Consider the following 55,444-nt stretch of genomic DNA (forward strand, 5'->3'; position numbering starts at 1 on the left):
GCCTCCTGTCCGTCCGCGACCGCTGTGCCCACGACGGCCCAGCCGATCAGCGAGGCGGCGATGAACCAGGGCGACAGGACGATCGGGTCTTGACCCCGGATGTTGGACACACGAGACACTGGATCCTGAAGATCTGCGAACGGACATCTCGTGGTCACGAAGAATTACCCGCCGGAGTTCAAGGTGGACGCGGTCTCCTGTGCCCAGGGCGTTGTATCCGCTCAGCCAGACTTCGGAGTCGGGGTGCAGGATGCGGATGCGCAGGAACATGGCGACGTCTCCGGGGTGATGGGGGAGGGAGAACCGCAGCAACGGGACGGGCTGCTGCCCGCGTGCTCGTCCCGCTCGCCGCCGTCCGCGCCGTCTGCGGAACCGAGTTCTGGTGTCTCCTCGTCCGTGTCCGGGGTGGTGTGCGCGGTGTCGGCCGGCGCTTTGCTGTCGGCCGCCGCGTCCGCCTCCTGGCCGTCGCCGTGGTCGGTGCGCGCGCGGCCAGGCCAGAGGTCGGCGATCCGGCGCATCGCGAGGCCGGCAGGTAGGCGACCTTGCAGCCTGCGTCCGGGGCGACGGCCAGGGGCAGGGCGCCGATGGAAGCGGGCTGGTCCACGATCACCAGGGCGGTGCCGAACTTCGCGGCCAGCTTCTCGAACACGGCCCGCAGTTTCGGCTCGCTGTCGGGCAGCTGCTTGTCGAAGACCTTCTCCCGGCCGGGGTCAGCCCGTGCCCGTGATGGGCACTCTTGCCGACGTCCAGGCCCAGGAAGACGTCCACCTCAGTGGTGTCGAACATCCGCTACTCCCTCTCCCTGAAGGGTGTTCACGGTGCCGGCCTGGGCGTTGGTGTCGTGCTCGCGCATCCACGTCGTGCAGACCTGCCGCCCGCGAACTGTCCGGCATTGCGCCGGGCCGGACCTCTCATCAGCGTCTGTGACGACACCTCCAGACCCGGTGACACCACCCCCCCAGGTCATGCCTGCGACAGGGGGAAACGGCCATGCCGGGCCCAGAGGCCAGCGGCCCCGTTGCAGGACCGCGAACGAGATGACCGGGGCACGTCGGCGGCGAAGCCGGTTGGGGAGGAGCACGGTGACGACGATGCCTGCGAGGCTTGGCCAGCCGCCGATGAGTGCGAACAGCGCTTCGGCGATGAATGCGCCGAGCATGAGGGCGGCGAATCCTCAGCCTGGGAGTCCGCGGTTGTCGTTGTCCTGCGCTTGAGGCTTGGTCGCGGTGATCACGCTACCGAGTAGGGGCGGCAGTCCTTGCTCTGGGGTGCCGCCCCTACTCGGAGGCACGCCGCCGTCCCGGCTGGCTTGAGCGGCGGGCTGATCCCGGTCGGCCGTCCGAGGGGGCCGACGGGGGTGGTGTTCAGGCGAGGGCGAGGAAGAGTTTTTCGAGTTCCTCTTCCGTCATGGGGGCCTGGTTCTCGTCGGCTTCGTTCATGCACTGGCGCATGCCGCTGGCGACGATCTTGAAGCCTGCCCGGTCGAGGGCTTTGGAGACGGCGGCGAGTTGGGTGACGACGTCCTTGCAGTCGCGTCCGGCTTCGATCATGGCGATGACGCCGGACAGCTGCCCTTGGGCGCGGCGCAGGCGGTTGAGGACTGCGTTGACTGCGTCGTCGTCGACCTTCACGGGTGCCTCCCGGCCTTGTGTGCTCTCGCCTCATGGTACCCCAGGGGGTATCTAGGTTGCGGGGGTCAGTGGTCGCGCAGGGCGGCGAGGGTGACCTCGAGGTCACCCTGGTGGGTGCGGTTGTGGGGGAGTTTGGCCAGGAGGGCGGCCATGCCGCAGGTGTTGGTGAGGGCGGAGAAGACCAGTCCGCCCGCGACACCGGCGGAGGCGAGGCGGAAGGCGTGGCGCAGGCGGCCGAGGGCGAGGCCGGTGAGGACTATTGCGCCGGCGGTGAGGTGGACCTGTCGTTCCATGCTCCAGGTGGTGTTTCGGTTGGTGTCGGGGTGGTGGAGGGGGTGGCCGGCGGCGGCCCATGCTCCGGTGCCGCCGGTGAGGGTGGCAGTCGTGATGCCTTGGGCGGACAGGGTGTTGCAGGCGCTCTCGGAGCGGGCGCCGGAGGCGCAGACAACGAGGATGTTGCCGCGCTCGGCCGCGTGGCGGATGTCGGGCAGGGCCTGCTTCAGGTGGTCGAGGGGGATGTTGAGGGACCCGGGGAGGTGGCCTGTGGCGTATTCGCCCGGGGTGCGGACGTCCAGGACGATCAGTTCGTGGAGACGGGTGCGGGCCTGGTCTGTGTCGAGGGTGTGGGGGCTGGTCATGATGCGGTGCTCCGTAGGTGTCGATGGGCTATTGGGCTGTGTCCGGCCAGTTCCGTCTAACGCGAGGGGCACCGGTGAGTACCGGCGAGACATGGCCGCACACTTCTTGCGGGTCGGGTTCAGGTGAGGGCGTCGGTGAGCATGAGAGCGGCCACGGCCAGCAGCACAGTTGCGAAGACGCGCTGGAGGGCAGGGCCGGAGATTTTCGTCGCGAGGCGTTTGCCGTCCCAGGCGCCGAGGATCGCGGCTCCCGTGAAGGGGGCGATGACCGCCCAGTCCAGGGGCGTGCTGCTGTCGGCGCGGGCGGTAAGGGCAGCCAGGGAGTTGACGGTGATGACCAGCAGACTGGTGCCGACCGCGGCCCGCATGCGCAGGCCGAGTGCGGAGACGAGAGCGGGGACGGCGAGGAATCCGCCGCCAACCCCGAGGAATCCGGTCACTGCGCCGAGTCCGGCCCCCGCCCCGGCTGCCCGCGCGGGTCTGGGTTGCCGCGGTTCCTGCTCGGCGGCGGGCGTCCTGAGCATGGCCAGCGCGGCGAGGGCCGCTACCGCGGCGAACGCTGCCGTCAGAACCGCTTCGGGCACGTGTGCCGCGAGGGTGGCCGCTGCGATGGCGGGCAGGATCCCGGCGGCCGCGAACAGAGCACCGGTCTTCCAGCGCACGTTGCCGGACCTCGCATGCGAGGAGAGAGCCGTGGCCGAGGTTGCGGTGACGATGATCAACGATGCGGTGGTGGCGGCACCCGGGGTGAAGTCGAGGAGATAGATCAGGGCGGGGACGGCCAGGACGCTGCCACCACCGCCGAGAGCCCCGAGGGCCAGGCCGATGACTGCCCCGGCGACGACAGCGAGAAGAAGGACACTCACGCTATCCGGCCACTGCTTCCGCGGTCGTCGACCACCTGCAGTCCCGCTGACGCCCATGCGTTCATGCCGCCCTTGACGTCGACAGCCTCGACTCTGCGTTCGGTCAGCAGTTTCGCGGCCTGCTGGGAACGGTGCCCGGAACGACAGATCACCACCAGCGGCCGCCCCTCGGCTGCGGCAGGCAGGGCCTTACCGGTGACCAGCAGGGAGAGCGGGACGTGCACAGCGCCGGGGGCGTGCCCGGCCTTCCACTCGGCTTGCTCCCGCACGTCGAGGAGTACGGCATCACCATCGGTGGTGCGTTGGCGTGCCTGGGCGGGGGTGACGCGGGCGGTACTGCGTCGGAAGAGGAACATGCGTTTTCCCTCCGGTCTCGGAATGCGGTGGATGGACAGCCGTTCAGTGACCAGGACCTGTGGTCAGGGCCAGTCCTGCGTCGAGGGCGGCGTCGAAGGAGTCGTCGACGGCGACGACGTCACGGCCAGCGGCGTCCAGCAGGGAAGCGGCGATGGCCGCACGCATCCCGCCGGCGCAGTGCACCCACACGGTCCCGGCCGGAATCTCACCGGCCCGGTCATGAACCTCGTGGACAGGGATGTGAACGGAATCCCGCACGTATCCGCCGGCGCGCTCGGAGTCGCGGCGCACGTCCAGAACCACCAGGCTCTCGTCGGCTTCACGTGCCTTCTTCAGGGCGGCGAAATCCGCGCGGGGGAAGGAACGCAGCACCTCTCCCTCGCTCAGCCATCCGGCGGGGTCTCCGGTGGCGGCCGCCGAGGGCCGGTCGATACCGACCCGTACCAGATCCCGCTGGGCCTGGGCGAGCTGGGCCGGGCTGTCTGCGAGCAGCGTGACGGGCTTGCCCCACGGGATCAGCCACGCCAGGTAGGTGGCGAGTTTGCCCTCGGCCTCGAAGTTGACCGTTCCGGCCACGTGTCCCGCGGAGAACGCCGTACGGCTGCGCAGGTCCACCGCCCACTCTCCGGCGGCCAGCCGCTCGGCGACCTCCTTGCCGCCCGCCGTCCTCGGCGGGGTCAGGTCGACCGGCGCGGGGCCGGCCGCGTTGAGGGGACCCATGTGCGCGTAGTAGGCGGGCACATCCTCCAGCCCGGAGAGCATGTCCGCGATGAAGGTGTCCACGTCTTTCGTGAGCGCTGCATTGGTCTTGCGTTCCTGGCCGATGCTGCTGGAGTCGCCCTCCGCCTGCGATGAGGAGCAGAAACTGCCGAACCCGTGCGTGGGCAGGACCTGCACCGCATCGTCGAGTTCCGCGGCCAGGCGGTGTGCGGAGGCGTACTGCGCGCGGGCCAGCTTCTCCGTCAGCCGGGGCTCGACCAGGTCGGGGCGTCCCACGCTGCCGATCAGCAGAGATCCGCCCGTGAACGCGGCCACCTCCCGCCCGTCCTCCTGCAGGATGTAGGAGGTGTGATGCGGGGTGTGGCCGGGGGTGGCCAGCGCCCGCAGGGCCAGACCTCCTTCCACAGGCAGCGTGTCGCCGTCGGCGACCGGGGTGCGGTCGAAGGAGACCCGGGCCGCGGCAGGCACCAGGTACGTAGCCCCGGTCAGCCGGGCCAGTTCCAGGCCGCCGCTCACGTAGTCGTTGTGCACGTGCGTCTCGGCCACGTACGCGATGCGCACGCCCCGTCCGGCCGCTGCCGCAACCACCCGCTCCACGTCCCGCGGCGGGTCGATCACCACGGCCGCCTCCCGACCGCCGGCCAGGTAGCTGCGGTTTCCCAGACCCTCGATCTCCAGGATGTCCACGAAGAACACGGAGGCCTCCTTTCTTGCGTCGCTTTACCCCGGGGGGTATCTGCGTTCCACTGTAACAGTGATACCCCCCAGGGTATTTTTGTAGGTGTGGATACCTCGCCGGGCCCCCGCCGACGGCAGTGCCTGCACGCCGACGGGGGCCCGGCGAGGTATCCAGGAACGCAGCAGGTTCACGCACAAATGGAGACGAATCAATGTCCTACGACCGCACCATCCGCCTCGACAGTGGCTTCGACGACACCGTCACGGCCGTCCGGGCGGCCCTCGCCGATCAAGGCTTCGGCATCCTCACCGAGATCGACGTCACCGCCACCCTCCAGGCCAAACTCGGCCATGAGATGGAGGACTACCTGATCCTGGGCGCCTGCAACCCGCCCCTTGCCCGCCAGGCACTGGAAGCCGACCGCAGCATCGGCCTCCTCCTGCCGTGCAACGTCGTCGTGCGCCGCGACGGAGACAACACCCTCGTCCAGGCCCTCGACCCCTCCACCATGGTCACCCTCACCTGCCTCCCCGCTCTCGAGCCCGTCGCTGCCGAAGCCACTCAGCGTCTGGACGCGGCCCTGGATGCCCTCACACGCCGATAGGAGCTGATGGCTACGCCACTGGAGGGCGGCTCCACTCCGACTTCCCAGGCGGGTGCTGTCGAAAGAGAAATTCGCGCACATGCAGGGGAGCCTCCGGAGCCGTCGAGCCCTCACCGCCCTGAGGAGCCGGACAGGCCTGGCTACACTCCCGAGCAGGCCGAGCGCCTCGCCGGATACCGGGCCCGGATCCTGGAGCTGACCACCTTCGTGATCACACACCCGTACTGGGCCACGCTGCCCGGACCGGACCGGGTGGAAGACCGCGCTGTCCTCAAGTACATCCACGCCACAGCCGGCCCCGAGGCGTAGCTATGCCCGACAGCACGCCACGCCCTGGCGTCTCCGGGCACCGCGCGGGGTACGGGGAGCGGCGTGGCGGGAGTCGTGACGGAGCACGACGAAGCGGGGATCGGGCACCGCGGCCCCTTCCCTCAACGTCCCCGGGCTGTCGCTCGCTTCTCGGCGCCCCAGTCCCGAGGACCCGCACCGGTCCAACGGTCGGAACCCCAGCGATCGGTGGAGGCGGGATCGACCAGTGCACTCGCCGTCCTGAGATTTCCGGCACGGGAGGCGCCGGCCATCAGGCGCGCGGCGTCCTCGGGCTCCGTCTCGGGTGGCACGACGAGCAGCTCCCAGTGGCCCGGCGGGTAGGAGAAGAGCATCAGCACATGCGGATCCTGCTCAGCGTCGAACCACCCCAGGCGGACCGTATGGGCTCCGGCGCCCACATGGTGGGGAACACTCGGCCAAAGCCGCCGGTTGACCGTGACGTCGATGATGCGGCCCCACTCCAGGTCCAGACGGGCGATCAACTCCGGTAGCTCGGAATCGAGATCGCGTGAACGTGGCCACCATGCGCCGTCCAAGCGAGAGTGTTTCCCCTGTTCGGTGAGGCGGAGACGCAGGGGGCCGTGACGATGTGGTGCGGCGTCCTGGCCGGGCGAGTGTCCGTGACGAAGAGGTGTCGACATACTGCACCGCGTTCCGGACCCCACTGTTGACGACCGTGCTCTCTGCCGCCCGCAGGGGCCCTGCCTGCGTCGATGTGCTGACACCCCCACGGTACGCCCGTCGAGCGGACAGCGGACAGCGGACAGCGGACAAGGCGAGGAGGCAGTACAGCAGAAGGTCAGTTCCCGGACGTGGTGAACGAACCGCGCCAGACGGACTTGGCTCCGGAGTCACCGATCCGGTACACCTGCACCACCGCGCCGACAGCCACCACGACCGACAGGACGACGGCGATGGCCCACACCACCGTGGCCGGCCTCCCGGTCCTGGCCGTGCCGGGCACCGTCGCGGGAAACTCCGAAGACGAGGAGCGCCGGTAGGCGAACCAGACCAGGACGGCCACCACCAGCAGCCCGATCGCCCATGGCAGCAGTTCGTCACCCATCTCCGCGTGCTTCTCCACGAGCGAGGATTCCGGGACACGCTCCTGTAGCCACTCGCCTGCGCTCGTGGTCAGAGGTACGAAGACGAGCGACACCAGAGCCAGGACCGGCAGGGCCAGGCCGAACCTTCGCATGACGGGCGGCCATGCCGCGCATGCCACGAGGCACAGGGCGGACAGCGGCAGAAGTACCACCACCACATGGACCAGAAGTGGATGGGCTGGGATGCCGTTGATGAGCGTGGGGTCCATGCTGGTCTCCTTCTGGCTGCGGCATAACAGGCGGTTCGAAGTATGACCGCGCAGGGGTCGAGGCGGGACGCATGTACCGGGAGTGTCGCGTACCTCGCCGCACGAGCGGGGAAGGCCATCCGAATGGAGCCGATCCTCGGTCAGCACCGTAGGACCCATGAGGCACTGAGCTGGGCTTGTTCCGCTTTGACGGAGATCCGCCCGGGGCAGAACCCCAGATCTCGGATTTCCGTCAAAGCGGAACAAAACCAGTGCAGGGCGAACAGTTCGGGGAGCAATCCGTGGCTCTTCCTCAAGGGACGTGGAAGGGAATGCTCGTGACGACAATCTTGGGCAGTGGCCGCAGGGCGCGACGGAGGCGGGCGGCGTCCTTGCTGTGCAGGAGTCGGTGGCGCAGGTGCTGGGTCACGATCTCGGGGAGGATCACGGTGATGGTGAGGCCGGGACGTTGGTGGTGAAGTGCCTCGATGTAATGGATCAGTGGTGCGACGATCGCCCGGTAGGGGGAGAGCACGACGTGGAGCGGCACGTGGTCGCCCCAGATGGTCCAGTAGTCGCGGAATCGCTCTGCTTCCTCCTCGCTGGGGCTGATATGCAGGGCAAGTGTGGGTTGTTGAAGTGAGGCTGCGTACGCGAGGGCGCGTAGGCCGGCGAGATCGAGGGAGGCGAGGGCGACGACCGCCAGATGATGCACGGCCTGGGGTGTTTCCTCCTCCTCTTCTCCATCACCCCTGTCGTGGTCGGGCCGTCCCGCTTCGGGGTGTACGGGGTGTTGCGCGGGCACAGGCGTGGGGACATGAGCACGTGTGCCGGTATGGCCGGGTGTTTCGGTAGCGGCGGGGTGCAGTCGCAGCGCCGCGCCGACCGTTTGGTAGTGGTGCCGGATGCGTGTGGCCAGGAGTAGGAACAGGCCGATGGCCATGAGGGCGACCCAGGCGCCGGAGGTGAATTTGGTGATGGCGGCGGTGATCAGAACGAGTGTGGAGAGCACTGCCCCGGTGGCGTTGAAGGCGAGGCTCTTGCGCCAGTGCCGGGTACGCACGCGGCGCCAGTGCACCACCATCCCGGTCTGCGACGGGCTGAAGGCAAGGAAGACGCCGACGGCGCACAGCGGGATAAGCGAATCGGTGCTGCCGGCGAACACCACGAAGACGAGGGCCGCAGCCACCGACAGCAGGGCGATGCCGTTACTGAAGGCCAGCCGATCGCCCTGCCTGAGGAAGATGCGGGGGGCCGTGGCCGTCGCGGGCCAGGAGGAGCAGTACGCGAGGGAAGTCGTTGTAGGCGGTGTTCGCCGCGAAGAGGAGGATCGCCGCGGTTGCGGCCTGGACGAAGACGTACATCGGACCGGAATGGAACGTCAGATGGGCGAGTTGCGACAGGACGTTCTCGCCGCTACGGGGATGACACCGCGCAAGTGAACGGTGGCGATGATGCCCGCGAACATGGCGATGAGCAGGCCGGTCATCCCGGTGAGCGTGGTGCGTGCGTTGCGCCATCGGACGGGTCTGAAGGCCGGTACGGCGTTGGAGACGGCCTCGATGCCGGTCATGGCCGTGGAGCCAGAGGCGAAGGCGCGCATGATGAGTAGTACTCCGGTGCCCTCGGTCGTGTTCAGATGGGGTCCCGCTCATCCTCTTCATGGCCCTTGTTCACATCGCTCAGTGTGGACAGAAGCGGGGCCGGATCCGGTGACCTGAGTCCCGCGTGTACGAGCGTGGCGCCGGCCTTGTGTGACGGTGAGCGGCACGCCGCCGCTGGCGCGGTAGGCGGGATCCTCAGTTCGGAGACATCACTCTGTACGGGTCGGTGACGATCGCGCCGAAAGACGGAATCGCCTGCGGGCTGTCCCAGCGGATCACCAGCGGGGACGAGCGGCAGGAAACTTCAAGGCGTTGGAGCAGACGTGGCCGCCGCACCGCACTCACCCCGCTGTGGTCTACGCGGCCGCGGACGTGTGCGCGCCCGCCTCGCCATTCCACCCACTCCGGCTGGTCTCCGGCAGTGCGGCCCGTCGCAGGAACTTCACGACGTTGTGATCCTCGTAGGCGAGCCCGGCGATCTGCCCGCGGATGGTGACCCGCCGGCCGCCGGTGGGGGAGGGGCGGTGGATGACTATCGGCGCGCTCATCTCTCCAGGGTGCGGCTCCACGCCGGGCGTGCACGCCTGCAGCTCTGTCGCATTCGAGTGCACCCGCGCGATCACGGCGGCGTGCCGTTCGCAACCAATACTCGAACATACGTAGCATTGATGGGTGCCGAAGACTGCCCCGCTTTCGCCTTCCCCAGGACCTCCGCGACGCCCAAGGCGCTCTCCTTGAGGCCCGGGCCGCGTACGAGGAGTACGCACTGTTCCTGTCCTCGCTCTTCCCGGCCCTGGCGTCGCCCGTGTCGTCGGGTGCGGGGCCAGGCCTTGTCTTCTTCGTCATGCCAGTCGCTCGAAGATCCAGTTACGTGTGCCGCAGTCGGACTCTCGTGCTCTCTCAGCCGGTGTGGAGGATCCGAAAGCGATCGGGTTCCGCCGGCTCCCGATCAACTACTTGGACTGGTGTCCACGCCCATTGCCAAACGCTGATGCCCGGCGTGCGGGAGAACCGGATCGGCCCGCGGGTGCCCTCGACCGTCACGCGCGGGTCATGACTCGGCGATGGCCGCCCGGTCCGTGCCGAGGGGACGCAGCACCGCGGCGAGGACGGCGACGGTGTCCCAGCCCTCGAAGGCGACGAAGGAGGGCGCTTCGCCCAGCCGCTCGCGGAGCTCCTTCCCGACGCGTTCGCCGAGCGGACCGAGGCGCTCGGGCAGGTAGCGCAGGAACGGGATCCCGGCGCCGTCCCCGCCCAGCTCCGCGGCCCATTCGGCGAACTCCGGCTGTCCGGCCGGAGCACCGATCAGGATCCCCCGCGAGCTGCCGGTCGCCCCGGACGGCCCTGACCATCGGCACCGCCGGCTCCGGATGGCCGACCAGTAGGAGGAGCGCCGTCGCACCGTGGTCGACGAGGGCGTCGCACAGGGCCTCGGGAGTGAGCGCGTTCGTGTCGAGTTCGACGACGGCGCCGCCGCGGGGAGCGAGGTGGTCTCGCAGGACGCGGGTCCCGGACGCCCAGTAGACGCCCGGCTGGGTCGCCGCGGCGCTTCGACGCCGACCCGCGCCGAGGAAGAAGTCCGCGTAGATCCGCCAGCCGTGGGACTGGGCCGGGGCCGGGCGCGCGACCCACTCCGTGGGCTCCTCGGTGAGCGCGTCGAGCGCTGCGGACGAGCAGAGGAACGGCACGCCGAGGGCGTCGGCCCGGGCGGCGGCGGTGCGGGCGACGACGCTGTGGTAATCGCCGGCCACGGCGGCCACGCCCAGGCCGGCCAGTTCGTCCACGGCCGCCGCGGCCCGCTCCCGATCGGCCGCGGTGTCCCGGACCACCAGCTCCATTGGTCTGCCGCCGATCCCGCCGGCGTTGTTGACCTCGCGAACGGCCAGGGCGAGTCCTGCGAGCAGGTGTCGGCCCGCCTCTACCCAGCCGGGCCGCGTCAGCGGGACGAGAGCGCCCAGGCGGACGGACGAGACGTCTGTGTGCTCCGCTCCGGACGGCGATGGTGGCGTGTTCATCGGGTGGCGTCTCCCCTGGGAGGCGGAGGATGCGGTCGCGGTCCGCCCGGATCGCGCGCCAACTGGGGCCGGTGCGCGTTCATCACGTTTCGCTGCGGCGGTCGCACCCGGGTGATCATGCCGGTCGTTGGATCCACCATCATCGCCAACAGGCAAGCGACTCCTTGTTCGCTGAGCTGCCAAGCTTCATCGTTCCCGCATTCCGCATTCCGCATTCCGCATCAGCTCGAAAGCGACCAGCGGTAGTCGTCGGGCAGCAGGTGATACGGCCTGCTACTGGACCAGGGCATTACCCGTCCCGGTGGATACGTCGCGCAGGCCCAGGCGCAGGTGCTCGACGTGGAAGAGGGCCTGTTCCAGCAGCTCGGCAACGTGGTGGTCGTAGAGGGCGTAGACGATGGAGCGGCCCCGGCGCTCTCCGGCGACGAGCCCGAGATTGCGCAGCAGGCGGAGCTGGTGGGAGCAGGCGGAGGCTTCCATGCCCACGGCCTCGGCGAGGGCGCCGACCGCGCACGGGCCTTCCTGGAGGCGGGCCAGGATGTACAGCCGCGAAGGGGTCGCCAGGGCTTGGAGGGTGGCGGCGACGTCGGTGGCCCCCGCCGCGTCCAGGCGCTCGCGGGGGGTGGCGTGGTTCTTGTCGTCGGCTCCGTGACCCATGCCGCCCATCCTACCTGGCACACCTGAAGACCTGTTCAGATGTTCCTGTATGGTGGATGTGTCGCCTTGCTTTCGCCCTGAAGGGTTGTTTTGTCATGCCTTCTGACCTTCTCCAGCGGCCCGGACGGGCCGCTCCGGCCGCTTCGCGTACGGCGCCGAAGCGCCGTACGCGCGTTTTCGCGCTGGCGGAGGCGCGCTGGGCCGCGGCGGCGCTGGTGCTTTTCCTGATCGCGCTGCCGCTCCAACTGACCGGCGCACCTGCCTGGGCGTGGGGCCCGCTGTACGCCGCCGCATACGTCACCGGTGGGTGGGAGCCGGCCTGGGCGGGGCTGACGGCGCTGCGGGAGAAGACCCTGGATGTGGACCTGCTGATGATTGTGGCCGCGATCGGCGCGGCGGCGATCGGGCAGGTGATGGACGGCGCGCTGCTGATCGTCATCTTCGCGACCTCCGGCGCGCTGGAGGTCCTGGCCGCCGCCCGTACCCAGGACGCGGTGCGCGGTCTGCTCGACCTCGCACCCACCACCGCCACCCGGCTGTCCGTCGACGGGAGCGAGGCGACGGTCCCCACCGAGGGCCTGGTGGTCGGGGACACCATCCTGGTCCGCCCCGGTGAGCGGGTCGGCGCGGACGGCCGCGTCCTTGCCGGGGCCAGCGAGGTGGACCAGGCCACCATCACCGGCGAGCCGCTGCCGGTCGCGAAGGAGACCGGTGACGAGGTCTTCGCCGGCACCCTCAACGGCACGGGTGCGCTGCGGGTGAAGGTCGAACGGGACGCCTCGGACTCGGTGATCGCCCGGATTGTGGCCATGGTCGAGGAGGCTTCCGCGACCAAGGCGCCCACCCAGTTGTTCATCGAGAAGGTCGAGCAGCGCTACAGCCTCGGCATGGTCTTCGCGACTTTGGCCGTCTTCCTCATCCCCCTTACGTTGGGCGGAGACCTGACCGGCTCACTGCTGCGGGCGATGACCTTCATGATCGTGGCCTCGCCGTGCGCGGTGGTCCTGGCGACGATGCCTCCGCTGCTGTCGGCCATCGCGAACGCCGGACGTCACGGCGTCCTGGTGAAGTCCGCCGTCGTCATGGAGCGTCTCGGGCAGGTCGACGAGGTCGCCCTTGACAAGACCGGCACCCTCACCGAGGGCACCCCCCGCATCACCGACATCCGCCCCCTGAACGGCTCCGGCCTGGACGAGGACACCCTGCTGGCGCTCGCGGCTGCCGCCGAGCACCCCAGCGAACACCCGCTGGCCCGCGCCGTCGTCGACGCCGCGGGCACCCGCGGCCTGGCGATCGCCGACATGCGGGACTTCACCTCCACTCCCGGCGTCGGTGTCACCGCCACCGTCGACGGCCACACGGTCGCGGTCGGTGCACCCGCCCGCCTCCTCGACGCAAACGACGACACCGGCTCTGCCCGCGCCGCCGAGATCGCAGCCGGTCTGGAGGACGGCGGCCGCACGGCCGTCCTGGTTCTGCGCGACGGCGTCCCGGTCGGAGTGCTGGGTGTTGCCGACCGGCTGCGTCCCGATGCCACCGCGACTGTTGCCGCCCTGACCACGCTGACCGGCAGCACGCCGATGCTGGTGACGGGCGACAACCCCCGCGCCGCCGCCCGCCTGGCCGCCGAGGTCGGCATCAGCGGCGACGAGGTCCACGCCGGTCTTCTGCCCGAGGACAAGGTCGAAGCCGTACGGCGCCTGCAGGCTCGGGGGCGCAAGGTGCTGGTGATCGGCGACGGCGTCAACGACGCCCCCGCATTGGCCGCCGCCCACACTGGCATCGCCATGGGCCGCGCTGGCTCCGACTTGGCTCTGGAGACGGCCGATGCCGTCGTCGTCCGCGACGAACTCGCCACGATCCCCACCGTGATCGCCCTCTCCCGGGCGGCCCGGCGCCTGGTGGTGCAGAATCTGGTGATCGCCGGAGTGTTCATCTCCGGCCTGGTCATCTGGGACCTGGCCGGTCACCTGCCGCTGCCGCTCGGCGTGCTCGGCCACGAGGGCTCGACCGTCATCGTCGGCCTCAACGGGCTGCGTCTGCTGCGCGAGGCCGCTTGGACCCGCGCCGCGAAGGACATGCGGTGAGTCGCCGTACCAGGAAGGCCGCCCTCGCTTCGGGGGCCGCCCGGCCAACCGTCACCCTCTGCCGCGGGTGCTGCTGCGGCACCCCGGACAAGGTCCCGCGAGTGGACCACGAAGCCCAGCTCGCCGACCTGCGCACCCAGCTGGCAGGAGTCGCGATGGTCCGGCGCACCGACTGCCTGGACGCGTGCGAGCGCGCCAACGTCATCGTCGTCCAGCCCTCCGCCGAAGGCCGCAAGGCCGGCGGACGCCCGGTCTGGCTCGGGCAGGTTAACGACCCCGACGCCGCTGCCGACATCGCCACCTGGGTCAAGGACGGCGGCCCCGGACTCGCCGAGGCGCCCGACATCCTCGACCTCTACACGTTCAGCCCGTCCCGACGCGTCCGCCATGAACTCGACGACTGATCATTCCGCCTGGCTGACAAACGCTGACACTGCCCATGGGGAAACGGCTGACATTCCCATGGCAGACGACCGGGCTCATCACCGTACGGCCGGATCGGCGGCTGACCAAGAGGTCGCCCAGCCAGAGAACGGCCAGCTACGGCAACCCGCGGTTGTCGGCGGGCGATGCGGAGGCTCGTCGCAGATCCTCAGGGCTCAGCCCCTGTCCCATGTCAGTGAGCGGTGCCTGGTCCGAGGGCCCGCCGGCCTTTGGATCCGGCAGCGCCTGGTGCTCGTCGTGCGACGCTCGTGCAGCGAGCCCGCGGCTTGACGCCGGGAGGGTCCCCGTCCCGGGCCGGAGGGCAAGTCGTCCGTCGACCGTGAGCTCACCGGTGGCCGCACCACAGGGGACGGAGCCGTTCGTGGAGTCATCGTCGGTCGACGGCTCCCTTCGGGTAGTGGCGGCGCAGGTTGGCGGCGAGGACGCGGTCGAGCGTGCGGTCGGACAGCATCGGGCCCAGGCGCATGATCAGGGCGGCATCCCGGCCGGCGGTGTAGCGGGTGCGCGGTCTACGCGTCGTCACGGCCCTCGCGATGACCCGGGCGGCGTCGTCGGCGGTCAAGCCTGAAGCAGTGCCCGAGGCCATCAACCTGTTGTTCGCCTGGACCAGGCTGCCGTAGCGCTCGTCGTGTTCCGGTGTCATCTGGGCAGCCAGGTGGTTCGCCGTCTCGACCCCGCGGGCGGCCATCTCCGTGCGGACGCCGCCGGGCTCGACCACGACCACCTGTACGCCCAGCGGCGCGACCTCCCGGCGGAGCGAGTCGCTGACCGCCTCCAGGGCGAACTTGGCGCCGGCGTACGCGCCGTATGTGGCCATGGCGAACTTGCCGCCGACCGAACTGATGTTGATAACACGACCCTTGCTGCGGAGCAGCGCGGGGAGGAGCGCTTGAGTGACTGCGATGTGGCCGAAGAGGTTGACTTCGAACACCCGCCGCCACTCCGTCATCGGCAGGGCTTCGACCGGGGCGTTCACCTGGACGCCGGCGTTGTTGACGAGCGCGTGCAGCGCGCGAGGGTCGTCGGCGACCCGCGCGGCGAGTGCCTCCACCTGCTCGGACTTGGTGATGTCGAGGATGACCGGCTCGATGCCGGTCGATCGGATGGCGTCGGCGTCACGGTCGCGTCGCACGCCGGCCAGGACGTGAAATCCCTGGCGAGCCAGTTCGCGGGCGGCAGACGCACCCATGCCCGTGGAGGCTCCGGTTACGACGATCAACTTCTGGGTTTCGGATGACGTTGTCACCTTGGGTACGGTACCGGTTCAGGTGACACTGTCAACTGTATGATGGGCGTCATGACCACCCGTGCCGAGTCCGCCGCCGCCACCCGCCGCGCTCTGCTCGACGCGGCCGCCGAGCTCCTCGACCTCGGCGGCCCCGAAGCGGTCACCTTGCGCGAGGTGGGCGCGCGGGCAGGCATGACCCGGGGAGCGCCGTACCGGCACTTCACGGGCAAGGACAGCCTGCTGAACGCCGTCGCCGCCGAACGCTGGGAACGGCTCGGCGACCAGGTGCACGCCCTTCGGGCCGACCCGACCCTGTCCGCCCCCGAGAAACTGCGCGGCGCGCTCCGCGCCCTCATCGACGTTGGCCGGAACCAGCCGCACCTGTACCAGGTGTTGTTCAGGCGGCGCGCCAACCTCCCCGGGCAGCTCGGTGACGGGATGGATCGCATTCGGCGCCAGCTATGCGGGCCGGAAGGCGACCCGGCCGTGGCCGACCGCGCTGCCGAACGCTTTCAGGACGAGTTCCTGGACATCGTCGCCGCCCTCGCGGGAGAGCGGAACGCACGGCTCTACGGCGCCCTGCTGCTGACCAGCGCCCACGGCATCGCGGGCATGGAGCTCAGCGGCCACCTCGACACGGTCAAGTGGCACACCACCGCCGACGAACTCGTCGACACCCTCGTCCGCATGGTCACGGACGCCGGTGGAATGACATAGCGACGCCCACGCCCCCTCGACGGCAGACGCCCCGTGCGAGGACGGCGAGGACCCGCGGCGAGCTGATGCTCTCCTTCTCGCTCCCCTGATCAGAGGCCGTATCCACAGCCCGGCCCAGTTTCCGCCGCACCGGCCTGCCGCTGCCGATATCGGTTCGGTACGACGACCACACCCCCGACATCCCCGAGCACCGCATCCTCCTGGCCGCCCTGCAACTGGCCGCCCACCTGCCTGGCGTCCTCCAACCGACCCGCCTGACCCTCCGCCACCTCGCCGACCGGCTGCACGGCACTCGCCGCCCCCACCCCGGCGCGCCCCTCCCCACCTGGACCCCGACGCGCCTCAACGCCCTCTACGGCCCGACCCTCGGGCTGGCCGAACTTCTCCTGTCCGGCCGCTCGATAGGGCCGGAAGGAGGCGGCACGCCAACCCCGGCGGACTGCTTCCTGCTGGACCTGCCGAAGGTCTTCGAACGCTTCGTGACGGTGACACTCGGCGATGCCCTGGCCAGCCACGGCGTCCACTGCGCTCCCCAAGACGTCCACCGCCTGGACGAGGAGCGCCGGGCAGCCTTCCACCCCGACCTGGTGCTGTACCGCGGCGGCTGCCCGATCTCGGTAATGGACGCGAAGTACACGTTCCTCGAGGCCACAGCCCCACCCGTGGAGCATCTGGGACTGCTGCGCAGTTGAGTGACATCTGACCTGGCGTTTGCTGAGAGGGGGCTGCAGCAGTGTGCTGGGCGGGGTAGTCAGGTAGGCGCCTGCGGTGCGTTCGTCGGTGGTCAGTCCGGTGATGTCGAGCAGCTGACCGTCGAGCGGTCTGCCGGTCAGCTCGACGTACGTGTGGTCGGGCGGGGCGCGTAGGGGTCGGGGCCGTCGTGGTCGGCTCCGTAGATCCGCGGCTGTGTGTGCTCGGTCATCCGCTCAGGCTGCCAGCCACCCCGGGGGAGCTGTACCGGTTTCAGGGATCCGCTGGTGGTGGAGCGCGGGGGGAGCGCCCAGCATCGAGGCGAACTCCAGCGGCACTTGCGCCTTGAGGCGGTCGCGCATTTGCTCGTATGGCAGGCGGTGGTGTTCCACGGGTAGGCCGGTGACCTGGGTGATGGGGGTGGCGATGTCGTCGTAGCTGAGCGCCTCCGGCCCAGCACTACTGCGTGCCCCGCGCTGCTGACCGGAGCCGCAGCCATCACCACCCCCGCCCTCCTGCACAGTCATCACCCTCGAGGACCAGCGAAGAAGCCCAGCGGATCAACGCCGAACACCACCGCGCCAGCGACCTCTCGAGCCAGGCCGGCGCAGCCTGAGCGGCCGGACGCCTGGCATCTGCCGGCGCCCCGGCCCGCACCGCAGCACCCCCTCAACGTCGTATTGCGGCAGCTTTTGGGTTTCGTCCGTCGTGCGAGGCGCCGGCGAGGACAACGGGGCAGTCCCTTCAAGCCACTTGGGCACTGCGGGAGACCGGTTTTCTCTCTGTGCGAGACGTGCGGTCGGTCGTGACTGCAGTGTGGTGTTCACGACAGTCTGTGACGTGGTGAAACACGCCGCCGCTGGGGCGTCGACCATGACGCCCTTGGCCTCGACGAACAGAAGGAGCACGCATGCGTATCCGTACGGCTGTGTCAGGATTGGGAATCGGAGCAGTGCTGGTGCTGAGTGGGGTGTCCGGGCCCGCTCAGGCCGCCGGCCCCGCGCTGGACCCCGCGTGCACCATCGGTAGGACCGCCACCCAGGCTTGGGGGGAGTGCACCGCCGCTGGGGACTACAAGTGGTACGTCGACATCTCCTGCACGCAAGCGGGTGCTGGAGCGAGCACCACGGTGACCGGGCCTGGCCGGGCCAACGGGTACTGCAGCTGGGGCTATGTGACTAGCGTGACCATCGAGTTCGTCTGAGCACGCGCGCACCGACGGCACTCCCGGGCACTCGCCACCGGGGGGGACGGTGTCGTTCCGTCGGCTCGGGGGACTTCGGTGCGCAGTGCGTCGATTAAGGTCAGGGCGCCCAGCCACCTGCGGCGAAGACCTTGTCGCACCGGAACTCCGGGTCCTGCGGGACGGGCTCGAAGCTCACGGTGGTGCCTGTCGCCGTCAAAGGGCTTTCCCGCAATTCCCGGCGGGCGCGCGACGACAGCTACGGTGACCTCGCTGCGTTGTCGGAACGTCCATATGCGTCCAGTACGTGAACGTCCCTCCGCCTTGCGATGCACCGCATCTGACGCCGGGCGCTGATCCACCGGGAAGTGCGGGACAGCCCTAGGTGAGCGTTTGGTTCTCCGATGTCTGTTTCATTTGGTCTGGGCGTCGTGCCAGTTGGGGGTGGTCTCGTGGGCGAGGCGGCGGGCCATGAGATTGATGGCGGCCAGCTGGATCATTGCGACTGACCGGTGGGGGTGGGTTTCGTAGTCGCGGGCCAGGCGGGGGTGGTGCATCAGCCAGCCGAGGGCGCGTTCGATGAGCCATCGACGTGGCTGAACGTGGAAGCCTCGGGTGGCGGGATCGCGCTGGACGATCTCAAGGTCGATGCCGAGCTGGGCTGCGTGTTCCACGGCTTCGGTCTTGTAGCCGTTGTCGGCCCAGGCTTTGGTGACGGTCGGGTGGAGTGCGGCGACCTTGGTCATGAGCGGGGTGCCGGCCATGCGCGCGCGGTTGTCCGGCACGCACGGAATGGCCCGGCCGGCTGTGTCTTCAGTCCAGGTCGGACATGTCGAGCACGAAGCGGTAGCGGACGTCGTTTCGCCGGAGGCGGTCGAGTGCCGTGTCCACCTGTGACGACGGGAGTACTTCGATGTCGGCGGCGACGCCGTTGTCGGCGCAGAACCGGAGCATCTCGGCTGTCGCCATGCGTCCTCCGCTGCCCGCGGAACTGAGCTTCTTGCGGCCGATGAGCAGGTCCGTGGCCTCGACGGTGACGGGGCCCAGGTACCCGAGGAGGCTGAGGGTGCCGTCCATCGCCACCAGCTTCAGATACGGGGCGAGGTCGTGAGGGGTGGGGACGGTGTCGATGAGGACGTCGAAGGTGTCGCCTGCCGTGGCCATCTGCTGGGTGTCGGTGGAGTCGATGAGGTCGTGAGCGCCGAGCTTGCGGGCGTCGTCGAGCTTGTCCTGGGTACGGCTGATGACGGTCGTGGTGGCGCCGAGCGCCACGGCCATCTTGACAGCGAGGTGGCCCAGGCCGCCGAGGCCGGCCACGGCGACGCGACTGCCGGGGCCCACGCCCAGGGAGCGCAGGGGTTCCCACACGGTGACGCCGGCGCACATCAGCGGGGCGGCTGCGGCCGGGTCGAGGCCGGAGGGGAGCGGGTAGGCGAAGGTGTCGCGCACGACGTACTCGCGGGAGTAGCCGCCCAGGGTGGTCGACCCGTCCTGCCGGTCGGTGCCGCCGTAGGTCAGAGTCGGGAAGGAGTGGCAGAAATTCTCCTGTCCGGCTTCACACATGACGCACACGCCGCAGGAGTCGACGATGTTGCCCACCGCGACCCGGTCGCCGACCGAGAAGGCGGTCACCACGGCGCCGGTCCCGGTCACCACGCCGGTGAATTCGTGACCGGGTACCAGGGGCGCTTTCGTGTGCTGGTCGTAGGCGTGCAGGGAGTGCAGGTCGGTGTGGCACACGCCGCAGTAGTCGACCTGCACCGCGATGTCATCCGGGCGCAGGTCACGGCGCTGCAGCGACGCGCGCCGCAGTGCCGTCGGACCGGCCGCCCGCCATCCAGTGGTCGTTCGCATACGTGACTCCTTAAACAGACTGTTCTGTCTGTTGCAACATAAGTGCGACTCCGCCCTCAAGGCAAACCAACTGTTCTGTTTGGTACAGTGCGGGCATGCCGGAACAGCCCCAGACCTCGCGAGGCGCCGCGACCTACCAGCGCATCCTGGACGCCGCCACCGAAGAGTTCGCCCAGCACGGCATCGCCGGGGCGCGCATCGAACGCATCGTGACGGCAGCGCGCACCAACAAGGCACAGCTCTACGCCTACTTCGGCGACAAGGAACGACTCTTCGACGCGATCTTCCTCAGCTCGCTGGAGCGCATCACCAACGTCGTGCCCATCGACGCCGACGATCTCGCCGACTGGGCCGTTCGTCTCTACGACGAATACCTGCGCCGCCCCGACCTCATCCGGCTGGCGACCTGGACACGGCTGGAGCGCCGTCCTGGCGGGCACCTCGTCGAGACCCACCAGCACTACGACGACCGCAAGCTCAGGGCCATCGCCGAAGCCCAGGACGCCGGGCGGGTCCGCGCAGGTGACCCGTTCGACATCATGGCCATGGTCATTGCCATGTCCATGGCCTGGTCACCGGTCAGCAACGTATATGCGGCCAGCAGCCAAGAGCCCGATGACGTACATGACCAGCGCCGCGCTCTGCTCCGCGACTGCGTCCAGAGCGCCACCGCGGCCAGGTGAACATCTGCCGTCCATTCTCGGGCTCTGACACAAGTTTCGTGACCTGTGCAAGCTGAGTGACGGTTCTTCCTGGTGTTGGCCTTCGGGAAGTTGCCTGAAGAAGATCAGTGGCGATCTCGGCTGGCTGACAGTTCGGGGCCGTGGGAGACGTGGTCCTCCGGCTGGAGGAGTTGCTGTTCCCGTCGATCGCCGACGTGTCGGTGGGGGCGGTGGACGTGGACGACGAGACGGTGCGGACTGAGGCTCGCAGCACGGCATCCGGTTGGGCATGTCCGGGGTGTGAGAGCTGGTCAAGCCGGGTTCACAGCTCCTACCTGCGGTTTCCGGCGGATATGCCCAGTGGAGGGCTGCGGGTGCTGCTTTGTCTGCGGGTCCGCCGGTTCGCCTGCCGGGTCGCTTCGTGCCCGCGGCGCACGTTTGTTGAGCAGGTGCCGGACTGACTCGGAGGTACGGCCGGTGGACCGAGCGTCTGCGCTCGACATTGGCGGCGGTCGGCCTGGCCCTGGCAGGCCAGGCGGGCGCAGGGATGGCGGGTGTCTTCGGGGTGTCCGTCAGTCGCAGCACGATGCTGCGACTGGTCGATGCGCTGCCCGAACCGGAACTACCGGCCCCGAGGGTGGTCGGCGTCGATGAGTACGGGACCCGCAGAGGCCGCCACTACGGGACCGTCCTGGTCGACGTCGACACGTCGTCTGGTCGGTGACCTGATCGCGAAGCTCTACCGGTTGCGGCTGACCGTGCCCGGGGTGGGCAAGTATCTGAAGCGGTGGGGGCTCTCTTTCCAGCGGCCCGACAAGCGGGCGGTGGAACAGGACCCGGAGGCGGTGGCCCGCTGGCACGAGCAGACGTGACCCGCGATCCGGGCGAAGGCGAAGGCCGAGGGTGGCGAGATCCTCTTCGCCGACCAGGTCGGCATCCGTTCCGATCAGGTCACCGGCCGTACCTGGGGCGAGAAGGGGCGCACCTCGATCGTGCGGCGTTCCGGCAACCGGTTCTCGGTGAACACATGTCGGCGATCAGCACGAAGGGCCGCATGCACATCATGGTCTTCACCGGGACCTTAGACTCCGCCGTGATGTGTCACTTCCTGGCCACACCGGCCGCGGCCCGCGCGACCGCTTCGGCCCCGACCGCGTGGAAGCCCGCAGCGCCCTCAAGCACGCCCACGACGCAGCCGGCCCCGAAGCGTAGCCATGGCCGATGGCAGCCCGGCACCATCAGTTACCTGGAGAAGAACAGGGTCCTCCTGGACTGGATGCGCTGGGAGACAGGTCAGACCGAACGTCGCATCCGCGAACTGGAGATCCAGGAAGCCCAGGAACAGGTGCGCCGGGAGCGGGCCCGTGCAGAGACGTTGTGGAAGATCCAGCCGCAGCGCTCCTCGTCGGTGGCACTGCTGCACCGAGGCGGCTGCGCCACCTACCCGGACCAGATCGGGCTCATATCCCGGGAAGACGCGATGGTCGCCCTGGCGGAACCGGACATCGAGCCGTGCAAGGTGTGCAGGCCGGATACCGGTCTGCGGGGCCGAACCGACACCGCCGGCCGCACCCCGTCACGGCCCACGCCGCCACGTACGTATGAGCACGTCAGCCCCGCCACTACACCCACTCCGGCTGACCCAGCAGCTGCTCCGCGTCCGGTAGTCCGGCCCGCCGCAGGAACTCCACGACGTCGTGATCCTCGTAGTGAGTGTTCGTGAAGTTCAGGGTGGTTCCGATGACGCTCGTAGCGGCACCGTTGGTCAGTTCCGTGGGGTGGCTGCGCGCTCTGTATGACCGTTGTGCAGAAGGACGAGCCCGGCGGCCTTGCTCCCGCGCTCGGAGGCGAAGCCGCCGGGCTCTGGGTATCTCACCCGTTGGCCTTGGCCAGGCAGTCCCGGTACGCGTCACGGGCCGGCCGGACGCCCTTGTCGGCATCCGCCTTCTCGGAGACGGCAGTGTCGAGGTCGGTCTTGCGGGCCTCGACATCCTTGGCGGTGGTCGCCTTCCGGACCCTCTCCGCATCCGTCCGCAACTGCCTGATCAGGCGGCTTGCGACCTCCGCACGACGTCCTTCTGCCGGCTCCAGCGTGTCCCCCTCGGTCATGGAGTCGAGCGCCTTCTGGCCCGCGTCAGCCTCGGCCACCGCTGCGTCAGCAGTAGCGGCCGCGTCGAGGCGTTTAGCCGCTTCGTACACGTCTAGTGCCGCCTTCACCACCCCCATTCTGAGAACGGTCGTTCCCCGTCTCCATTTTCTCGAAGGCGTTGAACAGGTCGTTTGCGGTACTCCTCACCTGTCCGAACGCCGCCCGGTCGTCCCTGGCCCGGTCGTACGCCCGCTGGGCGGAGGCGACCTTGGCTTCGGAGTCCTCCGGCTTGTCCTGTGAGTCGAGGCAAGTGATGTTCTCCGTGGTGCATGCCGGCGCTTCGGCGGCGAGCGCCTGCGTGGGCGCAAGGATGGACAGGGCGGCCCTGTACGTGGTGCTGATCTTCACGAAACTCGGCCTCATGATCGGTTGGGCGGGGTGTACATGATCAAACGATTCACCTCAGCGGGTGATACGGACGCCAGAGGGGAAGGCTGAGGTTCTCCGGTCGCAGGGAGCGGCCACCACGCCCTCGAACCCAGGCGGTGTCCGACGGGCCGGATAGACGCTGCTGCCGAAAGCGGACGAAGCAATCCAGGACCCTCCTGGTAGGGCTCTCCATTTGCAGCCGGTGTCCACGACGTAGCGGATCGCGTCGACGACCTCGCGGCAGGGATGTTCCTCCGGCCGGCCTCCCCGGACGGTCTCACTCGCGGGCAGCGGGAGCAGAGGTTCGATCGGCGCCCACTCGTGGTCGGTCATGTCCGAGGGCTAGATTCTGTCCGGCGGATCGTGGTCGGAGCTGTGTCGAGCAGTAGAGCCAGCTCCTCGCGACTTCCCGGCTGACCCGTGAAGCGTCTGCCAACAGGCCGCGCCGTGCGGGGCGATCGCTGCAAGCCAAGACGTACCCGCCGCAGGATCCGCCGAGGCCGCGCCGCGTCCCGAGCCGCGGCTTCAAGGGCCAGGTCGCTGCCGGGCCAGCACACGCTTCGATTGTCAGTGGGTCGTGTGAGGCTGTCCGAGACCCACCGTACGAATCACCGGAGTTCAGGTATGACGACCCTTTCACTCATGACGGTCGCGGAATGGCGCGCGTTCCTCAGCGACTACAACGCCAGGCACATCAACTCGGACGAGGTCCGTGAGGCCATCGAGGAGCATCGGCAGGTCATCAGTAAGGAGCGGCTGGAGGCCGGGTGGGCCGGTGCCGAACCGGCGGGCGAGCAAGCGATCGTGGCCGCCGAGGAGCGGCTCGGGGTGAGGTTTCCTCCCTCGTACCGAAACTTCCTCCAGGTCAGCGACGGCTGGGAAGACATCGGGTTTGTCAACCTGTTCCAGGTCGGCGCAATCGGCTGGTTTGCCGACCTTGACGCCGACCTGTTCGAAGCGTGGTCGGACCTCGACAGCTTCGAGGAGCAGCTCACCGTACTCAGGCGATGCCTGCTGGTCGGCGACGACGACGGCGGTAGCGGCTGCTACTGGCTGCTGCACGCCGACAGCATCGGGGATAACGGCGAGTGGACCGCGTATGTGTGGTGGCCCGGCGACGGTGACGACCTCGAGCCGCACCACGACTTCGCCGCCATGGTGCGGGAAGCAGCGCGCCCCTAGCTTGTTCTTTTTCTTCCGGACTCGAACGACGTCTCGAACTGGGTCGCTCACATGGGGATTCGCCATCGCCGCGATCAACGAATGGCTGTGACCTGCCTGAAGTGTCAGCCCCGCGAGTCATCCTGGCCGGGATCAGGTCAGCAGGCTGTGAGGAGACGGAGCTGATGGGATCTGCGTACTACCGGGCCGAGAGCGAGAGCGGCGACCACATCGAGGACCCGTCCGAAGACGCACTGTTCATGCTGATCGACGACCTCAACAGCTCGGACAACACCTTCGTTGTCATCCAGCCCGACGAAGACGATCCGGCCTGGTTCACCTCGGTCACCGTCCTGGACGAAGGCGGCTACGAGGTCGTCCGCCGCGACACCACCCGCCGCGAACACGATGTCGTCACCGAGACGAGCATCGATCAGATCGCCCGCGACCTCACGATCTGGTTGGCCGCCCGCATCAGCGCTAACTGACCCCGATCGCACCGCGCGTCGAACATCTGTGGCCTGTTCCCGTGCCGCCGCAGCCTCCGCCCTGGCTCTATCCCGGTCCTCCTCGAAGTTCAGCACACAGGCCAACGCGTCCAAGGCCCCAGCGATCCTCTCTCTCCAGTCAGCGAACTCGACGAAATCTCCATCGGACGGCTTCTGCGACTTCACTGAGCGGAGAAGGCACAGGGCGTCCTTGAGCGCGGGGCCAACCACCAGGCTTCCTTCAACGGGTACGCAGTCGACTCCATCGTGCACTACTTCCAAGACACGGCCTAGCGGGCCTCCGCCCGCGCCCTGCAGCCCCCCGCACCGCATGCGCATGCGCAGGCGGAGGCGCAGGCGGAGGCGCGCCCGTCGTCCTGCAGCTGCTGCTCGCGCTCGTCGAGGCGGTCGAGGTGTCCCGCCGCTGGCACGAGGCGGCCGAGCACCGCGCGCAGACACGCGCCGTCGCCGACTCCGCGGTGCTCCTGCGCGAAGCCGCCGTCGCCGTCACCATCGCCATCGCCGCCGCCGCGCCGTCGGCTCCGGCCTCCGTCCCAGCAGCCGGCGCTACGCCACCGTCCCCAAGGGCCGCACCAGCTTCCGCAGCGCCCCGTGTTCCCCGCCCCGTTCGGTCACCAGCACCACCGCACCCGCACCCGCACCCGCACCCGCACCCGCATCCGCGCCTGCCTCGGCGCCTGTCTCGGCGCCGAGGGCGGGGGAGCGGGCTGGTTCGTGGACCCCGGCCAGCGCGGATATCAAGGCCATGTGGGGTCCGCTGACCGAGGCCCTGCCACTCCCGGAGGTCCTGCACATCGACGACCGGGAGAGCGGCCTCCTCGTCGGCGCCCGGGCCTGGCCCCCTGCTCGCCCGCCGCATGGCCCGCACCGCCCGCGCTCCGGAAGGCGAACCAAGCCTGAGTGTTCGCCGGTCCGGTCTGCTGATCATGTCAAGCACGGTCCTGGCGTGTTGCTGGTGCTTCTGGGCCGCGTAGACGGCGCGTCCTGTTGACCCGGTGGCCGTAGCGCTTGTCGACCTCGTGGTCCGTGGCCATCAGTACGGTGCACGACGCCGGTGGCCCTGCTGCGTCCTGAAACGGATGGAGGTGCTCCTGAAGGCCGCAGCGGTCCTGCCCCGGTGCCGTCTCTCGGTAGGTGTGCCATGTCGGCAACGTGGGCACGGTGAAGACTGCTCAGAGCGGGCAAAGCGTCCGGGGCCCCGTAGGTGGGACGCTACGGCCACCCAGGGCCGTGGCCCCGCCCAGGACCTGCTGCTCATTCAGGATGCCTGCGGCGCCGCCCCGGCCTCAGGATTCTTCGACCGCTCCTGGACCCGAGGCGTGATTCCCATGAGACTGACCCGCGCGGCGTTGGCCGTAACCGCAGGAGCCCTTGCTCCAGCCCTTCTGCTCGGCACTCCCGCGTTCGCCGCAGGTCCGGTCTCCCCGCCTGTCACCGAATCGGTGGCGAAGGCCACCGGCACGGGCTCTCCGTACGACTCCATGCCGCTGACCGAGCTCCGTGTCGAGGTGTTCACGGTCCTGGGTGACCCTGACACGGGACCCACCGTGCGCGAGGAGGCCGTGAAGGCGCTGGAGACCGATACGGCCGAGGCGCTGCGGTACTTCCTGAAGACCGGACGCGGGATCGCTCAGGTGACGGACGACCGCGTGGCGGTGTTCACGGTCCTGGGTGACCCAAACACGGGCCGGACGGTTCACGACGCGGCCGTGAAGGCACTCGAAGCCGATACACCCGAGGCGCTGAGGCACTTCCTGGAGTCCGGGCGCTGGGACGCGCAGGAGGTGGACGACCGCGTAACGGTGTTCACGATCCTGAGCGCCCCTGGGACCGGCGAAGCCCTGCGTGCGGCGGCGATCGCCGTGCTGGAGGACGGTTCCCGGGAGGCGCTGCGCCACTTCGTCGAAATCGGACAGTACGAGGTGTGACTCCGAAAAACGTACCGCTTTCTGCTCGCTGCCGGCGCTGGATACCAGGACGCCGCTGAGTGGGATTGGTTCACGGGACATGACCGCAGGCGCTGCGCCTCGCGCTGGGTCTCGACGGCCGGGTTGGGGCGTCGTCGTTCCAAGGTGTCGACAGCGTGGGAGGCGGTGTGCCGATGGATGGTCGCGTCGGCGTCCGGTGTGAACCCGTCGGCGGGGCGGGGCAGGAATCGCAGCTGGTCGGCGAGGGGTTCCAGCTCCGCCACGAGGTCGAGCGCTGCTCTGTTCTGGCCATGGCGCACCAGCCAGGCCATGGTGAGTAGCGCGGCCTCCTCGGGCACGCCGATCTCGTAGCGGCCGTTGTCCAACCGGGCCCACAACCAGGCGAGTCCGGGCTCGGTGAGGCAGTGGGCGAAGAGCGCACGCCGCTCGGCGGGCACCCCGAAACTCCGCGCGGCTTGGGTCTCGTGAGGCCGGAGCGGGCCGCCCGCGCTCGCGGTCCCGGTGGCGAAGCCGCCCCGCATCACCTCAGGAGTGACCCACGACGGGAGTCCGGCCACGGGCGTGCGCGAGCCGACCGAGAGCCGGCCTGCGGCCATGGCTGCCAGAACCTCCCGCCACCGCTGTCCACGCACCTCGGCGCGACCCCGGGTACCGGCATCTTCATGGGTCAACGCGGTCACGAAGGCCTTGGCCAGTTGGCCCTCCGGATAGGACAGGGCCGCGAGAGGCTGCTGCTCAGCGTTGTCGTTCATTAGCCGACGTGGCAGGTTCCGCCCCTGCGCCCTCCGGGTCCAGAGCCCGGTGCTCTACTGCTGAGCTACACGCCGATAACGGTGAACGTCAGACGTCGGCGTGATCACCCCACAACCGGCTTTTCTCGGGCGAGCGAGTCATGAGCACATCGCGGGAAGGAGTTGGAGCTGCGCATAAGGGTCCTGCCGCCCCACGCGTCGATGCCGGCGGCGGCCAGGATTCAGACCTGCTCGGCCGACCTGCCGGAGACGATGGCCGATGCCGTCTCCGGGGCACGCGATACGACAAGCCGGCCGTCACCGGCTCTCTGCAGCTGGAGAGCCGCGTGACGCGCGGCGGTCGCGACAACTCTGGCCCGGCGGCCCGACTTGGTCCACTCCCGGTGCCGTACGCCCATGGCACAGGCACCCGCCGATCACCTGCTGCGGCTACTGGAGCCGCCCGTACGCCGTAACGGCATCGGCAACCCCGCACATCGGGATCGTGGAGCCCGCCTCGGGCGGCCAGGTGGAGGAGGAGCCCCGCCGCGGACACGGGGAAGCGCGGTCGAGAGGTGGGCCAGATTGGAGGGAAGAACACCACGGGCGGCGCACGGCCGGACACAGGGCACGACGCAGTTGAGCCGTCGAATGAGCCTCGACCAGCTCCCGCGGCGCCCAGGCCGGTTCGGAGGCCCCTGCCCGGTCAGTGGTCCCGCACTTCGCCCTGGGCGATCTCCACGTTGTGATGCAGGTCCACGAGCCCGGCTGCGGCCCCCGCGGTCGTCGCGGCCGCGTATGCGAGCAGCAAGGTCACCGCGGCGACCGCAAGTCGTTGAGGGGTGGTCGGTGGCTTGAGGAGGGCTTTGACGCGCTGAGGTACGGGGCCGCCGGAGGCTCCTGCGGCGAAGGGAGGGCGGCCGGTCGCAGCGGTGTTCCGGGCGAGGGCTGCGCGGCCGATGGCGCGGGCCGTCAGGTTGCGGTCGCCGACCACACGCGCGGCGGCCTCGTCGGCGACGCGTTCCACGGCCAGGCCGATGGCGTCGCGCAGCCCGTTCAAGGCGGGATGGCAGCGGGCAGCGAGGTCTGCGGCGGTGAGGAAGTAGTGGTGGCGGCCCGCCAGGTGGGCCCGTTCGTGGGCGAACAGGGCCTCTCGCTCGGATCCGTCGAGGGTGCGCAGCATGCCGGAGGTCACCACGATGCGTCCCGGGTTCCCGGGAAGGGCGTAGGCGTCGGCTTCGGGGTGATCCAGGATGCTGAGGTCTCCCGCGGAGGGTGCGTATCGCAACTGCGCGTGTGCGTTGCGGTATTGACCGAGCTGACGCAGCGTCGACCGGGTCACGGCGAAGGCACAGACGGACAGTGCGCCGAGGGCGAGGGCAGTGACCGGGTAGGCGACGACGGCGGGCGCGACGTGCAGGGGGTGGACCAGGTGCCCGAGGCGGGCCAGGGCACTCACGGTGAGTACGCCGGCGAGGAGCAGACCGCCCAGCGCCGCCAGCCAGCCGCCCGCCAGCACACATGCTGTCGCGGTCAGCACCCACATCGAGAGCGCAGGCCGCAGGTGGGGAGCAGCCCATCGCACGAGCCCCGGCGCCGCGAACGGCGTCAACAGCGGCACGACCAGGACGCTGATCACCGACCGCCACCGCCGTCCAGTAGGTCGCGCAGTATGCGTTCGTCCTCGGGGTCCAGGTCGGAGACGAACCGGGCCAGCACGGTCTGCCGGTCGTCGTCCTTGTCGAGCTCGTGGTGCATACGCCGGGCGGTCAGGCCGTGGGCGTCCTGGACGGGGAAGTAGGCGAATCCGCGTCCGGAGCGTTCTCGGCCGACCGCCCTTTTCTCGAAGAGGCGGGACAGGATCGTCGTCACGGTCGTGCGGGCCAGCTCCACCGTCAGGCTGCGCTGTACCTGCGCGGCGGTGCGGGGGCCGTCCGCAGCCCACAGCACGGCGAGCACGCTCGCCTCCAGCTCCCCTGCCGCTCTGCGCTCGACAGCGCCTGACGTCATCGCGTTCCTCCACTCGGCAATCGTCTACAGTGCAGTAGACCGTCTACGTGATTGTAGTCGACCGGTCGTTCCCTCCGGCTGCCCCTGCCCGCATTCAGTGAAAGGCCACCCACCCATGGCCGTATCCGACCTTGCCGCAACTCCACTCGCGGTGAACCTCCTCGACGCCCAGTCGTTGCTGGCGACCTTCGGTGTCCTGGGCATCGCGGTCGTGATGTTCGCCGAGACCGGGCTGCTGGTCGGCTTCTTCCTGCCCGGCGACTCCCTGCTGTTCAGCGCGGGCCTGCTGTGCGCGGGCAGTGCGGACAAGGCTGCGACGCTGTCGCTGCCCTGGGTCCTGGCCGCCTCGGTTGCCGGAGCACTGGCCGGCGCGCACGTGGGATACCTCATCGGGCGCCGGGCGGGTGGAGCGGTCCTCTCCCGGAGCAGGAACAAGCGCCTGCACCAGGGTGCCGAACGCGCCGAGGAACTCCTGAAGCGCTACGGCCACGCCAAGGCGATCGTGCTGGCGCGCTTCGTCCCGGTGGTGCGCACGGTCCTGAACCCGCTCGCCGGAGCCCTGAACATCCCCGCCCGGACCTTCACCCTCTGGCAGGCCGTCGGCGGCCTGTTCTGGACGGCGGGCCTGGTGCTCGGCGGATACGCCCTCGGCTCCTCCATCCCCGACGTCGACCACTACCTGCTGCCGATCATCGCCCTGATCGTGGTCGTGTCCCTGCTGCCACTGGCAGTCGAACTGCTCCGCTCCCGTCGGGCCACCAAGCACAGGACCGAGGCCCACTGATGAATCTCGCGTACGACGGCCCGGCCATCGACGGCCCCGCCTACCTCGACATCGTCAGCCTCGCCCAGCGGGCGCCCGGCTGGCTCGACAGTCTGATCACCGACTGGTCGTCCTACGGACTGGCGGTGTTCGCAGTGCTGATGTTCCTCGCCTGGTGGCAGACCCGCCGCGCGGAGGCCCCGGGAGCGGTCACCGCACTGGCCGTCCCACTGGTCACCCTTCTCGCCTTCGGCGTCGACTCCCTTCTGAAACTGACCGTCCACGAGGACCGGCCCTGCCGGCAGTTCCACGCGGTCACCCTCGAGGCGTGTCCAGCGCCCGGCGACTGGTCCTTCCCCAGCAACCACGCCGCCCTCGCCGCCGCAGCAGCCGTCGCGCTGCTTCTCGTATCGCGTCGGCTGGGCCTCATCGCCCTGACCGCGGCGGTCCTGATGGGAGCATCCAGGGTGTGGGTGGGCGTGCATTACCCGCACGACGTGGTGATCGGATTCGTCGTCGGTGCCCTCGTCGCGCTCCTTGCCACCCGGACCGTGCGGCGCAAGGAGAGCTCGCTCGCCACCCGGCTGAAGGAAGGCCCGCTGCGCCCACTGCTGACCGCGGCACCGCCGGACAGCGTCTGAGCACTGCCGCCGCACTCGCGCCCTGTCCCGGCATCGGCCGGGCGCTCCCGGTCCGGTCCGGTCCGCGATCAGCATCGCTGATCGTCCGACCTCGGCCACCGATCGCCGACTGGGTGACATCGTCCGCTCCGCAGCGCGGTCGGATGTCTCGGCTGGGCGTGGCGAACCACCGACCGCCGTCAGCGCCGTGCCGGCTGGGGAAGTGGGGTCGTCAGCGCTAGCCGGACGCGTCGGCGGCCTTGCTCGCTTCCTCGACCTCGACCAGGCACTGTCCGGCGGATCTTGACGGGTCGGCGCGTATACGGCAGTGCTGAAGCGCGGAGACTGCCTGGTACCGGCATGGTCCGGCACCACCAGGTGCTGCAACCATGTGGGCATCTTCGGGCCGGGCTGTAACTCGCGTTTCTGGCCTGTTAGCGGTCGGAGCGGAGCGACACCATGGCATGGGTAGTAGGGGCAGGCGGGTTCTTGGGGCTGCTGGCGATCGCCTTGGGAATCGTGACACTGCGGACGGGGTGGATCCTGCCCACGGCGCGTCGCCACGTCACCAGGCCGAGGCTCCACGGCCTCGGTGCCCTGCTCACGGGCGCGTCCGCGCTTCTGCAGAGCCTCCTCTACTTTGGAATCTTGCCGAGCGTTTCCTGGGATGTCCGTTTCTTCGGCGGAAACGCCTTCCTGTTCGCGGGGCTCCTCCTCATCGCTCTCAGCCAACTGCTGCCGCTCCGCCGAAGCCGGGACTACGCCGACCCCTCAGGCGCCTGAAGGATGTCGACGGATCACGGCTGAAGCCACAAGCGGATCGCGGCGGTGGCGACGGTGCCGTGGAAGACGTAGGCCCGCTTGTCGTAGCGGATGGTGGCGACCCGGGAGTTCTTGAGCCTGTTGATCGTCCGCTCGGCTTCATTGCGGCGTCTGTAGATCTCGTTGTCGAAGCCGGTGGGTCGGCGCCCTCGCTGCCGCGGCGTTGTCGTTTGGCCCGCTGGTCCTTCGGCTCGGGGATGGTGTTCGATCCGGCGTCTTCGAACGTGCCGCCGATTCCGACGCTAGTGCCGCGTCAGGCAACGTTTGCCCTGTCGACGACGGCTTGTAGGTGCTGGTCGTCGGCATGGCGGTTTCGCCAGATGATGTAGCGGCGGATCATGCTGCCCTGTTCCTTGTGGCCGGCGTGGTCCGTGCCGTCCAGGGTGAAGTAGCGCAGGGCCGTGAACTGGGCCTCGATGCGGTTGAGCCAGGAGCTGTTGGTCGGTGTGTAGGCGATCTCGACGTTGTTCGCGGCAGCCCAGATGCCGACCCGTTGACACCTCTTCGTGGTCAGGTGCGGGGAGAAGTTGTCGGCCACGATCGCGATCCTGACGTCGGCCGGGTAGAGGCTGCGCAGGTAGCGGCAGAACTCCAGGAACTGGGTGCGCCGCTTGACCGGTTTGATGTGGCCGTAGAGCTTGTCCTTGGACAGATCCAGAGCGGCGAACAGGTGCCGTACCCCGCGTCGCCCAGGTCAAGCAGGCCGACCGCGTCCGGGTGGTCGAGGAACTCACCCGGGACGAACAGGTCGCGGCCGAGGTCACCACCGGCCTGCTCCGCAGGCCCGACGTCGCGTTCAAGGCGATGTCGGACGACACCGCCCGCCACCAGGTCAACCACGCCCAGGTCGAGCGCGGCCGACAGGCCCGCGAGCACTTCGAGGACACCAGCCCCGCCGCCGAGACGGTCCGCAACATCGACCGGTCGGTCGAGTTCCTCGACCTGGTCACCGCCTGCCACGCGTTCGTCGCCGCCTCGGGACGGGTTGTCCCCGGCCTGCGAGACCGCCAGCTCAGCAACGACGAGAAGGTCCTGGTCCACGAGAACGTCGCCCGCGTCCGGGCCACGCTCGACTGGATCGAGATCGCGGTCGACACCGGCAAGGTCGACGTCGACGGCGAGCTGGCCCGCCTGCTGCAAGGTGAATAGCCAATGCCCCGTGCTTCCGCGCGCAGACCACCGGCCGCCCAGCGCCATGCTGACAGCATCCGCTTCGTCCTCTTCGAGGCTCGCCCCGCCGGACTGACCTTCGCCCAGCTGGTCAGATCCAGCGAACTCTCCCCCCACCAGGCCCGGTCCGGGCTGGCCTGCCTGCGCGACATCATCGCCGAGCAGGGCTGGCCGCCCCTGATCTGGACCCGCGCCGACGGTTACCAGTTCTGCTCCGACACCACCGAGCTCCAGGCATACGAGGTCGCGGTCATCCGCGCCAAGCTCACCGAGATCCGCCGGTTCATCACCGGCGTCGTCATCCCCCACGCAACCCTCCAGCCGAAAGGACGGTGGATCAAACACGTCAACACCCAGCTCAGCAGCGTCGAATCGACGCTCGACGTCATCGCTGACTACATCGACGCCTGACCGGTGGTCCTGGCCGCGAAGCGGCCAGGACCACCCCATCGCCCACTGGAGGGGCCACGTTGCCGCGCAGACGGTGCTACCCCTCCGACACCTTCGACGACGAGTGGGCGCTGATCGAACCGCTGCTGCCTGTCCCGGCCTGCGACACCCCCACCGGCGGCCGGCCGGAGAAGCTCCCGCGGCGCGAGATCGTCGACGCGATCCGCTATGTCGTGGACACCGGCTGCAAATGGCGAGCCCTCCCGCGCGACTTCCCACCCTGGCGCACGTGTTACGGGTTCATGGCCCGATGGGCGGCCGCTGGCGTCGTCGGACAGATCCGTGACCAGCTCCGCAAGCGCATCCGCCGCGACCTCGGCCGGTCGCCCGGAGCGGTCGCGACCGTGATCGACTCCCAGTCGGTCAAGGCCGCCGAGACCGTCGGCCGTGACTCCCGTGGCTATGACGGCGCGAAGAAAATCAACGGACGCAAGCGCCACCTCGTGGTCGACACCAAGGGTCTGCCGCTGTTCGTCATGGTCACCCCGGCCGACATGACCGACCGCGACGCCGCGAAGGAAGTCCTCTTCCGCCTGCGGCTGATGCACCCTGAGATCACGATCGCCTGGGCCGACTCGGGCTATGCCGGACAGCTCGTGACCTGGGCCAAGAAGTATCTCGGACTCACGCTGAAAACGGTGAGCCGGCCGAAGAACACCCCTGGGTTCGTGATCCTGCCCCGCCGCTGGGTCGTCGAGCGGTCCCTCGCCTGGATCATGCACGCGCGCCGCCACGCGAGAGACTACGAGCGGTTGATTCAGCATTCGGAATCGCTGATCACTTGGGCCGCAATCACGCTTATGACCAGGCGAATCACCCGCCGGTCATCCCGCCGCGGCGGCCAACCCGACTCCCGCGAAGCCCACCGGGACTGATCCAGACGGCGTTGCCGGTCAGCAACGCCACCCTCACTCGTCCAACGACTGGCTCTTCGACCACATTCTCACGCAGGCCCGGCTCACCGCGGGCGAACCGGACATCCAGTTGCCCGCCGCCCGGGCCTCACCTGATCCTGTTCGAATCCTAACCTGCGAGGAACACGCCGGACCTTTAAGCACAGGCGCTGAGGCAGCGGCGTACGAGGGTGAGGGTGCGCTGTGTGACCGTATCGAGGGGGGTGCCGTTCTCGACGGCGGCCAGGGCGGTGTGCAGCATTCCGGCGATGAGGTCGGCCGTGAGCGCGGGCTCAGGAGCGCCAAGCTCCCGGACGGCGGCGCGGAACGGTTCGACCTGGTCCAGGTGGAGTTCCATCAGCCTCTGCTGGCAGGCGGGAGGAAGGCCGGCGTTCATGAGGGCGACGGCGGGCCGGTGTGCGCCTTCGGCGCCCAGGCGGAGGCTTTCCCCGAAGAACGCCTCGACGCGTTCCAGTGGGCCTTTCGCAGTGGCCATGGCGCGGGTGAGTGCCTCGTTGGAGCGTCGGAAGGCTTCCTCCGTGATGGTGGCCAGGAGGGCTGGCGAGGAGTCGAAGTACTGGTAGACGCTGGAGCGGGCCAGGCCCGCGCGGGCGCCGACCGCCGCCGGTGTGACGGCGGCGGCGCCCTCGTTGACCAGGATGTCGATCGCCGCCCCGATCAGCGCCTCGCGTTGCTGGGCGCGGTGCTCGGCGACGGTGGAGGCGTTGATCTTCGGCATGGGGGGCGGGCTCCTGTAAGGGTGGACAGGGCCGGGAATGCGGCGCCGGTTGGCGGCCCCTGTCAGGACAGGCGGCCGTCGACCATCTCGTACACCCGGTCGGCAGCGTCCATTATCGCCGTGTCGTGGGTGACCATGACCGTGGCCGTGCCGCGCTCGTGGGTCTGCTCGGCGATCAGCCGCACCGCCTCGGCGGACCGTACCCGGTCCAGTGCCGAGGTGGGTTCGTCCACCAGCAGGACGGCGGGGGAGGTCATCAGGGCGCGGGCCAGGCCCGCGCGCTGGCGCTCGCCGCCCGACAGCTGATGCGGACGGGAGCCGGCGCGGTGGGTCAGTCCGACGGCTTCGATGAGTTCGTCTGCACGGGCCCGGGCAGTGGTGTCGAGGCGTCCGTCGATGTGCAGGGGCAGCAGGAGCTGTTCCCTCACAGTGAGGGAGGCCAGCAGGTTCGACTGCTGGAAGACGAAGCCGATGTGGCGGCGGCGGGCGGCGGTGCGTTCCTTGTCCGAAAGGGCGGTCAGCTCGGTGCCGGCGATGTGCACGGTGCCCGAGGTGGGCCGTTGGAGGCCGCCGGCGGCGGCGAGGAGGCTGGACTTGCCGGATCCGGAGGGGCCGACGACAGCGACGAACTCGCCGGGGGCAACGGTCAGGCCGACGTGGTCGAGGGCGGTGACGGCGGTATCGCCGTCGCCGAGGGTGAGGGTGACGTCGTCCAGGCGCAGCCCGCCGGAGCGGTCGGTGTCCGCGGCGGCCTGGTGGTCGGGGGCGGGTGTGGTCATCGGGTGGCTCCCAGAGCGATCAGGGGGTCGACGGCGGTGATGCGGCGGACAGCGACGCCAGCGCCCACGGTCCCGAGGACGATGAGGAGGCCGGAGGAGGTGGCGATGGCCGGTGCGGAGAGGGAGAAGGGGGCCTTGCCGATCATCGCGCTGCCCAGGGCCAGGCCGACGGCGGTGCCGAGGGCCGTGGCTGCGACGAGCACGGCGACGACCTGGGTGAGCGCGTCGCGCAGGATGTACCCGGTCGGGGCGCCCAGTGCCTTCATCAGGGCAATCTCGGGCTTGCGCTGGACGGTCCAGACGGTGAAGAACGCGCCGACGACCAGGGCGGAGATGACGTACAGGAACCCCTTGATCAGGGCCATGGTGCTCGACTCGGCCTCGTAGCCGGGGGACGCGTTGAACGTGGCCTCCTTGGTCTCGGCGAGGGTTCCGGTTGCCTTTTCGACCACGGCGACGTCGGCGCCCGGCTTCAGGGTCAGGGCGACGGCAGTGGCCTGGCGGCTCGCGGCATCGGGCAGGTCGCCGGGCAGGCCGTAGTGCAGATGCCGCCACGTGTCGAGGTCTGTGTAGACGACGCCGATGTGGCCATAGGAGACGGTCTCGTCGACCAGTCCCACGACCTTCAGCCGCACCTCGCTCTTGTCCGCGGTCAGCACGTCGCCGATCTCCACGCCCAGGTCGGCGGTCTCCTGGGTGATCACGATGCCTGCACTGCCCTCCTTCAGGCCCTTACCCATGCTGGGGCTGGGCGCCAGAGGGGAGTCCGGTGTCATGCCGAAGACGGCGAGATTGACCTGCTCCCCCTTCTTGGCGCCCTGGGTCACCTGGGCATTGGCCAGGGTGTTCCCGAACGGCTCCGCGCGCTCCACGCCCGGAGCCCTGGACCATGTCTGCCAGTCCTCCTGCTCCACGGTCGAGCGGGAGAACTGCTCGCTGGTCGCCTTCTCGTCGAAGGCCAGGTGGGTTACGGGCAGCGCGCGCAGGCCGGATATGCCGGCGTCCGCCAGACCGGAGGCAAGCCCGGACAGGAGGACACCGAGTACGGCGATGAGCGCGACCACCGCGCCCATCAGGGCGAAGCGACCGCGGGCGAAGCGCAGATCGCGTAGGGCAAGGAACACGGAGCTCTCCGAGCGATGAAGGGAATGAGGACACGACAGACTGGCCACGTCGCCGCTTTACCTAAACTTGACGACACAGCTGTCGGCATCTTATCGGATGTTGCCGACGCGCCCGTCGGTATGTTGTGTCGCGTACGTCGGCCGGATCCTCCCCACCCGACCACCCCTGTGCGGGTGTGGCCTGACTTCGCCTGGGGTTTGTACCGGGTCCGCCGACCGGCCGGATCGCTCACAAGGCCCGGTCACCGAGCTGTTGATCATGACGTCGGAGCGGGCTGAGAAAGCCGCCGTCACGGCCCGGGAATCGGCGGATCGCCGTCGCGGAGAGTTCCTTCTCGCCGGACCGCGGCGTCAAGAGAACAGCACCGACGCCGCCTCGTGCAGTCGGCGCCTGACCAGTCCGCGGGCATGCTGCGGGTGAGGTCCTGCTCAGCGGTCAGCGACGGCTGCCGGCGGGAGCGAGCAGACTGGTGAGCTCGGCGATTGCCTCTGGGGGCGGCTTGAATAGCGCCGGACGTTCTCCGGTTCGCCATCAGCATCAGTAACGACGCGCCCTGCTCGCCGAGGTGGGTCAGGGAGGAGTGGCGGCACTCGCGCAGAACCCAGCGCGTTCCAGGTCCACGTACGGCGGTGTGCTCGTCCAGCAGGGCGCGGGCCTGCCCGTACGACAGCCGGGCGAACCCGGTGTCCGGGTCGGGCATCGCGCGGGCTGGCAACCTTGCCTGGTCCCAGCCGCCCACCAGGGCGGACGGAGGCTCAGTGCACGATCTGACGCCGATGTTCCTCAGACCACGTTCCCCTGCGACAGGACTCCCGGCTCACTCTTCCACGTCCGCGAGGCTCCGCACCGAAGATCCGGTCACCTCACGCTGCCCGCGAAACGGACCCAGCCGCCCCTGTTCGAATCCTGACCTGCGAAGAATCCGGCTGGAGGTTCAGACACAGGCACTCAGCTTGTTCTTTTTCTTCCGGCCTCGAACGGTGTCTCGAACTGAGTCGCTCACCTGGGGATTCGCCGGACGCGGGGGCGGCCTTCGTCTGATCATGTGCTCCGACCAAGGTGCACTGACCAAGACGAAGGCGTGAGGGTGAGTCTGCTGCCTGATGCCGTCCGGAGGGAAGCGTTCGCGGAAGCGTCACGCTTCCGGGGAGAGTTCTACGAGTGTCTGACCGCCCGGCGGGATGAGTTGTTCGAGCTGGCGGACGCGGTGCTGTGTGCCGACGGTGCGGTGAAGTCACCGGTGGACCTGACGCTGTTGCCCGAACATCGTCGTGGACACGGAGCAATGTACGGCGGCCTGAACCACGGCCGCATCGACACCGATCGGCTGCGGACGGCGCTGGCCGGGCTGTCGCTGCCGCGTTTCGACGGCGGGCGCCTGGTCCTGGCGGTCGACGTGTCACCGTGGCTCCGCTCGGACGCGCCGTGCTCGGCCGAGCGGCTGTTCTGCCACGTCTACGGCCGTGCGAAGACCGCCTCGCAGTTCATCCCGGGCTGGCCCTACTCCTTCGTCGCCGTCCTGGAGCCGGGTGCCACGTCCTGGACCGCGATCCTGGACGCGGTCCGGCTCGGCCCGGCCGACGACGCGACCGCGATCACCGCCGCCCAGCTCCGAGGAGTAGTTGAGCGGCTCATCGCCGCTGGTCAGTGGCAGGACGGAGATCCTCATACCGTGGTCGTGAGCGATGCAGGCTATGACGTCACCCGTCTGGCCTGGGTCCTGCGCGACCTGCCGGTCGAGCTGGTGGGCCGGGTTCGCTCCGACCGTGTGATGCGTCTGCCGAAGCCGCCGCGGACGCGCGGAGTCAACGGCCGGCCGCCCAAGCACGGCCCGGAGTTCCGCTTCACGAAGCCGGAGACCTGGCCCGAGCCCGCGATCACCACCGTCACCGACACCACCAACTACGGCAAGGCCGAGACCCAGGCGTGGGACCGGGTCCACCCCCGGCTCACCCACCGCTCCTCCTGGCTCGATCACGAGGGTGAACTCCCGCTGGTCGAGGGGACGTTGATGAGGTTGAAGGTCGAGCATCTATCGAAGGAACGGGATGCACCGCCGGTATGGTTGTGGTCTTCCAAGACCGGCGCCACCCCCAACGATGTGGACCGCTTCTGGCAGGCATTTCTCCGCCGCTTCGATCTGGAACACACCTTCCGCTTCGCGAAACAGACCCTCGGCTGGACCACCCCGAAACTCCGTACTCCCGAAGCGGCGGACCGCTGGACCTGGATCCTGATCGTCGCCCACACCCAGCTCCGGCTCGCACGTCCCCTCGCCGAAGACCTCCGCCGGCCCTGGGAGAAACCCACGAGCTCCGACCGGCTCACTCCGGCCCGGGTCCGCCGGGGGTTCAGGAACATCCGCGCTCACCTCGCCTGCCCGGCCCGTGTTCCCAAACCCCGAGGCGCCGGCCCCGGACGGCCACCCGGCGCCAAGAACAAACACCGAGCACCCCGCTACGACGTCGGCGAGACCGTCAAACGCCCCGAGGCCCTCAAGGCCATCGGTAGACCCGGCAGGTCCTGGTAGGCAGAGCACAAGATCAGTGAACGACCGTATAGCTCAGATCGCGGGCTGTCACAGAAGAGGGGGACAGCCGCAGCCATACCGTGCCGCGCTCATCAGGATCATCATGCAGGTAGCGGACAAAACGCGAATCCCAGCATGATTCATCCGCGCCCAGGTAGCGGATCAACTTGCGGCGCCCACGTGGGACGTCGAAGCCAACAAGTTCGGCCCGGCCACGGGCAATGACCTGGCGAACAAGCCCCGTAGCGATGTCACATACGTCCACCACAAGAGCGATCTGCGGGTCCGCACTCACCCGGTGAAACAGCTTGGTCCAGGGGCCGGTCAGAACCCAGAAGGCACCCTCCTCCCATAGAAACCACACAGGTCGTACGCTCGGCCCGTCGGTAGCGATGCGCGCGGTGAGCGGCTGACTGAGGAAGGCATCGATATCAAAGGGAGCAGGTTCCATGTCTCCATGCTCGATCTTCCACACGCCGTCGGAACACCCCGACCTTCGACCTAGGTCGAGCTATCGGTAGATCCTGGTAGATAAAGAACAAGCTCAGCCAGAAGCCCTCATTGTCGGCCAGTCGCGCCACCTTGACAGAGACGCCGCAGGCGCTGCCCACGTCAGAGTTGAGGGGCCCGGAGATATGGCCTCGTACGCGTTCGGTGGTGACCTGGCGCCGGGCCCGGATGGTCCAGCTGGCCGCGCAGAGCATGCCCGTGGTGAAGATCGCCGAGCCTGCATTCACCAGTGCGGACCGGGTCCGGGACATGATGCACAAGGTCTTGAGCAAACAGGAATCCTCCACACGGGCGAACCGATGCACCCGCAACGACATCACGACGAACCCGGCGACCGCCGAAAGGCCACGGTGGGAGCGTACGTAGGAGCCATGTATTCGTTGCGACCATCATCCGCATCTCGGGCAGGCCGCCCGACGGGAAGTTGTACGGGCCTTGATCCGGACGACTGCGGCGGTCACCTCGACCGACTCAACGGACGCACCGGCGACCGAGGAGAACAGCAATTCGTCGAGCTGCGGAAGCACTTCGTTCATGGCGAACCACTGTCAACCACACCGCTCTCCAACCGGGCGCTTTTCGGGCGACCTCAACAGGCACCACACGAAGATCAACAGTCACCCTGCGTACGCACCACAAGAAGTGGGCCAGAACCACTACTGCTCGATAGAGCCACTGCCGGGGGGAAAGGGCGTTCAACGCCTTTTCGCTGACCTCCCGTGTGGTGAGTATTCGGTTTTCCCCTCTTCTGACGGGCCTTTTCTGCTGTGGGGGGTGTGGTGGGCGTGGTCTCGGGGAAGGCGGAGCGGCGCTGCGCTGGCTTCGCGGCAGCGGGGGCCCGTTGGGCGCCGCAAGTCAGGAGCGTTCGCCCCTGACGACCGCCTGATTCGGCCGGCCCCGGATGTGCGGGGCAGGTGCCCTCGCCGTCAGGCGACGCCGTGCCGTTGAGCAGCTAGTCGGACCTCGGCGACCGCGCCCGGTTGTTCCAGCAGCATCGTTCCGGCTTCCTGCCCCAGGTGGTGGATGCGCAGGCGGGGACCGTCGACGATCACCCGGAGCTCGGGCCAGGGGTGCTTCCAGAGCAGCTCGGCGCGTTCCCACATCTCCACGCCGCGTGAGGTGACACGGAGGTGGTACTGCGTCCCTTCGTGGGGCGAGGGCGGGGTGTGCTCGGTGTACGGCGGTCGCACCGCGTAGGTGCCGATCACGCGTTCCCCGGGTTCCAGGCGGGCGGCGCGGATGCCGTCGATACGACCGATCCGCGATCCGGTCCAGCCCGCGAGTCCGGTCGCGGGCAGAGCGAGCGCCAGTACCTGCCACCAGGGCAGCACCCCCGCACCGAGACCGATCACCGTCGCGCCCGCGATGCCCGCGGACACAGTGGCCCGGACTGTCCTAGTGCGCCGCATGACGGCGTTGTCCTTGTCCATCACGTTCCCCCCTGGTCCCTGGCCTTCCTAGGGGTCGGCTCAGGGCGTCGTCGTCGCTGTCAACCCTATTGCGGGCGGCCATGGCGCCGACTGGCGGCTCTCTGAACTACTGTAGTTCTGCTCTGTTTTCTGGCCGGTGGTTCCGACCTTGGTGAGGTAGTCGGCGAGAGAGTTGAGGATCTCGTCGGCTGTCTTGGTCCAGGTGAAGGGCCGCGGGTTCTCGTTCCAGGTGTCGATCCATGCAGTGATGTCGTCCTCCAGGGCTTTCACGGACCTATGGACGCCGCGGCGGATGAGTTTGTCGGTCAGCAGGCCGAACCACCGCTCCACCTGGTTCATCCACGAGGAGCCGGTGGGGGTGAAATGGACGTGGAAGCGGGGGTGTCTGCCGAGCCACGTCCTGATGTCGGCGGTGTTGTGGGTGGCGTAGTTGTCGCAGACGAGGTGCACGTCGAGTCCGGCGGGCACCGCCTTGTCGATCCGGATCAGGAACTTCTTGAACTCGATCGCCCGGTGGTGGCGGTGGAACGCTGATATGACGGTGCCGTCGGCGATGTTGAAGGCGGCGGACAGGCTGGTGATGCCGTGCCGCAGGTAGTCGTGGGTGCGGCGTTCGTAACGCTGGGAGGGGGGGTGTTGGTGCACAGCGAGGTAGCTGGTCTGGGGTGTTGCTGGTTCGCTGAGAGGTGGAATTGGCGGCTCGTACAGGTGGGTTGGGGTACCTGAGCTGGGTTTATGTGTTCTGTGCTGAGCGGGGATGGGTCTGTTGTAGTTAGTTCTAGCGTGTAAAGGCCCAGTTGGTGTTTGTGCTGGTCAGCGCCGTTTTGTCTGCCTGGCAGGTGTGCCTATCGGCCTCGGCGGGGGCGGCGTTGGGTTTCGGCGAGGTGGTCGAGGCGGATGGTGTCGAGGGCGGTTTTGGTGATGCGTTCGGTGCCGTCGTGGATGGCGGTGATGGCGGCTTGGCGGATGAGTCGGGTGAGGGATCCGATGCGGCCGGCGGTGCGCTGGTGGAGGTAGGGGGCGTGGCGGGGGAGAGTGCCGGGTTTGTGCTGCTGGAGGTCGAGGTGGTTTTCGATGTCGGTGATGACCTCGTGGAAGGGGTGGCGGGTGCCGTGGCGGGCGGGGAGGGGGCCGCAGTCGACGAGGGTGGCGCGTCCGGCGAGTTGGGCGCCTCTCACGCCGGTGAAGAGGGGGGTGTCGGTGACGTTGATGCCGGCGTAGACGAATGTCGCGGGAAGGCGTTCGCTGAGGTCTTTCAGAAGGTCGGCGGTTTGGGCGCCGGTGGTGGTGCGGGGGTTGAGGCGGTGGATCTCGTCGATCATCACGAGCTGGACACCGGCCTGGGTGTAGGTGTGGCAGACGGCTTCGGTGATCTGGGTCTGGGTCATGCGCGCGGCCACGGGGATGCCGAGGTAGCGGGCGAACTCGGTGATGAGGGTTTTCGCGGTCGCGCCGGGCGGGACCAGAACATACGCGACGGGCACCGAGGCGTGCGCTGATCCGGGTGGTGGCGGGTTTTTGCGGGTGTGGGCAAGGTGGCAGGTACGCCCGACGTTCAGGAGCGCGGTGGTCTTCCCGGCTGCGGCCGGTCCGGTGACGATCAGTGAGGGCCGTGCGGTGGTCTGCTGATGGCGTCCGAGGATCATCAGGGTGCGGACCTGGGTGGCCAGGGCGTGGATGGCGGGGGTGCGGATGGTGACGAAGCTGGAGTGGTAGGCCAGGCGTTCCTCCGTACTGCGGAGCCGGTCGCCGGGCAGGGGAGGGACGACGGGGGCGGTGGTGGCGAAGCGGTGCCAGCCCTGCCAGGTGGTCAGCGGCCAGAACAACTCGGATCCGCCGTTTTCGCCGGCGCCGGCTTGTGTGCTGCTCGCGCTTGGCGGGCTCGGGTTCACCACTTGTCGGCTTCCTCGTGCGCGTTGTAGAGCCCGAATCCGGTGGCCGGGGCGGGGCTGACGTCGTCGTCGGGCAGGTTGTCGAGGTCGTCGATGCTGTCGTCGTTACCTTCGGTGGCTTGCTGCGCCGGGCTGTCGGTGGGTGCTTCGGTGTCGTGGTCCCCGTCGCGGGCTGCGGGGAGAGGGAGGTGAGCGGTGCGGGCCAGGAGTGCCCTTTCCGTTGTGGTGGAGTGGCCGCTGTGGACGCGGCGCATGAGCTGGTCGAGGGCGTCGGCGAGGCTGGCTTCGTGCTGCTCTTCGTCACCGTGGTTGCCGTCAACGGCCTGGGTGCGGATGTGCTGCCAGGTGCGTTCGTCGAAGGGCCGGTGGACGTGGTCGCGGTGGATCCACGGAATCTCGGTGAGTTCACCGTCGGGGAGGCGGACCCAGATCTGGCGCACGTCGTGGGGGTTGTAGTGGATCTCCTATTTCCCGCCGCGGCCGGCGACGGGGGAGGGCCGGCCGCGGTGTGGGGCGAGGAGGTCCGCGTCGTAGGTGCGGTGGTGGATGGTGATGCCGCCGGGGGTGATGGCCTGCCAGCGCACGGGGAGCAGTTCGAGGTAGTCGCGCCCGGTCAGCGGGACGGGCACGTACCCGGCGACCGCGACAAGGACGGCCCACATCTGGTTCGGGGTGAGGGCCTTCCTGGGCATCATCGGGTGGCGCAGCCCTTCGTGGGGCCGGTGGTGGTAGTGCACCAGCCACTCATCGAGGAGGTCCTGGAGCTGGGTGACGCTGTAGCAGGCGTCTTTCTCGGTGTCGGGGCCGCGGCGGGTGACGTTGGATCCGGTGTAGCCGGGCAGGTGCTGGCAGAACAGGGCGTTGATGGAGCCGAAGGTGCGCTCGACGATGCCCTTCGCGTTGGGGGCGCGGGGCGGGGTCGGCTGGACACTGATGCCGAGGGTCTCGCAGGCGGCGGTGAACGCCCGGGAGATGAAGACTTTGCCGCGGTCGACGACGATCGTCTCGGGCAGGACGACCGGCCGGGCCGCCGCACCGGCCAGACGCTCGTCCAGCGTGGCCAGCCGCTGGTGGGGGAGTGCGCGGGCGTGGTCCATGCGCAGGATGTCCGGCCAGGTCGGGCGGGCGGGGTGCGGGACGGCCATCTCCGCGAGCAGCAGGGCCGCGTCGACGGCTTTGGTCGCGCTGGGGCACAGCACGGCGGCGAGGATGGCGCGGGTGGCGACGTCGACGGCGATGGTCAGCTCGGGTCGGGCCAGGTGCCCGTCGTCGAAGAGGGCCAGGACATCCAGGCGGGTGGTGTCGATCTGGACCTGCTCGCCCGGCCGCAGCGCCGTGGCAGGGGTGAAGGCTCGCCCCTCGACACTCGCGGGCACCTGCCGCACCGGACCGCTGGGCAGTTCGCCGGGGCGGGCGAGTGTGGTGACGAGCCGGTACAGCGTCGCCTGGGACGGTACGGGCACCGTACCGGGGCCGTGCTGATCTTCGAGGATCTGGTTGATGAGCGGGAACAGGCCGTTGATGGTGCCTTTGGAGCGCCCGCGCCGGCGGCGCAGCGCTTCACGGACGGCGGCGACGACCCGTTCGTCGGACCGCCCGGTGGGGCTGGAGGCACGAGTGGTGCGGTGGTCCAAGAGCCCCCACAGGCCCTGCTTGCGATAAGCGAGCCGCATGCGCTGCACCGTGGTGCGCGACACCCGGCCGAAGCCCAGAGCGGTCAGCTCCTCGGCCTTGGCCTGTTCCCGCTCGGCCAGCGTGTGCCGCTCTGGGGCGTACTGTTCACGCACCGCTCCAGCGCTGCCGGGCCCGTCGGCAAGGCCGCATTCGACTTCCCGCACGTGCCGCTGCCAGGCCAGGGCCTTCTCACGTGCCGCGGCGGGGGCGGTCTCGAACAGCCCCCACTGCGGGGCCGCCTGCGGCACTTCGGCCCCGATGACGCTGAAGCCGGGATCGGCGAACAGGTACCCGGCGAGCACCGCCTCGCCACCGCCGTCCGGGCCGACGAGGTGAATGGTCTGCCCGGACAGGGCGACCACCTGCCACTTCACACCGCGGAACCGGACCTGCGCCCCGACCGTCACCGATGGCCGGGCGTTGCGCCGCGCGGTCACCGGGCCCCTCCCGCCGTGCCCGGACGCGGGCCACTCCAGCCCGCGGGACCGACCAGGAGGCGTTCGTGGAGCGGCGCCTTTAGATCTGCCGTCACCCGGCCGTGCCACAGGGCGTGGAAGACCACCGGCAGGACCTCGATCGGGTCGCCGGCCGCTTCGACGCCCTCGATCAGCGGCCGCGGCCGCGCGAACGCCTCCACCACCGTGGGCGTCAGGCCGGGGCGGCCGGCGTTGCGGGGGTGGCGGTAGCCGGCCAGCCATTTCAGATTGGCGGCCAGGACGTCGTCGAGCGGCGCAAGACGCCGGTAGGCCCAGCCGATCTCCTCACACGCCGCGTTCACCGCTTCGGCGGCCTTCACCGCGCGGTCGCCGCCGGCCTCCAGGTGGCTGGGGCAGTCGGCCAGCAGACCCGTGCCGTCGCGGTACCGGGCGAACAGCTGCGGCACCCAGGAACGCACCCGGCCCCGCTCCTCGCGCCACAGCAGCCGCACCGGACGCCCCGCGAGCCCGGTCACATCGGGGTCGCGGTCCAGGACCATCAGCTGGGTGCGCATCGCGTTCGACCCGGCCGCCACGTGCCGCCCGGTGGTCGCCGACCACCACAGCCCCGGCCCCCAGCGGCGCCCAGGGATCACCGGGAACGCCGACACCGGTCGCAACTCCTCGAATCCCACGGTCATGGCGGCATCCGCCCACCGCTGCTGAACCGGCTGCCCCACCGGATCGAGGAACACCGCCTCGAAGCCGCTCCGACGATCCACGGCCGCTCGCCTTGCCCGGCCCCCGGGCCGGGCGGCCTCTCCTGTGCTGATCACCCGCGTCAGCCAAGCCGCTCCCGCCGACAAGCATCGTCGTTTTCAGGGTTTCTGCCACAAACGAGTGCTGTATCAGCTAACAGGCGATGCGCCCGGGCCCACCTTGATCTCAGCCGTCCTCTTCCTGCCCGCCTGCCGTCAGCATCCTTCTCAGTGTCCCGGGGGACATATCCGCCCACCGGGCCACCTCCTCCAACGGCACCCCGCCGTTCACCGCCGCCACCGCGGTCCGCTTCCAGGCCGCCTCGACCAGACCGGCACTGTGACCGAGGCCTTGCAGCAGCTGCCGGGCGACCTCGGCGGTCGGCCCGCTCTGCACGCCGCGCAGCTGCAGCAACTGCTCCTCGGCACTGCCGATCCGCATCCGCTGCTCAGCCGGCACCACCGTCCGCCACATCGTCCCCGAACCGGGTGCCTTCTTCTCCTTGCCCAGCACCCGCAACTGCCCCGCCATCGTCACCGGCTGATACTCCCGACGCAGCCACCAGGGGTCGTTGTCATATCCGGGAGGCCCACCGGCCCCACGACGCAACCGGATCACGCTGCCCATCCACGCGATCAGCGGACCGCCATGGTCCGCCGCAACCAGAGGCCCCAGCCACTCCCGCCCCACCCGCTCACCGAGCCGACGGCAGAACAACCCATCGACGGGCAGCGCCCGCGGCTGCCCGGCACCACTGTCCACCCACACCAGTTCGCCCATGGCCGGATCCAGCAGCGCGTCGGCGACCGCCACCACCTCGGGGAAGACCACCGCGCCCCGCCCCACGATCCGCCACCACTCCAGATCACCCCCGGCATCACCGCCCGCGACCTGATGCAACCGCCGCGGCCAGACCTTCTCCCGCTCCCAGTGCAGGGCCTGCTCCCACCAGCGGGTCACCACCGCGTGCGCCAGCGCGAACACCCGCTCCGGCTGAGCCCCCGCCCGCACCACGCGCCGCGCCACCCCCACCCACCGCCGCTGCGCCGCGGCAACTTCCGGCAGACACCGCACGTCCAGGTACTCGTAGGGCTGGTCGGCGTCCGCGTCCAGCAACCACCTCCCGTGCCGGACACACACCCGGGACCAGAGAGGTGAGTACCGCACCACCCGCACGACCGTCCCCGTACGCCGGGCGGTGCACAGGCGGCAGCCGAATGCCACCGGTCCGGCGACCGTCCCCCCGATCCGCCACACCGCCGCCGGCACTCCGCCCTCTTCGGCGGGCACCTTGGCGTCCCGGTGTCCCCAGGACGGCAACGCCCGCGCCAGCACGTCTTCCTCGACGCCGCACAAGCCTCCCAGGAGTTGCCGGCCAGCTGTGTTCAACAGCACCTCGGCGTCTGCCCGTGCACCCCCGCCGTCGTGCCGGGGCTGGTGACTGTGCCACTTCCAGCAGGACCGCAACGCCTTCGCTTCCAGCCCGTAGCGGCTCGCGATGCGGCAGATCAGCGACGAGGTCGTCTCCCTCTGCAGAGGAACTGTCGACAGGAGGCCGGGACGAGGGGTCACTCCACCACGCTCTCGCGTTCACCGGCCTTGGCGGGCGTTCTTCACAGTACTTCCGTGTGGCTCTCAACCCATCAGCGCCACGCACCGCCGAGCTGGCAAGCCCTCGCACCACGTCCCACCATCACCAGGGTGGATAGTCACTCGGCGTGCGGTGGGACGGGCCCGGGTCCGGCCGTGGTCCGGGTGGTGAGGCCAATGCCGGCCAGGAGGCGTTGCTGACCGGGGTGCAGATCGTGGTACCGGGTGTGCTGCCGGCGCAGCCAGGCGCGCTGGACGGGAGTGAGGCTGCGGGAGTGATGACCGGTCCCAGGCCGGGCGCCGGTTTCGCTCTGGTCGTGGATGCGCTGCCAAGAGCGCTGCCACGCCAGGCTCCAGGCCGGGCACCACCACGGATCGAGCGCGCTCAGAGCTTTCGCGGCGGCCGGCGAAGGTGCGCCCCGGCGGGCGTTGTCACGGGCGTGCTGGCGTTGTCGGCGTAGCCATTGTCCCAGGTGGAAGCCATCATGGATGGTGCCGGTCGCCGCAGCGAGTGTGTTGTGGACCGCGTGATACCAGCGGGCGTGTCCCAACGCGGTGGCGTAGTCAGTCCCGCTCTCGGTGGGCCGGGTAGTGGCTTCGAGAGCGGCGGCTGCGGTGATACCGATGCGGGCGAGGAGGTCCTGCTGTTCGGGCAGGAGCGTGTCGTACCGGGCACATTGGGTGGTCAGCCACGTGGCGACCTTGCTGCCGGTGCCAGGAAACCCCGCCGCCGCGTTGAGGACCTTGCCGTCTTGGACACAGGCGCGAGCCTGATACCAGGAGCGTTGCCATTGCAGTGACCACGGCGGATTCCACCACGGGTCGATCGCCAAGAGTGCCAGCGCCCCGGGGGAGTGGGTGCCGTGACGCTGCTGGTGGGCTCGGTCCTTGCTGCGCTCGCCGGCCAGCCACTGCCCCAGCCTGTGGCCGTCCTGGACCGTGCCGGTAGTCGCGTGCACCAACGTCCCGTGAGCCTCCGCGAACGCGCGCGCACAGCCAAGAGCGCGCTGGAAAGAAGCAGCCCGGTGCTTACCGGGGCGGGCCACCCGTACGGCCTCACAAGTAAGGCCGATACCGGCCAGCAGACCCCGCTGCGCGGAGTGCAGACTCTCATAGCCGACGCACTGCTGGTAGAGCCATTGACCCAACCCGAAGCCGGTGGTGGGGAAGCCGTGTTCGGGCCGCAAAGCCCCGCAGGCGCGGGTGTGGTGCTGCGCCTGGTAGTAGAAGCGCTGCCACGTCACAGGCCACGGCGGCCGCCACCAGAGATCCAGCGCCTCGAGTGCCGCGACGTGTTCGGGCGGCAGCGCAGCAGATTCACGGTGATCGGACAGCCACCGGCCCAGGGCGAAGCCGTTGAACCAGGTGCCGATCGGGACGGCGAGGTGGCCGTGGACAGCGGCATAAGCACGGGCATGGGCCAAACCGGCCGTGAACGCCTGATCCGAAGTGTGCCGCAACCCCAGACGCTGCCCCCCGCCGCCCGCAGCCTCCTCCCGCCGGGCGGCAGCACCGCGGTAGACGGTCAGCTCACGGGCGACGCTGCGAGGCCGGTGCGCCGTGCGCAGCTCCCACAGACTCCCGGCGGCGGCCGAGCCCGCACCAGCCCGTACACAGTGCTGCACCCAGACCAGCAAAGGGCCCACCGAAGCCGAGGCGACCCGATCAAGCAGCCACGGCCGTCTCATCACCCGCGCCAACCCAGCAATGAAGGCAGGGGTATGAGCCAGCATGTGGGGCAGATGCCCGCCGGTCTCAACGAGCAGCCGCTGCCTCACGTGTGCGCCGGTGAGGACCCGGGCCAGGGCAACCGTCTCCGGGTAGACAACCGCGTCCCGCACCAAAAGCCGCCACCAGCCCGCATCTGCCCCCGACGGCGCCATCTGACGTACCCGATCGGGCCACTCTTCCTCCTCCGGCCACTGCTGCGCCCACCAGGAGACGATCACGGCGTGAGCGACCTCGAACGCCCGGGCCGTGTCCGGACGGCGCCGCAGCAGGTGCAGGTGGGACCGGTGCGCTGAAAGCACCTCGGGCAGACCCGCCAGGCCGATCTGCTCGGTGCCCGCCGGCGCGCCGTCGACCCACTGGGTGCCGAGCATCCAGCGCCGGTGGCGCGGGCAGACCCGGGTGTGCGGCTGCAGATACAGCCGCGCGGGCTTGGCCCCTCCGGTGCGCGCTGACGTACACAGCCGGCAGCCTTCCCCCGCGGCCGGCACCACAGCTCCGAAGCGGAACCGCCCCGCCGGACCCGCCCCGTCCGGTGACAAGGGCTCATGGGCGGCCCAGGCGGGCAGAGCCCTTCCCAGGACGCTCTCGGACACGCGGCAGAACGCGGAGACACGGGCGCGCGCTTCGGCGTTGAGGTACACCTCCCCGTCCGTGCGGAAGCCCCTGAACAGTTCTGTGCCGTCCTGGAGCAGCGGCGGGATGAGGTCTTTGACGCCAAGGCGGTAGCGGTCGGCCAGCCGGTCCAGATACGAAAGGTTCGTCTCACCCTGCAGCGGCGCGAGCCGCACCAGCCCTGGCTGTGTCGTAGCAGAACGCGACGCCGGTGCCGACAGCAGAAGGGAGGCAGGCATCAGCGAAGAGACCGATCTCTCAAGGGGCCCGGCCGCCTGAGCGGTTGAGCTCGCGACGAGACGGACGGATCCGGACGAACATAAGTGACGGCTCCAGCTGGCGGACGAGCCCTGAGTACGGGATCGACCGGCATATCGTGATGATGCCGGACAACAAACGCGTTGCGCAGGTCAACTGAAGGAGCAGACCAGCCTCTGCTGCTCGCGGCCCGCACGGCGAACCAGCACCCTGTGACCGGCCGGGCGGCCTGAACAGGCTCCAGCAGCTCCGCGACCGCGGCATCCTCCCCCCGGCGTCCCCTCGCCTGACCACCGGCCGATCCGCTACGCCGCCACGCCGCGGCGCCCACGACGCTTCGTCCAGCAGCTGCTCGGCGTCGGGAAGGCCGGCGCGGCGCAGGAACTCCACGACGTCCCCGTCGTCGTGGGCGAGACCGGCGATCTGCCCCCGAATGGTGACCCGCCGCCCACCGGTCACGGAGGGGCGGTGAATGACTATTGGCGCGTTCATAACCCCAGCGTGCGCCAGAGCCCCACCCCCGGCACACGCTTACGCCCTGCACACCGCCCAGCTCCGCGAGCAGGCAGCCCGTACCGAGGCCGCCGTCCAGGACGCCGAGAACTACGCCCGTCTCGGCCCTCGCGAGCGCTTCGAGCGCCGCATAGCCCGCCTGAACCGGGAGCATCCAGCCGCCTATGGGGTCCTGCACCCGTACGACGGCAGGTCACCCGCCACGGGTCCGGCGGTCTCGCGCACCTCGGCATCCGTGGCCGAGGACCTCGCCAACCTCGTCCGCGAGGTAATGCTCCGAGCCGCTGAAAGGGACCACGCCGCATGACCGACACGACCGAGACGACGGGGAACCTGTTCGGCCTGACACCCGGCGGCGGCGGCCTCGCCGGACTGCTCCCCGGGCGCGCCCCGAAGCGGGACGCCGTAGAGCCGGACACCTCCGCCGTCCCGGTGCTGCCCGACCCGTTCGACGCCACGCCGCTCCAGCGTGATCAGGTCACCGGCACGCCGGCCGAGCGCCTGGCCGTCGTTAAGGACGCACTGCGCCGGGCGAAGCTCACCGAGATGGAGAGCGTCCGCGCGGCCCGGGTCCGCGGACGCATCGAGGCCGGGGCGGCCCTGGCGATCCTCGTGGAGGACGAGCTCCACAAAGAGGCGGGCTACGCGTCGCTCGACGAGTACGCAACCACCGTGCTCCACATGGACCGCACGGCCGTCTACGAATTCATCAAGGACGGCAAGCGCCTCGCCCTGGTGGCCCCGCTCAGCAAGGCGACGAACAGGCCCCTGCTGCCCGCGCAGGCCAAGGTCCTGGCACCGATCGTCGAGACCCACGGGCAGGACGTGGCCCACGGAGTGCTGGAGAGGGCGGAGGCTGACGGCGGGAAGGTCGCCGCCGCGTCCTTGAAGGCTGCGGCGCAGGAGATGGAGCTCGAGGTGGCCACGGCCGAGAAGAGCCCGATGCCGCGCCGCTCTGAGCCCGCGCCCCTGGACGTCCTCGAGGCCGGGCTCCTCGTGCTTCGCGACGTCCGGACCGCGCTCGACAAGACCGCGTTCCGTGCCGGATGGGACGCGGCGGCCGCCGGCGGGGAAGCGGACGCCGAGCGCCTGCAGCAGCTCCGGGCAGCCGTATCCGACGAGGCCCGTGCCATTGGTGCCGCCGCCCGCTGGCAGCCCAAGACACCTTAAGCAACGTCCGTACATGGAAGAGGGCCCCGCTCCGGCGGGCCCTCTTCCACGTGTGAGGCGTCTTGCCCCGCACGAATCTGCTGACGCTCACACCGCATGACTGCCGAAAGGGTTCCACTGGTGGCTGGTGGCCGCGGGGAGGGTCCGCGGCAGGGAGGGGTGGCCCCGGTCGGGGTCACCCCTCCCTGCGTCCAGGGCGGCAACGGCAACCCGAGCTATGACTGATCCTGCGAGGCCTCCTCGGAACAAGGCCTTCGGCGAGTGGGACAGGTGTTCGGCGACGAGGCCCCGTCACCGCCAACCTCGGGCTGCCTCCTGCATCACCGCGACGTGATCTCCATCAACGGACCGAGCTACGGCTCAAGGCCATCGAGCGTGTGCTGTGGTCTCGGCTGATCATTTCTCCGATGCCGACGTGACAGTCCGCGCCCGCACGAGGTCCGGTACTCCAGCGGCGTGTACGGGATGTGCTCCATGGTGCCCCGCCCCGGTCCCGCACTCCGGGGCTGTCCTTAATCTTGTCGAGGGTGCCGACCGTGCTGCCGCTATGGCGTAGTGGGTGCTACACCGCTACGAACCGTCCGGAGTGGGGAGCTGAATCCCTCTGGCACGTGAGATCCAGTGGATGCGCTGCCGCGACGGGAGCAGGCTGTAGTTGAGGGTGCGCAGCCCCGGTCCTTCGGTCAGGTGCCACGGAGCGATCATCCACAGGCTTCCCCGGTCGGGGACGGGCTGGACGGGGCAGCCGGTCAGTGCCAGGTCCCAGCGATCCGTGCTTCCGTTGTCGCGGTCGTCCTCTGCGGTCACGGTGCCTGTCACCTTGTGCGGCAGTTCCTGACCGGCCTGCTGCGCCGTGTAGTTCTCCGAGAGTTCTTTGATCGTGAACTCGCGTTGCAGGTAGACGTCCCGGCTGGTCTCGCCGGGTTCCAGGACGATGACGCCGGCGGCCCTGGGCCGCCTGTCGTCATCGGCCACGACCAGGTCGCCGTCGAACCGTGCCTGCACGCGCCGGTCGCTGAGGTTCTCCAGGACCAGGATCTGCTGCAGTACGAGACGGTTGGCGCCCTCCTGATCTGCGGGAAAGTGCCAGCGGTGCCCTTGTGGCCATGGGTTGCACGGCATCCCTGTGGTGGTCGCGGCCAGCGGGTCCCACGGAGGGGGACTGAGCTTGAGGGTGACGTCCGGGGCCTGGAAGTCGAGTCGGCTGCGGATGGCGTCGGCGGTCATGAGCTGATTGACCTTCAGTACGCCGCGTGTGAGGTATCCCTGCCACACGACGCCACCGAAGGCCAGGGTGGCGACGATCGCACTGAGGGCGACCCAGAAGGTTTCTGACATGGCGGAGATTCTGGCCCCACCCCTGCGGCCGCGTACCAGCGGGTCTCGTTGCCGCTGACCGCCCGGGCCGATCCGATAGCGGGTTGCCGTCGCAGGGAGGGCGGGCGGCGCGCTGTGCTGGCTTCTGAGGACCTCGCGGCGGCCAGTGGGCCATCGCGACGCAGCATGGGCGCCCCGGAGCCCTCAGGGGCACCCGGCGCATCCGTGGGCGTGAGTGCTGCCAAGGCGGTAGGGGAGGGCGGTCTACGCGATCCGCGCAGGGCGGGCGGGGCGGGCAGCGGTCGTTCCGAGGACGCAGAGACGGGGAAGGCAGGCGGTGCTGCGCTGGCTTTCAGGGGCCTTGCGTCGGCCGGTGTCCGCCGAAGCCGCGTTGTACACCGCCCAGGTCGACGAACAGGTCAGCTGTCGTACCAATTCGTCGTAATGAAAGCGTTTCTGACTGCCCGTTAAGAATGATCAGCTGATCTGACATGATCATTTTTTGTTCGGTGAGGGGGCGTTATGGGAGAGATACCGCGTTGGCTTGCGAGGGCTGTCGAGGTGTTCGGTGTGGAGTGTGCGCTGAAGCTGGCCGGTCCGGGGGAGGCGGAGGCTGCGTTACGTACACCGCTGGAGCGTCTGCTGCGAGCAGCCGGACCTGAGCTGGGGGTGCGGGCCGTCTTCCACGACGAGGTGCGCGATACCGAGCGGCGCGTGCGGCCCGACTACGGGGTCAGCATCGATGGGGCGATCACCGGATACATTGAGGTCAAAGCACCCGGTAAGGCCATCGCCCCGACCGCGCTGCGCGGACACGACAAGGTGCAGTGGGAACGACAGAAGGACCTGCCGAACCTGCTCTACACCAACGGCACCGAGTGGCGCCTGTACCAGGACGGCGAGCACCGGCGCACGGTGCACTTCGCGGGCGACCTCTACGACGGGAAGGTGACCGCACCACCGGAGTTCGAGGCGCTGCTGGCTGACTTCCTGGTCTGGAAACCGGTACCGATCACCAGCCTCAACAGCCTGGTGACGGCCATCGCTCGAATGACACGGCTGCTGCGCGGAGAGGTACGAGACCAGCTGGCAGCCGAGCACACGGCCGTCAGGGGCGGCGCCGACGAACGCCTGCAGCCCTTCCTCGGATTAGCCGCCGAGTGGCGGGCGATGCTCTTCCCCCACGCGGACGAGACAACGTTCGCCGACGGATACGCGCAGACCGTGTCATTCGCCCTGCTGCTGGCCCGCACCGAGGGCATCACCGTCTTCGGCGAGTCCCTCCACACCATCGGCGAGAAACTCCGCGCCGACCACTCCCTGATGGGGCGCGCACTGCAGCTCCTCACCGACGACGTCGCCCGAGACTTCCGCGTCACGCTCGACCTCCTGGCCCGCACGGTCGACGCCGTCGACTGGAACCGGATCCGCCGCAGCGGCCGCGACACCTACCTCCACCTGTACGAGCACTTCCTCGACGAGTACGACCCCGCGCTGCGCAAGAGCTCCGGCTCGTACTACACACCCATCGAAGTCGTCGAACAGATGGTCCGGCTCACCGACGACGTCCTGGTCACCCGCCTCGGCAAACCACGAGGATTCGCCGACCCCGGGGTCTTCACCGTCGACCCGGCCATGGGAACGGGCACCTATCTCCACGCGGTCCTCGAGCGCATCGCGGCGAACGCCGCCGAACACGACGGTCCGGGAGCCGTCTCCGGCGCCATCACCCGGGCCGCCGAACGCGTCGCAGGGTTCGAACTCCAGATGGGCCCCTACGCGGTCGCCGAGCTACGGACCGCCGAACAACTCAACCGCTACCAGGCCGCCCCACCGGACGGCGGACTCAAACTGTTCGTCACCGACACCCTGGACGACCCCAACGCCGCCGAGACCCAGCTCCGCTCCTCCCTCCAGCTCATCGCGACCTCCCGCCGCAAGGCCAACGAGATCAAGGCCCGGGCGAACGTCACCGTCGTCATAGGCAACCCGCCCTACGCCGAACTCGCCAACGGCGCCGGCGGCTGGGTCGAAAACGGCGGCCTGGAGCTGAAGAACAAGAAAGGCAACGACGCCATCCTGGACGACTGGATCGTCCCCGGGATGAGCCGCTTCAAGGCCAAACTGAAGAACCTGTACGTCTTCTTCTGGCGCTGGGCCACCTGGAAAGCCTGGGAATCCACCCCCGCCACCGACGACGGAGAACCCGGCGTCATCGCCTTCATCACCACCTCCGGCTACCTCACCGGCCCCGCCTTCCAAGGCATGCGCACCTACCTGCGCCGCTACGCCTCCGAGGGATGGATCATCGACTGCACCCCCGAAGGCCAGACCCCGGACATCCCGACCCGCATCTTCCCAGGCGTACGCCAGCCCCTGGCCATCGGCATCTTCGTCCGCCGCACCGGTACCGACACCACCACACCCGCCCGCATCCGCCACCGCGCCCTCACCGGGCGCCGCGCCGGCAAGTTCGAAGCCCTGACCGCCACCCAGCTCGACGACGACGGATGGCGCGACTGCCGCACCGACTGGACGGCCCCCCTCACCCCCGCCAGCACCAG

The 55,444-nt window shown here is 69.3% G+C and carries 53 protein-coding genes, 1 tRNA gene and 6 pseudogenes (1 of these 60 running past the window's edge); 21 read left to right on the forward strand and 39 right to left on the reverse strand.

Going from position 1 to position 55,444, the window contains the following annotated elements; genetic code table 11:
- Positions 1 to 353 precede the first annotated feature (353 nt).
- The 6 genes and pseudogenes from ACI2K4_RS31040 to ACI2K4_RS31065 form a co-directional block, all read right to left on the reverse strand.
- A pseudogene (locus ACI2K4_RS31040) lies at positions 354 to 786 on the reverse strand (transposase); the annotation flags it as partial.
- 578 nt (positions 787 to 1,364) lie between these two features.
- Positions 1,365 to 1,631 (reverse strand): metal-sensitive transcriptional regulator, encoded by a 267-nt coding sequence (locus tag ACI2K4_RS31045; protein ID WP_363306451.1) that lies wholly within the window; start codon positions 1,629 to 1,631, stop codon positions 1,365 to 1,367.
- A 65-nt stretch (positions 1,632 to 1,696) separates the two neighbouring features.
- Entirely contained in the window at positions 1,697 to 2,269 is a 573-nt protein-coding gene (locus ACI2K4_RS31050) for a rhodanese-like domain-containing protein (protein ID WP_404516461.1), read from the reverse strand.
- Positions 2,270 to 2,388: 119 nt separating this feature from the next.
- Positions 2,389 to 3,135, reverse strand: coding sequence for a sulfite exporter TauE/SafE family protein (locus ACI2K4_RS31055; RefSeq protein ID WP_356536430.1), 747 nt, complete (start codon positions 3,133 to 3,135; stop codon positions 2,389 to 2,391).
- Entirely contained in the window at positions 3,132 to 3,491 is a 360-nt protein-coding gene (locus ACI2K4_RS31060) for a rhodanese-like domain-containing protein (protein WP_404516462.1), read from the reverse strand. The genes ACI2K4_RS31055 and ACI2K4_RS31060 overlap by 4 nt, the downstream gene beginning before the upstream one ends.
- Positions 3,492 to 3,534: 43 nt before the next feature.
- A complete protein-coding gene (locus tag ACI2K4_RS31065; RefSeq protein ID WP_404516464.1) occupies positions 3,535 to 4,908 on the reverse strand; it encodes a rhodanese-like domain-containing protein in 1,374 nt (457 codons plus the stop codon).
- Positions 4,909 to 5,102: 194 nt separating this feature from the next.
- Between ACI2K4_RS31065 and ACI2K4_RS31070 the strand changes: the two genes are divergently transcribed.
- Positions 5,103 to 5,495, forward strand: coding sequence for a DUF302 domain-containing protein (locus tag ACI2K4_RS31070; RefSeq protein WP_356536435.1), 393 nt, complete (start codon positions 5,103 to 5,105; stop codon positions 5,493 to 5,495).
- Positions 5,496 to 5,926: 431 nt separating this feature from the next.
- Here the strand turns inward: ACI2K4_RS31070 and ACI2K4_RS31075 are convergent, their stop codons facing one another.
- The 7 genes from ACI2K4_RS31075 to ACI2K4_RS31105 all read right to left on the reverse strand — a co-directional run bounded on the left by ACI2K4_RS31075 (position 5,927) and on the right by ACI2K4_RS31105 (position 11,395).
- Positions 5,927 to 6,466 (reverse strand): DUF5994 family protein, encoded by a 540-nt coding sequence (locus tag ACI2K4_RS31075; protein ID WP_404516466.1) that lies wholly within the window; start codon positions 6,464 to 6,466, stop codon positions 5,927 to 5,929.
- Positions 6,467 to 6,624: 158 nt separating this feature from the next.
- Positions 6,625 to 7,140, reverse strand: a complete 516-nt coding sequence (locus tag ACI2K4_RS31080) for a DUF2231 domain-containing protein (RefSeq protein WP_404516467.1) — start codon at positions 7,138 to 7,140, stop codon at positions 6,625 to 6,627.
- A 292-nt stretch (positions 7,141 to 7,432) separates the two neighbouring features.
- A complete protein-coding gene (locus ACI2K4_RS31085; protein WP_404516468.1) occupies positions 7,433 to 8,308 on the reverse strand; it encodes a hypothetical protein in 876 nt (291 codons plus the stop codon).
- A gap of 192 nt (positions 8,309 to 8,500) precedes the next feature.
- Positions 8,501 to 8,722, reverse strand: coding sequence for a hypothetical protein (locus ACI2K4_RS31090; protein WP_404516469.1), 222 nt, complete (start codon positions 8,720 to 8,722; stop codon positions 8,501 to 8,503).
- 357 nt (positions 8,723 to 9,079) lie between these two features.
- Entirely contained in the window at positions 9,080 to 9,271 is a 192-nt protein-coding gene (locus ACI2K4_RS31095) for a hypothetical protein (RefSeq protein ID WP_404516471.1), read from the reverse strand.
- Between the two features lie 492 nt (positions 9,272 to 9,763).
- Positions 9,764 to 10,738 carry an ABC transporter substrate-binding protein gene (locus ACI2K4_RS31100; RefSeq protein WP_404516473.1) on the reverse strand — a complete coding sequence of 325 codons (975 nt, stop codon included), beginning with the start codon at positions 10,736 to 10,738 and terminating at the stop codon, positions 9,764 to 9,766.
- A gap of 273 nt (positions 10,739 to 11,011) precedes the next feature.
- Positions 11,012 to 11,395 (reverse strand): ArsR/SmtB family transcription factor, encoded by a 384-nt coding sequence (locus ACI2K4_RS31105; protein ID WP_404516474.1) that lies wholly within the window; start codon positions 11,393 to 11,395, stop codon positions 11,012 to 11,014.
- A gap of 95 nt (positions 11,396 to 11,490) precedes the next feature.
- Here ACI2K4_RS31105 and ACI2K4_RS31110 point away from each other — a divergent pair, with 95 nt between their 5' ends.
- The gene (locus tag ACI2K4_RS31110; RefSeq protein WP_404516476.1) at positions 11,491 to 13,482 is read left to right on the forward strand and encodes a heavy metal translocating P-type ATPase; all 1,992 of its coding nucleotides are present in this window, start codon (positions 11,491 to 11,493) and stop codon (positions 13,480 to 13,482) included.
- A 101-nt stretch (positions 13,483 to 13,583) separates the two neighbouring features.
- On the forward strand, positions 13,584 to 13,886 hold the full coding sequence (locus tag ACI2K4_RS31115) for a (2Fe-2S) ferredoxin domain-containing protein (protein WP_404516477.1): 303 nt from the start codon (positions 13,584 to 13,586) through the stop codon (positions 13,884 to 13,886).
- A 407-nt stretch (positions 13,887 to 14,293) separates the two neighbouring features.
- Here ACI2K4_RS31115 and ACI2K4_RS31120 read toward each other — a convergent pair whose 3' ends face one another.
- Positions 14,294 to 15,172, reverse strand: coding sequence for an SDR family NAD(P)-dependent oxidoreductase (locus ACI2K4_RS31120; protein ID WP_363306461.1), 879 nt, complete (start codon positions 15,170 to 15,172; stop codon positions 14,294 to 14,296).
- Between the two features lie 51 nt (positions 15,173 to 15,223).
- Here ACI2K4_RS31120 and ACI2K4_RS31125 point away from each other — a divergent pair, with 51 nt between their 5' ends.
- Together ACI2K4_RS31125 and ACI2K4_RS31130 are read left to right on the forward strand one after the other, a co-directional pair.
- Positions 15,224 to 15,871, forward strand: coding sequence for a TetR/AcrR family transcriptional regulator (locus ACI2K4_RS31125; RefSeq protein ID WP_356538007.1), 648 nt, complete (start codon positions 15,224 to 15,226; stop codon positions 15,869 to 15,871).
- A 179-nt stretch (positions 15,872 to 16,050) separates the two neighbouring features.
- On the forward strand, positions 16,051 to 16,563 hold the full coding sequence (locus ACI2K4_RS31130) for a hypothetical protein (RefSeq protein WP_404516514.1): 513 nt from the start codon (positions 16,051 to 16,053) through the stop codon (positions 16,561 to 16,563).
- 1,594 nt (positions 16,564 to 18,157) lie between these two features.
- Here ACI2K4_RS31130 and ACI2K4_RS31135 read toward each other — a convergent pair.
- Both ACI2K4_RS31135 and ACI2K4_RS31140 read right to left on the reverse strand, forming a co-directional pair.
- Entirely contained in the window at positions 18,158 to 18,529 is a 372-nt protein-coding gene (locus tag ACI2K4_RS31135) for a hypothetical protein (RefSeq protein WP_404516478.1), read from the reverse strand.
- A gap of 28 nt (positions 18,530 to 18,557) precedes the next feature.
- A complete protein-coding gene (locus ACI2K4_RS31140) occupies positions 18,558 to 19,598 on the reverse strand; it encodes an NAD(P)-dependent alcohol dehydrogenase (RefSeq protein WP_404516479.1) in 1,041 nt (346 codons plus the stop codon).
- Positions 19,599 to 19,693: 95 nt separating this feature from the next.
- Between ACI2K4_RS31140 and ACI2K4_RS31145 the strand changes: the two genes are divergently transcribed.
- From ACI2K4_RS31145 to ACI2K4_RS31160, 4 genes are all read left to right on the forward strand, one after another.
- Positions 19,694 to 20,281 carry a TetR family transcriptional regulator gene (locus ACI2K4_RS31145; protein WP_363306463.1) on the forward strand — a complete coding sequence of 196 codons (588 nt, stop codon included), beginning with the start codon at positions 19,694 to 19,696 and terminating at the stop codon, positions 20,279 to 20,281.
- 230 nt (positions 20,282 to 20,511) lie between these two features.
- Positions 20,512 to 20,721 (forward strand): transposase family protein, encoded by a 210-nt coding sequence (locus ACI2K4_RS31150; protein ID WP_404516515.1) that lies wholly within the window; start codon positions 20,512 to 20,514, stop codon positions 20,719 to 20,721.
- Between the two features lie 189 nt (positions 20,722 to 20,910).
- The gene (locus ACI2K4_RS31155; protein ID WP_404516480.1) at positions 20,911 to 21,132 is read left to right on the forward strand and encodes a winged helix-turn-helix domain-containing protein; all 222 of its coding nucleotides are present in this window, start codon (positions 20,911 to 20,913) and stop codon (positions 21,130 to 21,132) included.
- A 404-nt stretch (positions 21,133 to 21,536) separates the two neighbouring features.
- Complete coding sequence (locus tag ACI2K4_RS31160) at positions 21,537 to 21,983, forward strand: DUF6233 domain-containing protein (protein ID WP_404516516.1); 447 nt, start codon at positions 21,537 to 21,539, stop codon at positions 21,981 to 21,983.
- A gap of 149 nt (positions 21,984 to 22,132) precedes the next feature.
- On the opposite strand, the gene ACI2K4_RS31165 is transcribed toward ACI2K4_RS31160, so the two are convergent.
- From ACI2K4_RS31165 to ACI2K4_RS31175, 3 genes and pseudogenes are all read right to left on the reverse strand, one after another.
- On the reverse strand, positions 22,133 to 22,486 hold the full coding sequence (locus ACI2K4_RS31165; protein ID WP_404516482.1) for a hypothetical protein: 354 nt from the start codon (positions 22,484 to 22,486) through the stop codon (positions 22,133 to 22,135).
- On the reverse strand, positions 22,443 to 22,757 hold the full coding sequence (locus tag ACI2K4_RS31170) for a hypothetical protein (protein ID WP_363306465.1): 315 nt from the start codon (positions 22,755 to 22,757) through the stop codon (positions 22,443 to 22,445). The genes ACI2K4_RS31165 and ACI2K4_RS31170 overlap by 44 nt, the downstream gene beginning before the upstream one ends.
- Before the next feature lie 198 nt (positions 22,758 to 22,955).
- Positions 22,956 to 23,111 (reverse strand): annotated as a pseudogene (locus ACI2K4_RS31175) (transposase); the annotation flags it as partial.
- Positions 23,112 to 23,420: 309 nt separating this feature from the next.
- Here ACI2K4_RS31175 and ACI2K4_RS31180 point away from each other — a divergent pair.
- Complete coding sequence (locus ACI2K4_RS31180) at positions 23,421 to 23,960, forward strand: SMI1/KNR4 family protein (RefSeq protein WP_404516483.1); 540 nt, start codon at positions 23,421 to 23,423, stop codon at positions 23,958 to 23,960.
- Between the two features lie 164 nt (positions 23,961 to 24,124).
- A complete protein-coding gene (locus ACI2K4_RS31185; RefSeq protein WP_363306468.1) occupies positions 24,125 to 24,427 on the forward strand; it encodes a hypothetical protein in 303 nt (100 codons plus the stop codon).
- Positions 24,428 to 24,994: 567 nt separating this feature from the next.
- On the opposite strand, the gene ACI2K4_RS31190 is transcribed toward ACI2K4_RS31185, so the two are convergent.
- Complete coding sequence (locus ACI2K4_RS31190) at positions 24,995 to 25,195, reverse strand: hypothetical protein (protein WP_404516486.1); 201 nt, start codon at positions 25,193 to 25,195, stop codon at positions 24,995 to 24,997.
- 581 nt (positions 25,196 to 25,776) lie between these two features.
- Between ACI2K4_RS31190 and ACI2K4_RS31195 the strand changes: the two genes are divergently transcribed.
- A complete protein-coding gene (locus tag ACI2K4_RS31195; RefSeq protein WP_404516487.1) occupies positions 25,777 to 26,376 on the forward strand; it encodes an ALF repeat-containing protein in 600 nt (199 codons plus the stop codon).
- A 755-nt stretch (positions 26,377 to 27,131) separates the two neighbouring features.
- Here the strand turns inward: ACI2K4_RS31195 and ACI2K4_RS31200 are convergent.
- From ACI2K4_RS31200 to ACI2K4_RS31210, 3 genes are all read right to left on the reverse strand, one after another.
- A tRNA-Gln gene (locus ACI2K4_RS31200) sits at positions 27,132 to 27,203 on the reverse strand.
- Positions 27,204 to 27,813: 610 nt separating this feature from the next.
- A complete protein-coding gene (locus tag ACI2K4_RS31205; RefSeq protein ID WP_404516488.1) occupies positions 27,814 to 28,746 on the reverse strand; it encodes a M56 family metallopeptidase in 933 nt (310 codons plus the stop codon).
- Positions 28,743 to 29,117 carry a BlaI/MecI/CopY family transcriptional regulator gene (locus ACI2K4_RS31210; protein ID WP_356537866.1) on the reverse strand — a complete coding sequence of 125 codons (375 nt, stop codon included), beginning with the start codon at positions 29,115 to 29,117 and terminating at the stop codon, positions 28,743 to 28,745. Before ACI2K4_RS31210 ends, ACI2K4_RS31205 begins: the two co-directional genes overlap by 4 nt.
- Positions 29,118 to 29,232: 115 nt before the next feature.
- On the opposite strand from ACI2K4_RS31210, the gene ACI2K4_RS31215 reads away from it, so the two are divergent.
- The 3 genes from ACI2K4_RS31215 (at position 29,233) to ACI2K4_RS31225 (ending at position 31,283) form a co-directional block, all read left to right on the forward strand.
- Entirely contained in the window at positions 29,233 to 29,901 is a 669-nt protein-coding gene (locus tag ACI2K4_RS31215; RefSeq protein WP_363306471.1) for a DedA family protein, read from the forward strand.
- Positions 29,901 to 30,521 carry a phosphatase PAP2 family protein gene (locus ACI2K4_RS31220; RefSeq protein WP_404516489.1) on the forward strand — a complete coding sequence of 207 codons (621 nt, stop codon included), beginning with the start codon at positions 29,901 to 29,903 and terminating at the stop codon, positions 30,519 to 30,521. The genes ACI2K4_RS31215 and ACI2K4_RS31220 overlap by 1 nt, the downstream gene beginning before the upstream one ends.
- A 438-nt stretch (positions 30,522 to 30,959) precedes the next feature.
- Positions 30,960 to 31,283, forward strand: a complete 324-nt coding sequence (locus ACI2K4_RS31225) for a hypothetical protein (protein ID WP_404516490.1) — start codon at positions 30,960 to 30,962, stop codon at positions 31,281 to 31,283.
- 14 nt (positions 31,284 to 31,297) lie between these two features.
- Here ACI2K4_RS31225 and ACI2K4_RS31230 read toward each other — a convergent pair.
- A pseudogene (locus ACI2K4_RS31230) lies at positions 31,298 to 31,564 on the reverse strand (IS5/IS1182 family transposase); the annotation flags it as partial.
- An 11-nt stretch (positions 31,565 to 31,575) separates the two neighbouring features.
- Positions 31,576 to 32,001: pseudogene (locus ACI2K4_RS31235) on the reverse strand (transposase); the annotation flags it as partial.
- Between the two features lie 11 nt (positions 32,002 to 32,012).
- On the opposite strand from ACI2K4_RS31235, the pseudogene ACI2K4_RS31240 reads away from it, so the two are divergent.
- From ACI2K4_RS31240 to ACI2K4_RS31250, 3 genes and pseudogenes are all read left to right on the forward strand, one after another.
- Positions 32,013 to 32,471 (forward strand): annotated as a pseudogene (locus ACI2K4_RS31240) (DUF6192 family protein); the annotation flags it as partial.
- A 3-nt stretch (positions 32,472 to 32,474) separates the two neighbouring features.
- Positions 32,475 to 32,903, forward strand: coding sequence for a hypothetical protein (locus tag ACI2K4_RS31245; RefSeq protein WP_404516491.1), 429 nt, complete (start codon positions 32,475 to 32,477; stop codon positions 32,901 to 32,903).
- A 59-nt stretch (positions 32,904 to 32,962) separates the two neighbouring features.
- A pseudogene (locus ACI2K4_RS31250) lies at positions 32,963 to 33,763 on the forward strand (IS5 family transposase); the annotation flags it as partial.
- A gap of 229 nt (positions 33,764 to 33,992) precedes the next feature.
- Here the strand turns inward: ACI2K4_RS31250 and ACI2K4_RS31255 are convergent.
- The 3 genes from ACI2K4_RS31255 to ACI2K4_RS31265 all read right to left on the reverse strand — a co-directional run bounded on the left by ACI2K4_RS31255 (position 33,993) and on the right by ACI2K4_RS31265 (position 36,426).
- Complete coding sequence (locus tag ACI2K4_RS31255) at positions 33,993 to 34,574, reverse strand: TetR/AcrR family transcriptional regulator (RefSeq protein WP_030584741.1); 582 nt, start codon at positions 34,572 to 34,574, stop codon at positions 33,993 to 33,995.
- Positions 34,575 to 34,636: 62 nt separating this feature from the next.
- Positions 34,637 to 35,353, reverse strand: coding sequence for an ABC transporter ATP-binding protein (locus tag ACI2K4_RS31260; RefSeq protein ID WP_404516492.1), 717 nt, complete (start codon positions 35,351 to 35,353; stop codon positions 34,637 to 34,639).
- Entirely contained in the window at positions 35,350 to 36,426 is a 1,077-nt protein-coding gene (locus ACI2K4_RS31265; RefSeq protein ID WP_404516493.1) for an ABC transporter permease, read from the reverse strand. Before ACI2K4_RS31265 ends, ACI2K4_RS31260 begins: the two co-directional genes overlap by 4 nt.
- A 1,139-nt stretch (positions 36,427 to 37,565) precedes the next feature.
- Here ACI2K4_RS31265 and ACI2K4_RS31270 point away from each other — a divergent pair.
- Positions 37,566 to 39,008 carry an NF041680 family putative transposase gene (locus ACI2K4_RS31270; RefSeq protein ID WP_404516494.1) on the forward strand — a complete coding sequence of 481 codons (1,443 nt, stop codon included), beginning with the start codon at positions 37,566 to 37,568 and terminating at the stop codon, positions 39,006 to 39,008.
- Between the two features lie 13 nt (positions 39,009 to 39,021).
- On the opposite strand, the gene ACI2K4_RS31275 is transcribed toward ACI2K4_RS31270, so the two are convergent.
- The 10 genes from ACI2K4_RS31275 to ACI2K4_RS31320 form a co-directional block, all read right to left on the reverse strand.
- The gene (locus tag ACI2K4_RS31275) at positions 39,022 to 39,483 is read right to left on the reverse strand and encodes a pyridoxamine 5'-phosphate oxidase family protein (protein WP_404516495.1); all 462 of its coding nucleotides are present in this window, start codon (positions 39,481 to 39,483) and stop codon (positions 39,022 to 39,024) included.
- 424 nt (positions 39,484 to 39,907) lie between these two features.
- Positions 39,908 to 40,054, reverse strand: a complete 147-nt coding sequence (locus ACI2K4_RS31280) for a hypothetical protein (protein WP_404516496.1) — start codon at positions 40,052 to 40,054, stop codon at positions 39,908 to 39,910.
- Positions 40,055 to 40,444: 390 nt separating this feature from the next.
- Positions 40,445 to 40,948, reverse strand: coding sequence for a hypothetical protein (locus ACI2K4_RS31285; protein ID WP_404516497.1), 504 nt, complete (start codon positions 40,946 to 40,948; stop codon positions 40,445 to 40,447).
- Positions 40,949 to 40,987: 39 nt separating this feature from the next.
- Positions 40,988 to 41,593, reverse strand: coding sequence for an IS630 family transposase (locus ACI2K4_RS31290; RefSeq protein WP_404516498.1), 606 nt, complete (start codon positions 41,591 to 41,593; stop codon positions 40,988 to 40,990).
- Positions 41,594 to 41,793: 200 nt separating this feature from the next.
- The gene (locus ACI2K4_RS31295) at positions 41,794 to 42,843 is read right to left on the reverse strand and encodes a TniB family NTP-binding protein (protein ID WP_404516499.1); all 1,050 of its coding nucleotides are present in this window, start codon (positions 42,841 to 42,843) and stop codon (positions 41,794 to 41,796) included.
- The gene (locus tag ACI2K4_RS31300) at positions 42,837 to 43,280 is read right to left on the reverse strand and encodes a hypothetical protein (RefSeq protein WP_404516500.1); all 444 of its coding nucleotides are present in this window, start codon (positions 43,278 to 43,280) and stop codon (positions 42,837 to 42,839) included. The genes ACI2K4_RS31295 and ACI2K4_RS31300 overlap by 7 nt, the downstream gene beginning before the upstream one ends.
- Before the next feature lie 24 nt (positions 43,281 to 43,304).
- Positions 43,305 to 44,951, reverse strand: coding sequence for an integrase (locus ACI2K4_RS31305; protein ID WP_404516501.1), 1,647 nt, complete (start codon positions 44,949 to 44,951; stop codon positions 43,305 to 43,307).
- Positions 44,948 to 45,712, reverse strand: a complete 765-nt coding sequence (locus ACI2K4_RS31310; RefSeq protein ID WP_056791393.1) for a TnsA-like heteromeric transposase endonuclease subunit — start codon at positions 45,710 to 45,712, stop codon at positions 44,948 to 44,950. The genes ACI2K4_RS31305 and ACI2K4_RS31310 overlap by 4 nt, the downstream gene beginning before the upstream one ends.
- 163 nt (positions 45,713 to 45,875) lie before the next feature.
- The gene (locus tag ACI2K4_RS31315) at positions 45,876 to 47,078 is read right to left on the reverse strand and encodes a DNA-binding protein (protein WP_404516502.1); all 1,203 of its coding nucleotides are present in this window, start codon (positions 47,076 to 47,078) and stop codon (positions 45,876 to 45,878) included.
- A 320-nt stretch (positions 47,079 to 47,398) separates the two neighbouring features.
- A complete protein-coding gene (locus tag ACI2K4_RS31320) occupies positions 47,399 to 49,798 on the reverse strand; it encodes a helicase associated domain-containing protein (protein ID WP_242424446.1) in 2,400 nt (799 codons plus the stop codon).
- Between the two features lie 898 nt (positions 49,799 to 50,696).
- Here ACI2K4_RS31320 and ACI2K4_RS31325 point away from each other — a divergent pair.
- Positions 50,697 to 51,563, forward strand: coding sequence for a hypothetical protein (locus tag ACI2K4_RS31325; protein WP_056791400.1), 867 nt, complete (start codon positions 50,697 to 50,699; stop codon positions 51,561 to 51,563).
- A gap of 570 nt (positions 51,564 to 52,133) precedes the next feature.
- Here ACI2K4_RS31325 and ACI2K4_RS31330 read toward each other — a convergent pair.
- Entirely contained in the window at positions 52,134 to 52,901 is a 768-nt protein-coding gene (locus ACI2K4_RS31330; RefSeq protein ID WP_404516504.1) for a hypothetical protein, read from the reverse strand.
- A 549-nt stretch (positions 52,902 to 53,450) separates the two neighbouring features.
- Here ACI2K4_RS31330 and ACI2K4_RS31335 point away from each other — a divergent pair.
- Positions 53,451 to 55,444 carry the 5' portion of a type ISP restriction/modification enzyme gene (locus ACI2K4_RS31335; RefSeq protein WP_404516505.1) on the forward strand. Its footprint extends 1,273 nt past the window's final position, so the window shows 1,994 of its 3,267 coding nt (coding positions 1-1,994); its start codon is at positions 53,451 to 53,453; the stop codon falls past the right edge of the window.

Origin of the sequence: Micromonospora sp. NPDC050397 (assembly GCF_044901685.1) — a bacterium.
Lineage (GTDB): Bacteria > Actinomycetota > Actinomycetes > Mycobacteriales > Micromonosporaceae > Micromonospora_G.

What these genes read in the sequence shown, in the direction of transcription:
- ACI2K4_RS31050 (WP_404516461.1), bottom strand. Translation starts at nt 2,269, where the DNA reads ATGACCAGCCCCCACACCCTCGACACAGACCAGGCCCGCACCCGTCTC.
- ACI2K4_RS31060 (WP_404516462.1), bottom strand. Translation starts at nt 3,491, where the DNA reads ATGTTCCTCTTCCGACGCAGTACCGCCCGCGTCACCCCCGCCCAGGCA.
- ACI2K4_RS31070 (WP_356536435.1), top strand. Translation starts at nt 5,103, where the DNA reads ATGTCCTACGACCGCACCATCCGCCTCGACAGTGGCTTCGACGACACC.
- ACI2K4_RS31075 (WP_404516466.1), bottom strand. Translation starts at nt 6,466, where the DNA reads ATGTCGACACCTCTTCGTCACGGACACTCGCCCGGCCAGGACGCCGCA.
- ACI2K4_RS31080 (WP_404516467.1), bottom strand. Translation starts at nt 7,140, where the DNA reads ATGGACCCCACGCTCATCAACGGCATCCCAGCCCATCCACTTCTGGTC.
- ACI2K4_RS31090 (WP_404516469.1), bottom strand. Translation starts at nt 8,722, where the DNA reads ATGCGCGCCTTCGCCTCTGGCTCCACGGCCATGACCGGCATCGAGGCC.
- ACI2K4_RS31095 (WP_404516471.1), bottom strand. Translation starts at nt 9,271, where the DNA reads ATGAGCGCGCCGATAGTCATCCACCGCCCCTCCCCCACCGGCGGCCGG.
- ACI2K4_RS31100 (WP_404516473.1), bottom strand. Translation starts at nt 10,738, where the DNA reads ATGAACACGCCACCATCGCCGTCCGGAGCGGAGCACACAGACGTCTCG.
- ACI2K4_RS31105 (WP_404516474.1), bottom strand. Translation starts at nt 11,395, where the DNA reads ATGGGTCACGGAGCCGACGACAAGAACCACGCCACCCCCCGCGAGCGC.
- ACI2K4_RS31110 (WP_404516476.1), top strand. Translation starts at nt 11,491, where the DNA reads ATGCCTTCTGACCTTCTCCAGCGGCCCGGACGGGCCGCTCCGGCCGCT.
- ACI2K4_RS31125 (WP_356538007.1), top strand. Translation starts at nt 15,224, where the DNA reads ATGACCACCCGTGCCGAGTCCGCCGCCGCCACCCGCCGCGCTCTGCTC.
- ACI2K4_RS31140 (WP_404516479.1), bottom strand. Translation starts at nt 19,598, where the DNA reads ATGCGAACGACCACTGGATGGCGGGCGGCCGGTCCGACGGCACTGCGG.
- ACI2K4_RS31145 (WP_363306463.1), top strand. Translation starts at nt 19,694, where the DNA reads ATGCCGGAACAGCCCCAGACCTCGCGAGGCGCCGCGACCTACCAGCGC.
- ACI2K4_RS31155 (WP_404516480.1), top strand. Translation starts at nt 20,911, where the DNA reads ATGAGTACGGGACCCGCAGAGGCCGCCACTACGGGACCGTCCTGGTCG.
- ACI2K4_RS31160 (WP_404516516.1), top strand. Translation starts at nt 21,537, where the DNA reads ATGCGCTGGGAGACAGGTCAGACCGAACGTCGCATCCGCGAACTGGAG.
- ACI2K4_RS31165 (WP_404516482.1), bottom strand. Translation starts at nt 22,486, where the DNA reads ATGGGGGTGGTGAAGGCGGCACTAGACGTGTACGAAGCGGCTAAACGC.
- ACI2K4_RS31180 (WP_404516483.1), top strand. Translation starts at nt 23,421, where the DNA reads ATGACGGTCGCGGAATGGCGCGCGTTCCTCAGCGACTACAACGCCAGG.
- ACI2K4_RS31185 (WP_363306468.1), top strand. Translation starts at nt 24,125, where the DNA reads ATGGGATCTGCGTACTACCGGGCCGAGAGCGAGAGCGGCGACCACATC.
- ACI2K4_RS31190 (WP_404516486.1), bottom strand. Translation starts at nt 25,195, where the DNA reads ATGGCCTTGATATCCGCGCTGGCCGGGGTCCACGAACCAGCCCGCTCC.
- ACI2K4_RS31195 (WP_404516487.1), top strand. Translation starts at nt 25,777, where the DNA reads ATGAGACTGACCCGCGCGGCGTTGGCCGTAACCGCAGGAGCCCTTGCT.
- ACI2K4_RS31210 (WP_356537866.1), bottom strand. Translation starts at nt 29,117, where the DNA reads ATGACGTCAGGCGCTGTCGAGCGCAGAGCGGCAGGGGAGCTGGAGGCG.
- ACI2K4_RS31215 (WP_363306471.1), top strand. Translation starts at nt 29,233, where the DNA reads ATGGCCGTATCCGACCTTGCCGCAACTCCACTCGCGGTGAACCTCCTC.
- ACI2K4_RS31220 (WP_404516489.1), top strand. Translation starts at nt 29,901, where the DNA reads ATGAATCTCGCGTACGACGGCCCGGCCATCGACGGCCCCGCCTACCTC.
- ACI2K4_RS31225 (WP_404516490.1), top strand. Translation starts at nt 30,960, where the DNA reads ATGGCATGGGTAGTAGGGGCAGGCGGGTTCTTGGGGCTGCTGGCGATC.
- ACI2K4_RS31245 (WP_404516491.1), top strand. Translation starts at nt 32,475, where the DNA reads ATGCCCCGTGCTTCCGCGCGCAGACCACCGGCCGCCCAGCGCCATGCT.
- ACI2K4_RS31255 (WP_030584741.1), bottom strand. Translation starts at nt 34,574, where the DNA reads ATGCCGAAGATCAACGCCTCCACCGTCGCCGAGCACCGCGCCCAGCAA.
- ACI2K4_RS31260 (WP_404516492.1), bottom strand. Translation starts at nt 35,353, where the DNA reads ATGACCACACCCGCCCCCGACCACCAGGCCGCCGCGGACACCGACCGC.
- ACI2K4_RS31265 (WP_404516493.1), bottom strand. Translation starts at nt 36,426, where the DNA reads ATGGGCGCGGTGGTCGCGCTCATCGCCGTACTCGGTGTCCTCCTGTCC.
- ACI2K4_RS31280 (WP_404516496.1), bottom strand. Translation starts at nt 40,054, where the DNA reads ATGAACGAAGTGCTTCCGCAGCTCGACGAATTGCTGTTCTCCTCGGTC.
- ACI2K4_RS31285 (WP_404516497.1), bottom strand. Translation starts at nt 40,948, where the DNA reads ATGGACAAGGACAACGCCGTCATGCGGCGCACTAGGACAGTCCGGGCC.
- ACI2K4_RS31325 (WP_056791400.1), top strand. Translation starts at nt 50,697, where the DNA reads ATGACCGACACGACCGAGACGACGGGGAACCTGTTCGGCCTGACACCC.
- ACI2K4_RS31330 (WP_404516504.1), bottom strand. Translation starts at nt 52,901, where the DNA reads ATGTCAGAAACCTTCTGGGTCGCCCTCAGTGCGATCGTCGCCACCCTG.